At 58.9% G+C, this 57671-nt stretch carries 47 protein-coding genes and 2 pseudogenes (1 of these 49 running past the window's edge); 31 read left to right on the top strand and 18 right to left on the bottom strand.

The features are described 5' to 3' along the window. The 4 genes in view from HHL24_RS37495 to HHL24_RS37480 are tightly spaced (each overlapping or abutting the next) and all read right to left on the bottom strand, a layout consistent with a single transcriptional unit that may run on beyond the window. On the bottom strand, positions 1-791 hold the 5' portion of the coding sequence (locus HHL24_RS37495) for an ABC transporter permease (protein WP_169490355.1). The gene continues 352 nt to the left of window position 1, outside the view; the window shows 791 of its 1143 coding nt (coding positions 1-791); it begins with the start codon at positions 789-791; its stop codon lies off the left edge, out of view. Beyond that, entirely contained in the window at positions 788-1732 is a 945-nt protein-coding gene (locus tag HHL24_RS37490) for an ABC transporter ATP-binding protein (RefSeq protein ID WP_169490354.1), read from the bottom strand. Before HHL24_RS37490 ends, HHL24_RS37495 begins: the two co-directional genes overlap by 4 nt. Beyond that, positions 1729-2688, bottom strand: coding sequence for an HlyD family secretion protein (locus HHL24_RS37485; RefSeq protein ID WP_169490353.1), 960 nt, complete (start codon positions 2686-2688; stop codon positions 1729-1731). Before HHL24_RS37485 ends, HHL24_RS37490 begins: the two co-directional genes overlap by 4 nt. Next, positions 2685-3386, bottom strand: coding sequence for a TetR/AcrR family transcriptional regulator (locus tag HHL24_RS37480; RefSeq protein WP_169490352.1), 702 nt, complete (start codon positions 3384-3386; stop codon positions 2685-2687). The genes HHL24_RS37485 and HHL24_RS37480 overlap by 4 nt, the downstream gene beginning before the upstream one ends. A 474-nt stretch (positions 3387-3860) precedes the next feature. Here HHL24_RS37480 and HHL24_RS37475 point away from each other — a divergent pair, with 474 nt between their 5' ends. Next, entirely contained in the window at positions 3861-4088 is a 228-nt protein-coding gene (locus tag HHL24_RS37475; protein ID WP_169490351.1) for a hypothetical protein, read from the top strand. Positions 4089-4513: 425 nt separating this feature from the next. On the opposite strand, the pseudogene HHL24_RS37470 reads toward HHL24_RS37475, so the two are convergent. Further along, positions 4514-4867 (bottom strand): annotated as a pseudogene (locus HHL24_RS37470) (diguanylate cyclase domain-containing protein); the annotation flags it as partial. 1216 nt (positions 4868-6083) lie between these two features. On the opposite strand from HHL24_RS37470, the gene HHL24_RS37465 reads away from it, so the two are divergent. Genes HHL24_RS37465 through HHL24_RS37455 form a run of 3 tightly spaced genes read left to right on the top strand, consistent with a single transcriptional unit; the run spans position 6084 to position 7917 of the window. Next, the gene (locus HHL24_RS37465) at positions 6084-6548 is read left to right on the top strand and encodes a hypothetical protein (protein WP_169490350.1); all 465 of its coding nucleotides are present in this window, start codon (positions 6084-6086) and stop codon (positions 6546-6548) included. Between the two features lie 9 nt (positions 6549-6557). After that, positions 6558-7250, top strand: coding sequence for a nucleotide-binding protein (locus tag HHL24_RS37460; protein WP_169490349.1), 693 nt, complete (start codon positions 6558-6560; stop codon positions 7248-7250). Beyond that, the gene (locus HHL24_RS37455) at positions 7243-7917 is read left to right on the top strand and encodes a hypothetical protein (RefSeq protein WP_169490348.1); all 675 of its coding nucleotides are present in this window, start codon (positions 7243-7245) and stop codon (positions 7915-7917) included. Before HHL24_RS37460 ends, HHL24_RS37455 begins: the two co-directional genes overlap by 8 nt. Positions 7918-7946: 29 nt before the next feature. Here HHL24_RS37455 and HHL24_RS37450 read toward each other — a convergent pair whose 3' ends face one another. The 6 genes from HHL24_RS37450 to HHL24_RS37425 all read right to left on the bottom strand — a co-directional run bounded on the left by HHL24_RS37450 (position 7947) and on the right by HHL24_RS37425 (position 17924). Next, positions 7947-8192 carry a hypothetical protein gene (locus HHL24_RS37450; protein WP_169490347.1) on the bottom strand — a complete coding sequence of 82 codons (246 nt, stop codon included), beginning with the start codon at positions 8190-8192 and terminating at the stop codon, positions 7947-7949. Between the two features lie 78 nt (positions 8193-8270). Further along, on the bottom strand, positions 8271-10511 hold the full coding sequence (locus HHL24_RS37445) for a ParB/RepB/Spo0J family partition protein (RefSeq protein ID WP_169490346.1): 2241 nt from the start codon (positions 10509-10511) through the stop codon (positions 8271-8273). Positions 10512-10644: 133 nt separating this feature from the next. Then, positions 10645-11478 (bottom strand): DUF932 domain-containing protein, encoded by an 834-nt coding sequence (locus tag HHL24_RS37440; RefSeq protein WP_169490345.1) that lies wholly within the window; start codon positions 11476-11478, stop codon positions 10645-10647. 1328 nt (positions 11479-12806) lie between these two features. After that, a complete protein-coding gene (locus HHL24_RS37435) occupies positions 12807-14003 on the bottom strand; it encodes a phosphorylase family protein (RefSeq protein ID WP_169490344.1) in 1197 nt (398 codons plus the stop codon). Then, positions 14000-14458, bottom strand: coding sequence for a DNA-binding transcriptional response regulator (locus HHL24_RS37430; protein ID WP_169490343.1), 459 nt, complete (start codon positions 14456-14458; stop codon positions 14000-14002). Before HHL24_RS37430 ends, HHL24_RS37435 begins: the two co-directional genes overlap by 4 nt. Next, the gene (locus HHL24_RS37425) at positions 14439-17924 is read right to left on the bottom strand and encodes a hypothetical protein (protein ID WP_169490342.1); all 3486 of its coding nucleotides are present in this window, start codon (positions 17922-17924) and stop codon (positions 14439-14441) included. Before HHL24_RS37425 ends, HHL24_RS37430 begins: the two co-directional genes overlap by 20 nt. A gap of 750 nt (positions 17925-18674) precedes the next feature. On the opposite strand from HHL24_RS37425, the gene HHL24_RS37420 reads away from it, so the two are divergent. Further along, the gene (locus HHL24_RS37420; RefSeq protein ID WP_169490341.1) at positions 18675-19688 is read left to right on the top strand and encodes an IS110 family RNA-guided transposase; all 1014 of its coding nucleotides are present in this window, start codon (positions 18675-18677) and stop codon (positions 19686-19688) included. Between the two features lie 455 nt (positions 19689-20143). Here HHL24_RS37420 and HHL24_RS37415 read toward each other — a convergent pair whose 3' ends face one another. Continuing rightward, on the bottom strand, positions 20144-21715 hold the full coding sequence (locus HHL24_RS37415) for a tyrosine-type recombinase/integrase (protein WP_169490340.1): 1572 nt from the start codon (positions 21713-21715) through the stop codon (positions 20144-20146). Further along, positions 21712-22617, bottom strand: coding sequence for a DNA-binding protein (locus HHL24_RS37410; protein WP_329606803.1), 906 nt, complete (start codon positions 22615-22617; stop codon positions 21712-21714). The genes HHL24_RS37415 and HHL24_RS37410 overlap by 4 nt, the downstream gene beginning before the upstream one ends. A 177-nt stretch (positions 22618-22794) precedes the next feature. Between HHL24_RS37410 and HHL24_RS37405 the strand changes: the two genes are divergently transcribed. From HHL24_RS37405 to HHL24_RS44345, 7 genes are all read left to right on the top strand, one after another. After that, positions 22795-22932, top strand: coding sequence for a hypothetical protein (locus HHL24_RS37405; RefSeq protein WP_169490339.1), 138 nt, complete (start codon positions 22795-22797; stop codon positions 22930-22932). A gap of 212 nt (positions 22933-23144) precedes the next feature. Continuing rightward, positions 23145-23732, top strand: coding sequence for a 3'-5' exonuclease family protein (locus tag HHL24_RS37400; RefSeq protein ID WP_329606802.1), 588 nt, complete (start codon positions 23145-23147; stop codon positions 23730-23732). A gap of 99 nt (positions 23733-23831) precedes the next feature. Continuing rightward, positions 23832-24734 carry a helix-turn-helix domain-containing protein gene (locus tag HHL24_RS37395; RefSeq protein ID WP_169490338.1) on the top strand — a complete coding sequence of 301 codons (903 nt, stop codon included), beginning with the start codon at positions 23832-23834 and terminating at the stop codon, positions 24732-24734. Positions 24735-24839: 105 nt separating this feature from the next. Further along, complete coding sequence (gene istA, locus HHL24_RS37390; RefSeq protein ID WP_169490337.1) at positions 24840-26339, top strand: IS21 family transposase; 1500 nt, start codon at positions 24840-24842, stop codon at positions 26337-26339. Then, the gene (gene istB, locus HHL24_RS37385; RefSeq protein ID WP_169490336.1) at positions 26336-27151 is read left to right on the top strand and encodes an IS21-like element helper ATPase IstB; all 816 of its coding nucleotides are present in this window, start codon (positions 26336-26338) and stop codon (positions 27149-27151) included. The genes istA and istB overlap by 4 nt, the downstream gene beginning before the upstream one ends. A gap of 33 nt (positions 27152-27184) precedes the next feature. After that, positions 27185-27421: a hypothetical protein gene (locus HHL24_RS37380; protein WP_169490335.1), complete on the top strand. Its 237-nt coding sequence runs from the start codon at positions 27185-27187 to the stop codon at positions 27419-27421. Positions 27422-27809: 388 nt separating this feature from the next. Then, complete coding sequence (locus tag HHL24_RS44345) at positions 27810-27962, top strand: hypothetical protein (RefSeq protein ID WP_230417736.1); 153 nt, start codon at positions 27810-27812, stop codon at positions 27960-27962. Between the two features lie 134 nt (positions 27963-28096). On the opposite strand, the gene HHL24_RS37370 is transcribed toward HHL24_RS44345, so the two are convergent. Both HHL24_RS37370 and HHL24_RS37365 read right to left on the bottom strand, forming a co-directional pair. After that, the gene (locus HHL24_RS37370) at positions 28097-28501 is read right to left on the bottom strand and encodes a hypothetical protein (protein ID WP_169490333.1); all 405 of its coding nucleotides are present in this window, start codon (positions 28499-28501) and stop codon (positions 28097-28099) included. A 242-nt stretch (positions 28502-28743) separates the two neighbouring features. Beyond that, positions 28744-29331: a LuxR C-terminal-related transcriptional regulator gene (locus HHL24_RS37365; protein ID WP_169490332.1), complete on the bottom strand. Its 588-nt coding sequence runs from the start codon at positions 29329-29331 to the stop codon at positions 28744-28746. Positions 29332-29475: 144 nt separating this feature from the next. On the opposite strand from HHL24_RS37365, the gene HHL24_RS37360 reads away from it, so the two are divergent. From HHL24_RS37360 to HHL24_RS37325, 8 genes are all read left to right on the top strand, one after another. Beyond that, entirely contained in the window at positions 29476-30096 is a 621-nt protein-coding gene (locus HHL24_RS37360; protein WP_169490331.1) for an isochorismatase family protein, read from the top strand. Between the two features lie 186 nt (positions 30097-30282). Then, positions 30283-31605 (top strand): MFS transporter, encoded by a 1323-nt coding sequence (locus HHL24_RS37355; RefSeq protein ID WP_169490330.1) that lies wholly within the window; start codon positions 30283-30285, stop codon positions 31603-31605. Positions 31606-32311: 706 nt separating this feature from the next. Next, complete coding sequence (locus HHL24_RS37350) at positions 32312-33640, top strand: phosphorylase family protein (RefSeq protein ID WP_206003191.1); 1329 nt, start codon at positions 32312-32314, stop codon at positions 33638-33640. Between the two features lie 24 nt (positions 33641-33664). Then, complete coding sequence (locus HHL24_RS37345) at positions 33665-34912, top strand: GTPase-associated system all-helical protein GASH (protein WP_169490329.1); 1248 nt, start codon at positions 33665-33667, stop codon at positions 34910-34912. Between the two features lie 148 nt (positions 34913-35060). After that, positions 35061-35864 carry a TRAFAC clade GTPase domain-containing protein gene (locus HHL24_RS37340; protein WP_169490328.1) on the top strand — a complete coding sequence of 268 codons (804 nt, stop codon included), beginning with the start codon at positions 35061-35063 and terminating at the stop codon, positions 35862-35864. Further along, complete coding sequence (locus HHL24_RS37335; RefSeq protein ID WP_169490327.1) at positions 35857-36705, top strand: TRAFAC clade GTPase domain-containing protein; 849 nt, start codon at positions 35857-35859, stop codon at positions 36703-36705. The genes HHL24_RS37340 and HHL24_RS37335 overlap by 8 nt, the downstream gene beginning before the upstream one ends. Beyond that, positions 36702-39092 carry a GAP1-N1 domain-containing protein gene (locus HHL24_RS37330; RefSeq protein ID WP_169490326.1) on the top strand — a complete coding sequence of 797 codons (2391 nt, stop codon included), beginning with the start codon at positions 36702-36704 and terminating at the stop codon, positions 39090-39092. The genes HHL24_RS37335 and HHL24_RS37330 overlap by 4 nt, the downstream gene beginning before the upstream one ends. A gap of 441 nt (positions 39093-39533) precedes the next feature. Continuing rightward, positions 39534-40217, top strand: coding sequence for a hypothetical protein (locus tag HHL24_RS37325; RefSeq protein ID WP_169490325.1), 684 nt, complete (start codon positions 39534-39536; stop codon positions 40215-40217). A 77-nt stretch (positions 40218-40294) separates the two neighbouring features. Here the strand turns inward: HHL24_RS37325 and HHL24_RS37320 are convergent, their stop codons facing one another. Next, positions 40295-41008, bottom strand: a complete 714-nt coding sequence (locus tag HHL24_RS37320; RefSeq protein ID WP_169490364.1) for an IS6 family transposase — start codon at positions 41006-41008, stop codon at positions 40295-40297. 204 nt (positions 41009-41212) lie between these two features. Between HHL24_RS37320 and HHL24_RS37315 the strand changes: the two genes are divergently transcribed. Continuing rightward, positions 41213-41812: a Uma2 family endonuclease gene (locus HHL24_RS37315; RefSeq protein ID WP_169490324.1), complete on the top strand. Its 600-nt coding sequence runs from the start codon at positions 41213-41215 to the stop codon at positions 41810-41812. Between the two features lie 426 nt (positions 41813-42238). On the opposite strand, the pseudogene HHL24_RS37310 reads toward HHL24_RS37315, so the two are convergent. Together HHL24_RS37310 and HHL24_RS37305 are read right to left on the bottom strand one after the other, a co-directional pair. Continuing rightward, positions 42239-43680, bottom strand: a pseudogene (locus HHL24_RS37310) (ISKra4 family transposase). 248 nt (positions 43681-43928) lie between these two features. Next, positions 43929-44987, bottom strand: a complete 1059-nt coding sequence (locus tag HHL24_RS37305; protein ID WP_169490323.1) for a LacI family DNA-binding transcriptional regulator — start codon at positions 44985-44987, stop codon at positions 43929-43931. 343 nt (positions 44988-45330) lie between these two features. On the opposite strand from HHL24_RS37305, the gene HHL24_RS37300 reads away from it, so the two are divergent. The 10 genes from HHL24_RS37300 to HHL24_RS37255 all read left to right on the top strand — a co-directional run bounded on the left by HHL24_RS37300 (position 45331) and on the right by HHL24_RS37255 (position 56811). After that, the gene (locus HHL24_RS37300; protein WP_329606801.1) at positions 45331-46509 is read left to right on the top strand and encodes an acyl-CoA dehydrogenase family protein; all 1179 of its coding nucleotides are present in this window, start codon (positions 45331-45333) and stop codon (positions 46507-46509) included. Positions 46510-46529: 20 nt separating this feature from the next. After that, positions 46530-48146, top strand: a complete 1617-nt coding sequence (locus HHL24_RS37295) for an AMP-binding protein (protein ID WP_169490321.1) — start codon at positions 46530-46532, stop codon at positions 48144-48146. 31 nt (positions 48147-48177) lie between these two features. Then, positions 48178-48960 carry a citryl-CoA lyase gene (locus tag HHL24_RS37290; protein ID WP_169490320.1) on the top strand — a complete coding sequence of 261 codons (783 nt, stop codon included), beginning with the start codon at positions 48178-48180 and terminating at the stop codon, positions 48958-48960. Then, positions 48960-49466 carry an acyl-CoA thioesterase gene (locus tag HHL24_RS37285; RefSeq protein ID WP_169490319.1) on the top strand — a complete coding sequence of 169 codons (507 nt, stop codon included), beginning with the start codon at positions 48960-48962 and terminating at the stop codon, positions 49464-49466. The genes HHL24_RS37290 and HHL24_RS37285 overlap by 1 nt, the downstream gene beginning before the upstream one ends. A gap of 4 nt (positions 49467-49470) precedes the next feature. Further along, positions 49471-50256 (top strand): enoyl-CoA hydratase/isomerase family protein, encoded by a 786-nt coding sequence (locus HHL24_RS37280; RefSeq protein ID WP_206003190.1) that lies wholly within the window; start codon positions 49471-49473, stop codon positions 50254-50256. 91 nt (positions 50257-50347) lie between these two features. Further along, positions 50348-51364, top strand: coding sequence for an amidohydrolase family protein (locus HHL24_RS37275; RefSeq protein ID WP_169490318.1), 1017 nt, complete (start codon positions 50348-50350; stop codon positions 51362-51364). A 644-nt stretch (positions 51365-52008) separates the two neighbouring features. After that, positions 52009-53346, top strand: a complete 1338-nt coding sequence (locus tag HHL24_RS37270; RefSeq protein ID WP_230417734.1) for an MFS transporter — start codon at positions 52009-52011, stop codon at positions 53344-53346. Between the two features lie 401 nt (positions 53347-53747). After that, entirely contained in the window at positions 53748-54497 is a 750-nt protein-coding gene (locus tag HHL24_RS37265; protein WP_169490317.1) for an electron transfer flavoprotein subunit beta/FixA family protein, read from the top strand. A gap of 22 nt (positions 54498-54519) precedes the next feature. After that, positions 54520-55476 (top strand): electron transfer flavoprotein subunit alpha/FixB family protein, encoded by a 957-nt coding sequence (locus HHL24_RS37260; RefSeq protein ID WP_169490316.1) that lies wholly within the window; start codon positions 54520-54522, stop codon positions 55474-55476. 363 nt (positions 55477-55839) lie between these two features. Continuing rightward, positions 55840-56811: an ornithine cyclodeaminase family protein gene (locus tag HHL24_RS37255; RefSeq protein ID WP_169490315.1), complete on the top strand. Its 972-nt coding sequence runs from the start codon at positions 55840-55842 to the stop codon at positions 56809-56811. Positions 56812-57671: the final 860 nt, after the last annotated feature.

Below are 57671 nucleotides of genomic sequence, written 5' to 3'. Positions count from 1 at the left end.
CTGCCGATGAACGGAACATGAAAAACAAAGCGCGCCGCGGTGAGAATGATCGTCGCCTGAATCAGCCCGATCATCACGTAAGGCACGATCTTGCCGGTCATCACCTCGATCGGCAGCACAGGGGTCGCGAGCAGGTTCTCCATCGTGCCGCGCTCGCGTTCTCGCGTGATTGCGAGGCCGGTCATCATCACCATCGTCATCGTCAGGATCACGCCCATCAATCCCGGCACTACGTTGTATTGCGTGATGGCTTCAGGGTTGTACATCTGGTGGACCTGCACGTTGAAGGCGGCGGGACTTCCATTCAGATGCGCGAGCGTCCCGGTGATGTCTTTGTCCGCAATGGGTTGCACGAGGCCGGGGAGGGCGGCGACGGCGGTGCTCGTCGCGGTGGGATCGGTGGCGTCGGCTTCGACCAGCAGCGAGGGGTGCTCGCCACGTAGCAGCCGCCGCGAAAAGTCCTCCGGCACGCTCAGCACGAACTGCACACGGCCCTGGGCCAGCGCGCGGCGGCCGGCTTCCTCGTCGGGCAACGTTTCGACGATGTCGAAATAGTCGGAGTTCTTCATCGCCGCGATGAAGCTGCGCGAGAAGGGGCTCTCGTCGCCCACGATGACGGCGGTTGGCAGATGCTTCGGGTTGGTGTTGATCGCGAAGCCGAATAGCGTGAGCTGGATGATCGGCACGCCGACGATCATCGCAAACGTGACGCGGTCGCGCCGCAACTGGCGGAACTCCTTCAGCACGACGGCCCACCAGCGCGTCAGCGAGAACAGTGAGCGCGTGGTCACGATGGCGCTCCGTAGTTGTCGGTCGAATGGGCCATCAGGGAGATGAAGACGTCTTCGAGCCCGGTTTCGAGGCGCTCGACGCGTAAGGCCGTACCTTCTGTGGCCTGTTTGACCGCGGCCTCGAGCGCAGCGTGGTCGCTGCCGCTGACATGCAGCGCTGAACCGAACACGACGGTCTGATCGACGCCGGGGGTCTTACGCAATTGCTCCGTCAGTTTGCTCAGGTGCTCGCCGTAAATGGTCCACGTGGCGAGGTTTTGCGATTCGATGATCTGCTTTGCCGTGCCTTGTGCGAGCAGTTTGCCGTAGGCGATGTACGCCAGCTTGTGGCATCGCTCGGCTTCATCCATGTAATGCGTGCTGACGAGAACCGAAATGCCGCGCGCGGCGAGCCGATGCAGTTCTTCCCAGAAGTCACGGCGCGCGGCAGGATCAACGCCCGCGGTCGGTTCGTCGAGCAACAGCAGTTGCGGCTCATGCAGCATGCAGGCGGCGAGCGCGAGGCGCTGCTTCCAGCCGCCGGATAGCGCGCCCGTCAACTGGTTCGCGCGGCTTTGCAGTCCAAGCGATTCAAGCGAGCGGTCGACCGCCTCGCGCCGGTTCGGCATCTCGTAGATGCGCGCAACGAAGTCGAGATTCTCGCGGATCGTCAGGTCGTCCCAATAGGAAAAGCGCTGTGTCATGTAGCCGACGTTGCGCTTGATCTGCGAGCTCTCGCGCACGATGTCATAGCCCAGACACGTGCCGGTGCCCGAGTCCGGCGTCAGCAGGCCGCACATCAGGCGGATCGAGGTGGTCTTGCCGCTGCCGTTCGGCCCGAGAAAGCCGAAGATTTCGCCGCGCGCGACCTGCAACGTCACATCGATGACGACATGCTTGTCGCCGAAGCGCTTGTTGAGCTTCTGCACGTCGATCGCGTATTGCGGCGCGGGCTGGTTCATTGCAGCGTCACCGCGACGGGTTGGCCGGGATGCAGCTTGACTGCATCGGCGGCGGAGGGATGGGCTTCAACCATAAACACCAGCTTCGCGCGATTTTCATTGCTGTAGATCACCGGCGGCGTGTATTCGGCCTCGCTGGACAGGTAGGTGATCTTCGCCGCAACGTCCGCCACGCAGCCATCGCAGTGGATCGTCAACGCACGGCCGAGCGCGAGCTTGCCGATCACGGTTTCCGGCACAAAAAGGCGCACCTTCACATTCTGCGGCGGTAGCATCTGCACGACAGGATTGCCGGCCTGGACCCACTCGCCGACGCGATACAGCGTGTCGTACACGAGCCCTTCAGCCGGGGCGCTGACTCGCTTCTGGCTGAGCTTCCATTGCGCCTGGGCGACGGCGGCTCGTGCAGCTTCGACCTGCGCGTTCTGCGCCGAGAGTTGCTGGACCCTGCCCGGAAGCAGAGCGACGTCGACCTGGCTGGTCAGTTCATGGACCTGCGCGGCAGTGGCGTCGGCCTGTGCGCGTGAATCGTCGAGCTGTGCCTTGGCGATGCCGCCGGCGCGATACTGTGCTTCATCGCGCGTGAGTTGCAGCGCGGCCTTGCGCGCATTGGCGACGGTCTGCGCGAGCTGTGCCCGCGTCACGTTCACTTCAGGACGACGCTTGCCGGTCTGGATGTCGGCCAGTTGCGCGCGCGCGGCGGCGAGTTGCTGGTGCGCCTGCTCCAGCGCGGCGGCTTCGTCGGCGGATTCAAGTGCGAAGACGGGCTCGCTCGCATTGACGGTCTGCCCGCGCGTGACGGACAGTTGCGTGAGCGTGCCGGACTGCGACGAGCCGAGATACACGAACTCGCCCTCCACGTACCCCTGATACGTGTTGTCGTCGTGATGCGAGCAGCCGGCGAGCGTCAGTACGACGAACAGCATGCAAACACAGGCGCGCAAAAGCCGGGTCATGACTTGCTCCGTAAATCTACGCGGCGCTTCGGCTGCGCCGCACGCGGCTGCGGCTGCATGCCGCTGATTAACAGCGCACTCACATGGCGGCGCAACGCGTCGCGCTCGATGACGGGCAGACCGCGTGCGCTCTGCCAGATCTTCGCGGTGGCAAGCGGCAACATCACCAGCGCGAGTATCGAGTTGAACAGCATCAGCGCTTCGAGCTCGCGATTGACGGTGCCATCCTGCTGCGCCTGCGCGACGCGAGCGCCAAAGCGCTTGATGTTGTCGAACGGGATGCGACGTAGCATCCGTTCGCGCAGCAGGCCGCCCTCGTTGACGATCTCCCGCAGCCACAGCGGCGGCAACCACGGCATGCGCTCTGTCACGTCGAACAGGCGCGCGACGAATTCGTGGGCGAGCGCGAACGGATCGCTCGCGGTGTCGTCCGCTGCGGGCCGCCAGACAAACTCCGCTGCGAGAGCAAGCCGCTCGTCGACCACCGCATCGAGCAACCGTTCGCGATTCGTGAAGTAGTAGTGGACTAGCGCCGACGTGACATCTGCGTCAGCCGCGATCTGCGCAACGGTGGTGGCGGCAATGCCGCGTTCGGCAAAGAGCCGCGTTGCGGTATCGAGCAGATGTTCCCGCACGTCGAAATCGTCGACCGTTGGGCGGCGGCCGAGTGGCTTCGCGGGCGAGCGTTTCGCGTTCATTCATTTAGACTAATTGATGAGTTAGTTAAATTCAAGGCCGGGTTTTGCCTTGTGCCATATGGATCAGATCGGCGGTCAGGGTAATTGCATGAAACGTTACGGAGGGTTGCGAGATGCTTGTGAGCCATGCACCGACCGAATCGGGCCATGCCGTCCTATGCACGTTCGATCATTGCTGTGAGCTTGGCCAACGTAGCCTTCAGGGCAATCATCGCAAGCGCTATCGCACAAACCCGCGCTAATTTGGAAAGGACAGTTTCCTGTGAGTCAACCGTTCGGCGACGCCGACGCGACAACACGATTTGATCGATGAGTGGCATGATCGTTTGTACGGACTGGCAGCACGGCCGGACTCCGCGGATCGGCCGACGCAGCGGCCCAGACTCATGCTTCCGTGTAACCGCCATCCAGGCCGCGGCGATAAAATTGGCAATGCGGTAGCGATCGATTACGCCAGACCAAGGGGTAAAAGTTATGGAATGGATGGACACGCGACCCATAATGCCGGGCTACTATTGGGTACGATTTACGGACGACCGGACGCCGAAGCAAACCATCGGGGAGGTCGCAGACGTGCCCGGGAACGGTACACGGCAGTTAGTCGTGATCCTACTGGGCGACGATGAAATCATCGAACTGGACGATTCGTTCTTTGACCGCGCACTGTTTGCTGGACCGATGGAACCGCCGTCGATGGAATGACCGCCGTAGCCGGACCGGCTGCCACTCCATCCGGAGAACCTCAGATCTTTGTCTAATTCGTGCCACAAGGGAAGACGTCTCTGGAGACCATCCGAAATGGCTACGTGATACGCGTGGTGCGACATCCGGTCTTTCAGGCCGTTAATCGTCAAGTTGATGAAGAGCCGGTATCGAGTCGTCTTGCGCGACCATCACGCGAGAGAGGGCGACTCGCGCTGTTCAGCCCAACTCCAGCCGGATCCATTGACAAATCGCCTGCGGTTACCGGGGACGAGTTGCTGCATTGGCGGAAAAACCCACTTCGAGTCTTCCATTGGGGGCGGGTCCGATCTCCTGACGACCCAAAAATCATTGATCGGTCGACGGAATGGAAGGCACGAACTCTAAGTGCTTGCCGATGCCACACTGCACGGCGCTTGAGCGCTCTATGAAACCTGGGATAGCGAAACCTTATTGCGACCGGTTGCTTTCGCGTTGTAGAGTGCTTCGTCGGCGGCGTTGATCACTGCGGCCACGTCGTGGTCTCTCCGTGGGGTGCAGCTTACTGCGCCGATGCTGGCCGTCACGCATCCGTGCTCGCTTCCCAGCAAGGCTGCGAGGCCGATGAATGCCGAGCCGAATACGACCATCAGCGCACCGATTCTCAGCGCACGGCGGCGCCACGCCGCGTAGATGTCCTGTTCAGCCGCAGCCGCCATGATCCTCAACGGCGTGCCGGGGAAATTCCTGAACCAGTAGAGACGGCGAATGCCATCGATCGACGCAGTATCGCCGAAGCTGCAAACAGGACGCCGGAACCACCTAAAAAGCACGATCGTTCAATGTTGATAATTTCTGTTATGCAAAATCCCGAAATTGCGGAATAGTGGCCACTCCTTGATGCCATCGCAGCGCTCGAGGCAAGTGAATCTGCAGGTCGGGACGGCGAAAGTACACGTTGAACGAAACCGCTGAGGTGGCAACTAGGATCGCAATGGCCGGGCCGCAGACCGCGACAACGCCTCTAACAGCTTTCTGTTCTTTGCACGTAGTCCTTTGGCGCGACATTGGTCATCGACCGGCTGAAGTTGCGCGCGTTCAGGCTCTCAACGCCGCTGCAGACGGCGAGCTGTTTCGGCGGCTACGAATACAGTTTTCGACGTTCGCGTTGAACCGATCGATCAGATTACCGAAATACGTAGCAGGATCCCGGTCAACGCGAGAGCGCTTGCTTGTTAGCAAGCGCAAGTTTACTGCGGCAGCGACCATGCTTATCTAGCAGAAGTGTGTTGCACACGGCGCCCAAAACCGGCGGTAGCCTATCCTGCCATCCCTTGTTTTTATGTTCTTGAATTTGCCGTTCGCAAATCCCGTGGGCGGGGTTGACCATGACCGCGCAGATAGATGAACTACTGCCGCAAGAAAACGTGTTCGCACGCGCTGGAAAACGAAGCACCGTGCGCAGCAAGATGAACCGGCCTGGTAGAGAAAACCGCCGTATCGCGTGAGCAGGACCTCCTGCCCGCACAAGTACGTTGATTCGCTGAGAACGTGATGGCGGACGTTCTGGCGCAGGATACGAAAGCATGGCTATCGGACATCGCGCAGAAAAATGTCCGATACTGTACCGATTCCCCGTGCGAGGATGACGCCGCGCGTGCAACTTGAATGGGACAACTCCCATAGATTGCGCAGTAAGAATCGCATCGTTCAGATACGCAGCATCAAATCTCGCGATTATCCGGCGTAGCATGAGCGAGATGGATTCCAGATGCTGTCTGGTGCCAATGCAAAGATCAGGCGATGACTCCACCGGAAATCTGATCTTGTCGCAACCCTCGCGCACGCCAATCCCTGCGCGTTGCCAGTATGCGACGGCGCAAAAAAGTTTTTGTTCCGCCGAACTCCTGGTCGTTCCAGCACGTTCCACTGCTTCGATTTTCGCCTGTTTGCAGGGGTTGACGCGCGTTATTCCCCTTAGCAAGATGGCGCGAAGGCAGCATGCAGGAGCGGATCATGCCAGTGGTGAAGATCTTTACCCAGGCGCAATGGGATGCCGCCGCGCGCCGTCTCGATGCGCTGCCGGAAAAGCCCGCGCATGAGCATCGCGTCAATGTTCGCGATGCAATGAAATCCATGCAGTCTCAAATCGTTGGCGCACAGAGGAAAGGTTACACGCAGGAAGAAATCGTCCAGCAGATCGCGCAGGATGGGGTGGAAATCAGTGCGGCCACGTTGCGATATGCGATGCAGCGTGCAGTGAAAGAGGACAGGTCTGCACCGACGGAAAGGCATGTCACAAAAAATACTGATGCGGCATTGCCTCGCGTGAAGAATGCCAATCAGGCGAGGTCATCGCATACCGGCAATGCACGTGCCGAGTCACAAAAGAAAAGGGATGGGGGAATAACCAGGCCGGAATCCACGCCGATAAAAGGCTTCCTCGGATTTCCGATCAGGCCGGATACCGAAAACTTGTAGAGGTATGAAATGGCAACGGAAAATCACCCCATCTATATGATCGGCGGTAGCAAGGGCGGTGTCGGCAAGAGCTTCGTCACGCTGGCGCTGGTCGATTATCTGCGTCGTTCAGATGTCCATGTCGTACTGGTGGAGACGGATACGTCCAATCCCGATGTCATGAAGGCTGTCCATGACGAGGTCGAATGCGCGTCATGTGATCTGGACGAGGCAGGAGGCTGGATAGATTTCGTCAATTTCTGCGATGCACACCGTGATGAGACGGTCATCGTCAACACGGCGGCACGTAGTCAGACGGGCGTCGCGCAATATGGCGGGACACTTGCCGGTACGCTAGATGAGCTGGCGCGGCGTCTCGTTGTGCTGTGGGTTATCAACCGGCAGCGTGACAGTCTCGAACTGCTGATGGAATTTGGCGAGACGTTCCCGCATGCGCTCACGCACGTTGTGCGCAATGGCTACTTCGGTACGCCGGACAAGTTTACGCTGTACCGCGAGTCGAAACTTCGTAAGGCTGTCGAGGCGCAGGGCCAGTCGCTGGATTTTCCCGATCTGGCGGATCGGGTCGCCGACGATCTTCGCAGTCAGCGTCTGTCGATCAGCAGGGCGGCCGAAACGATGCACATCGGCGAGCGGGCGGAACTGCTGCGCTGGCGTGCCCTGTATAGCGACATGTTCGCCAGGGTGACGGCCAATGCGTAACCGGCGGGCGAAGTCGCCTGATGCGCTCGCCCGGCTGTTTCTCGATGTCGCGGGCGAAGTGCCCGATGATATGAGCTTGCTGCGCATGCGCCGGATATCTGGGGCACTCAACCTGCGTGACAACGATGCGTTGTGGTCAGTGATTGCCGTGCTTGAATACTACGCGCGGCTGTATGAGGCGATGCCCGAGCGTATCCGCCGTGCGGGCGATGGCGGTTTCGACGCAGTGCGCCGAGAAGCGGAGGCGGCGACCGATGCACTGATGAGCAAACACCGTGACGCGCTCGCTCGCTGCAGGGAGACGATCAAGCTGGCCGAGGACCTGACTCGCGAGCACGAGGCGCGCTACCGGATGACGCTGGCTGCGTTGAACGAGCAGTCGCTGAAGATACTGGCGGAGCGCGCGGCAGACCGGATTGCGCGCGCGGCGGGTAACCGGCTGGTGGGTGTGTCGGCGGTCGCAGCGCGCGAACAACGGAAGCGGCTGGACGGTGCGGTTGCGCAGATCGCGGTCGCCGGACAGACGGCTGCGCATGGCACCGTGCAGGTGCTGCGTCGTTTATTCTGGGGCGCGCTCATTATTCTTCTCCTGATAATGGGAGCTGGGGTGCGGGCCGGCTGGTGGGCAGGCATGCATGTCGCGCAGGCTGGATATGCGAACCGGTAGCGGACAGGCGGAGAGCCTGTCCGCAACGATCAGGTTTCGTCGGTTTCGCCGTTCATGAATGCATGGACCTGCCGAAGCGCGAGTGCTGCCGCGTCATTCTGATCGAAGGCGATCGTCGGATATTGATAGCCTTCATCCTCGGCGTGGGCGCGCGCCAGATCGTAGTGATCGCCGATGTTGTACTGCTCGTTGGTGACGGCAACGAAGGCCAGATAGAAATCGGGTGCGCCATGGGCATTGGCCGCGAGTACGGCCATACGGATACGTCTGGGCATGATGGATTCTCCGGTTCACGTAAACAGGCGGTAGTGATACGGGCCTGCCGCCTGCTTCGCCCCGTATTCGGGGCGAGGCTATTTCGCCAGCGGGCCGGGTTGTGCGCTGTTCATGCTCTCAGCGGTCGGGAAAGGCCACGGCGCCAAAGCCTTACCTGTGCCGGAAGCGCGCGCTGCATCGGGAGGCATATCGTTGATGTGTTCGGTGCCGCTCCCGGCGTCCGGTCGCGCTTCGTCGTCCTCGCTGTCCGGCGTTTCGCCTGTACCGGCTCCTATATCCGCGTCGTTGTCCCCATGCTCGTCGTCGCGGCTTTCCCACGAAGGCGTGGCCGGTGTTTCCCGATCGGTGAGTACTTCCGGGAGCCACGCGGCTTTTGCGAGCCGCAGTTCGGCGGCCGCAGCGGCGTCGGCCTTCTTCATCTTCCCGAGGTCGGCGGCAACCTTTGGGGACACAGCGGCGGACACGACTTCCGCGATGCGCGCCTTGGTGACGTGATCGAAATACGTAGCGCGGGTCGGTGTCCAGTACCGGGTCATGTCGAGGTTCAGCACGCCCGCCAGCGCATTGATCGCGTGAGGCTTTTCCTCGCTCTCAATGCCATCGAGCAGGGTACCGGTGCAGAACGCGAGCAGATCGAGCAGCGTCGTGCCGGGGTCCTGCGCGACGAGCCACGGCAGCAGGTCGGTGCATTTCGCAGGTAGTTCCGCGATCCAGCGGGCACGCTGCGTTTCGATGGCGCTCCACGCGGGACTTGCAGGCAGGTCGTCCGCCGCCCGCAGCAGCCTGTCATGGTTGTTTTCGCCGGAAAGCGCCAGACAGTCCCGCGCGAACGTGTGACCGTAATGCTCTGGCAGGGCCTGCGGGATCAATTGCCGCAGGAGCGCCGCGAGGGCGACGGAAGGCTGCTCGACCAGCTCCGCACGGATGGCTGCGGTGCGGTGCGCGGTGAGCCGCTGGCAGAGTTTCGCGCTATGGAGGGGCCTGACTTTCGGTGCAGGCGCTCCTGACGTGTCCGGCGTTTCGGCTTCCGGCGTGCCGGTGACAGTCGCGCCTGCCGCGTCGAGCGCAGCGCTGTTCTCGCGTCGTACGAGGCCACGCTCGATAAGCAGTTCACCCTGTGGGCCGACGATCACGAACGCACCCGCTTCGGCCATCTGCTGCTCGTCCCACACCTCCGCGCGGCTTTCGAGTGTGAGGAGCGCGGCATTGACGCTTTCGATTTCCTTATTGAGGCGGTCGGCTTCTTCGTAGGCGTTTTCATCATCCTCCGGAAGGGCTTCGAGCTTTTCGGCGAGTTCGTCCTGCTGCGCGGTGAGGCAGCCCATTTCGCGCTGCTCGTCCTCGGTGTAGGGGCGCTGGACCGGGCGCAGCCTGCCGTGACGGTTCAGTTCCAGAAAATCGCGCTCGACGCGCGTTTCGGTCCAGCCCCATCCCTCGGCGCGGACCTCCTCGGCGGCGGCGTCGAGCTTTTGTGCAACGAGGCGCTGCAGCAGTTCCGTGTCCGCGATATAACCCGCGTTCTGATCGTCGCTGAACAGGTCGCGACGCACATACCCGCCAGCAGCCTCATAGGCGTCAAGGCCGACAAAGCGGACGAGACGGGTGCGGCTCGCGTCGATTTCCGCGCGGGTGATGGCCTGCCGCAGGTAGTTCGGCTGGCGCTGCCAGTCGTTCGCATCGAACCAGATGTGTTCCTGCGTTTCGTGGTCGTCCGCGAGGGCGAGCGCGCCAAGCTGGTCTAGTGTGATCGCATCCTCGCGCAGCAGCGCGAGCAATTTTGGCGATACGTTTGCGAGCTTCATGCGCCGCCTGATCGTAAGGGGCGAAGCGGAAAAGAGTGCGGCGATGTAGCCGACGCTGCGGCCTTCCCCGGCCAGCATCCGGTACGAACGTAGCACGTCGAACGGATCGAGTCCTTCGCGCTCGCTGTTCTCGATCAGCGAAATGGCGAGGGCTTCGCCTTCGCTGACGATTCGCACGGGTACCGGGTAGTCGTCGGTGATGTGCTTCTGCGCGAACAGCAGGTCGAGCGCGGCCTCACGGCGCTGCCCCGCGCAGACTCCGTACTTGCGCTGCCTGCCGCGACTCCCCTTTATTTCATGGACAACGAGGTTTTGCAGCAGCCCTTTCGCACGGATGTTGGCTGCAAGGCTGGAAATACCCGACAACGGCTTCGTGCGAGCGTTGAGCGGCGAGCGGCGCAGGCTGAAATATGGGACGGTCACGACCGGCTGCTCGTTGCCAAAAGTGGTTTCGAGAACCGGCACGGCTTCGGCTACGCTCACCGTGGTGGTGGTTTCAATTTCATGGGCTTGCATGATTGACTCCAGAAAGTTGGAAAGAGAACTCCGGGTCAAGGTGGTGCTGGATGCTGCCAGGACTTGACCCGGATAGGAGTCCTGACAGAAAGTGACGGAATTGAGTCGTTGTAAGCTGTCCCGTCTGCCGTGCTTACGCCTTCATCTGGCGCATCGCGTCCGCGAGCATCCAGAGGGCGCGGTTGAGCTTCACGTTCTGGTCGATGCCGGTGATAGGCCGCGTAGACATCGAGCGCCCGGTGCGCGAGCGTCCGTGTAGTCCGCCCTTGGTGAGGTTTTCCTGCACGCAGTTAAAGACCGTCCAGAGGTCGTCACGACGGTCCTCGAAGCGACGCGGCGCGAGTAACTGGTTTTCGGTGACGGGGGCGGGTGCGTCGGCGTCGGTCGGGTCGTAGCGCAGGGTGAGCGCGGAACGGGCGAACGCGTGCTGTTCGTCGCGGTCGAGCGTGACGGCGCGCATGCCTTCCTTCTGCTCGTGGATCAGGTCGAAGCCGTCGAGCACGTCGAACGCGCCATTGATGACGTTCTGAACGATGTTGCCCTTGTGCGGCACGCGGATATCGGCGACGTTGTCGCCTGCGATCATGCCGTTCTGGCAGACAAAGCGCAGCATGCCCGCGAGCATCTGGTAGCTGCTCGTGCCGTCGTGCGAGTTCAGCAGCACGATTTCGTTGGCTTCGTCGCCGGTGATCTGGTCGGCATGGCGAAGCCGCAGCATGTGCTTCGTGTACTCGCGGCGGTCGTCGTGCCGCACACGGGTCTGGCAGACCATGAATGGCTGGAAGCCTTCGTTGCGCAGGCCCCGCAGCACGTCGATGGTTGGAATATATGTGTAGCGCTCCGAGCGGCTTTGGTGCTTGCTGTCCGCGAAGATGGACGGGGCAACACGGCGGATCTGATCGTCCGACAGGGGCGAGTCCGAGCGGAGCATCGGGGAACCGTAATGAAAAGAGGAAGCGAGTTGCATGGCAATCTCCACAGCAAAGGGTTGAGGGCCTGAACCGGGCGGGGGGACGTGTCTTGCCGTTGTGGCTGGACACCTCCCGGTGGAACCCGGGGTTGGCTTTGCTGCCGCCAGGCGCCCGGGTTTCCGCCCGTGCGACTTGAGGAGCCGATAGCGGGCAGGCGTCAAGGAAAAAGGCGAGGGAGGGTGCGGGCAACACGGTCCCTCGCCCCTTGATGCCTGCCCGCTATCGGCTACGGTCGCGGGTCAAGGGCGGGAACCTGGGAGCCCGGTGCATGCCGTGCATCGGGTTGACCGGGTAGGGATGCCGCGCCGGCCGCGCTCGGGTAGAAGCTGACGGGGTTGACTGCTGCGCCAGGGATTGATGCCCGGCAGGGGCGAGACGCGGAACGCGGCTCGACGCGTCGCGCGAAAGCCCGGTCCCGGCGCGTGAGCGTCGGGAGGCGTCTTATCGGTATGGGTGGTTATACGTCAACTTTGATCGCCGACCGGGGCCCAGTTTTGTTGGTCGCGACGAGCAGTATCGCCGTATTCCAGATGTTCAAAGTGATATTTAAGAAATAGTGTCATATAAATAAGTCTATTAAGATAAGTATTCTTTATCACAACAGCATTATTATTGTGCCAAACTGGCATCCATGAAAACGCGTCTGACGCCGACACCTTCGCCCGAATCTCGTCCCGTGGGTTTTCCCGTGAAACGACAGCATTCGTGAGATTCGCGCCAATATTAATGAGATTGGCGACATGATTATTGAGACTAGAGCCATCCGCTGGCTTATCGCGGTGTGCTTTTCCCCGCTAAACATCTGGTACATGTGAACCGTGAGATCGTGACCTCGGAGACCTGTCCAGTCCGGGGCCACGGCGGTGCCATAAGGCAAAGAGATGTCGGCGTGATTTAATGTTTCCGAATCGGGGAATCTTAGGACCGAGTCGTCGCCCGGACGCCGCCTTTGTGATTGACCGGAACTCGGCCGAAGGCGCCCCTCGCTCATTGGACTTGGTGGGGCTGTTATGGGCTACTTAACCGCCACTCGCTGAGTGCAACGGCGACCCGCCGCTGCCGGACGCGCTCCGCTCGCCCGGAACCGCCCACCAAGTGATATTGCCTGCACTGTTTAGCGGACGTGCAAGCGCAGTTAGCCTTTGGGAGAGGACGCTGCCCCAAAGCCATCGAACGACCAAGTAGGTCGACTACGGTAAAAGGGGTTAGATTGGCTGCGTCCTGAATCGGGCGACGAACCCGATATGCTTTCTTCTTCTGCCGTCGAACAGAGCCTCCGAAGGACTTCGGCAGCCCAAGTTGCGCAGCAGCCATGTTGTTTAGTTCAAGAAAAAAAGTGATCGGTTATATAGCGAAAGGCCATCTGTGCACTTGTGTAAGCGGCATAGCCTTGCCACTCATTATTTTTTAGCGGATCTGCAAAGTCACACACCGACTTGATCACAACCGTTTTTGGAGCGTTTGGTCCAGAATGAAAGGCTGCCGACATTACCCCGTATGCTTCCATCTCGACGCCTATTGTCTTCCGATGTTGCGATTGAATCAAGGCAACTGTCTCCGGATCTTCTAGGACAACAGCACCGCTGGTGACTGGTCCGACATGCATATTTAGATCGTGAGGCGGCCGCTTTGCCAACTTAAAACCCGCGTAAATTTCGTCAAGGTATGTACGCTCAACGGCAATGCTGCGCATAACACTGGCTATTGAAGGATCCAAAGGAATCTGAGTTGGCTCGCCCAAGAATGTGACTTTTCCCTTCCGAATCGTGAGCTTACCGCTTCCCCAGTCCCACGAAGGATCGGCGACCATTATGTCTCCCAAAGCGACTTCACCTTTAACACCCGCTGCGATACCCGTCATAACTAGCAACTTCGGACGGAATTTTAAGCACACCTTCGCCGTAACGCTTGCCGCCGAAGCCATTCCCATCCGGGGCAAACTGGTTGCAATAATCGTCTTTTTTGCGCCGTCCTTCGTCCTTACTTCTCCAGTGTAATAGACACTGAAATCATCAGGTTGTCTAAACGTCTGCCATCCACACGGGAGCCTCCGTACAGCTTCAAGCTCGGTGTGTTCTAGCGCGGTGATAATAGCAATATCGAATTGAGTTGTATGCGACATAAGGTGTGCTTTCTGCGTAAGCAAGATGCTTTCTAAATATTCGACATCCTCGACACCTAACACCAATACCCATCCCCGTTCGCGAAAGAATGATTCACATTGCTCGTATGAGTCAGAGTGGGCTGTGACACCTAAGACTCCTGTCGGCTTGTGAATATCCGAGCTCAGTCCAATGTATTCTAATAATGCTCGGCCACCCGAGGGGTCGATCGAGGCTCCCACTTCGGCAGGAATTTGAAGATCCAAAATGAGTAAGTCATACTTCTCCCGCCGCATCTTCCGTAGAGCCTCTTTCGCGCCCGCAACGAGGTCTACGTTATCGACGCCTATTTTCTTTAGAATGGCTGCAATTACTTGGGCTTTATTTTCGTACTGATCGTCAACAATAATTGTCTTCATTTCGCCGTAGCCGATTTAAGGTGATCAACCAGTTCTTTTTTCCAGCTCTCTATCGCAGAATTATAGTAAATCGCTCCTCGAAAGAAATCGGAAAATTCATCCGTGAATTTTGAAACTAGCTCCTGCAGTCCAACGGTTCCTTTCTCGAAGGATTTGTACTGCGTTATGACGACAACAGGAATTTTAATTCCTCGTAGTTTCATTTGCGCCATAATTTCCTCACCTGCAAAGCTTTCCGGCGCACCGCCACTTGGCTCATCCTCGGAAATGTCAAAACCCGGCATACTCATATCCAACAGAATTGCATCGAAAAGCCGATCTTCAATTATCGTCCTTAGTCCTGATCGAAGCGACTCTCGCTCGACAATTTCATCGACGTCCGCCATCTTGGACTCGACCAGTTCGACGATTTTTTTTCGCTTATCCAGGTCGTCTTCAACTATTAGAATTCTCATGGTAACGGATTTTCTCCATCTCTTTGATTGGAATGGAAATGCTGACACTAAACTTTGTTGCGGTTTGGTAACCAAAGTTAATTGCATGTTGCAAATCTAGGTCTTTTGACAATGCTTTCCATACTTTGAAAAATCCTGATCCTCCTTGGCCCTGCGCCGCTCTCAAGGCGAACTCCGAATTTCCATATGACTCACGGTAATAATCAAGCGCAGAATTCTCTGTGTCTACGTTCCAAACGGCTGCGCAGTTGTTTGAAACCGACACAGTGATGGTGTCGCCGTTCTCGATAATCTCTGAGTTGATCGAAAGCTCAGATTTCGATAGCTGAGATTTTGTGACGCAATTCTCCAATAAGACGTATAAGACATCTACAAATGAGGTCAGCGCTCGTCCTTGGAAGCAAAATTGTGTTCTATCCGTATGATTAATCTCAGCCCCTGCTGACAGGCGAGCGATGGTAACAGCGATATCTGACTCAAAAGAACGAACATTTATGCCGCTTGAGCGGGTAAACCATCCAATTATCGTATCGATTTCGTGGTTTAGCGCCGTACGGGCACGGGCAACCGCGTCACAGAAATTCGATAATTCTCTGTGTCCCGCAGCGGTAGCAACAACACTTCCTTCCAGTTGCGCCACCAATTGTGTTGCACGCTCACGAACCTCTAGATCTATCTTTTGGCGGATTTCTTGCAGATTGAATTCGGTCCGGTCCCACAACCATCTGGTAACCGTCGAGACGAAATCGCTGTAAGTGGCACCCGCAGGTAGCAACTCCTGTATATAAAAGGCTTCAAGTGCGGTGACCGAATAATTAAAAAGAGCAGTTTGACGACCACCTTTCTCTGTGAGACCGGAAATATCTTGATCAATCGTAAAAATGAGGAGCCACTTATCGTTAACCTCATCCACCAAAGTGTGGTAGCGTGACGCGAAGTCTACGAACGCCTTATCCAGTTCTGAGCTGCGTGCTGCTGTCAGACCGGAAAAGCGATCCAGCCAAATGTTCTTTTTATAACCGCCTAAAGTAGAAAGCTTCGGACTCAAAAGGCCCTCGTTCGCTACGGCTTTCCGAAGCGTCGTCGGAAAATGCCCATGTCGAATGCGCGTGCTAAGGAATCCCTTCAACCCCATGTCCCCAAACGTAAATTCGTCTCTCATCGACTTTAACAACGTTAGAAACGTCGAATTTTTTTCGTTTAGTACAAGATCTTGGAGGTGCACCACATAGGCATGTCGGCCGACCTTTGAATCAATCTCAAACTTCTCAACAAACTGTTTGAACTGAACTTCGTCGTTACGTGTTGAATAATCGTTTACTCGAAGTTCTGAGAACCGTTCGAATAATGGTCGAAAGTTTTTCGACGAAGAATTGGAAAACGAACTGATGTCAGCATAAATGCGACTCTGCTCGACATGTTTCGTCGCATCGCTTATCACGATTTTCCGGGTTCGTTCCTTTACTTCAAAAACCATAGTCTCGACGGAATGGCCTTGATCAATAAGGTGGCGGCATATTGTTACGCGGTACTCTTCGATTTGTCTTGGCGTGTCAAATCGCAAATAGAGCTTCATTACTTCCGGCGTGCAAACGTGCTCATAAAAATAGAGCAGTTGTGCCCTTGGAATTCCGGCTAGAGAACTGAGTTCAAGAGGGAATGCCACACCATTATTAACCAAAAACCGTTCGAAGGCATATTTAAGTGCTGCGTCAAACGTGTTATTTACAAATCGAGAATGTATCGATAATGAAATTGCTACGGATATTGAAGTCGTAGCTTCAATTTGTGGAACGCAGATCGCACACAGCGCGTGACTATCTAAAGTCTTGAGAAGTGGCGGGGTCTTTAGCACCGTTCGCACGTAAGTGCCAGCAGCTTGGTCCGCGTCACCAATCGCAATATAAGCGTTGATCAATAACCTGCTTGCATCGTGCGCAACTAATGCATCAGACGATTGCTCCAACTCTTCTAGAATCGAGGCTGCTTTCTCGTATTCACGATTATCAAAATACCAACTCGCGATATATTTTCTCACTCGCGTGGGAGCGACGTCGGGAAAGCTTTGAACATCGGGCGCGCTGGTTTGCGGATCCAATAGCGTTTTGAATAAGGAAACGACAACAGAATGTTTCGCTTCATTCTGCATTGCGTCAACATAGGCCGCTCGTGACGACTCGTCTAAGTATTTTGCTTTTAGGGGGGACGCGACGTCCGATAGCTTGACTGACAGTCTCGTAAGTGCCGCAGTCTTTTCGGTAGAGTGGAATTTTGCTTCCCGAGCCGCCAAATAATTCAATTCCTTGAACCAGCCCAGCATGGAAAAAGCGTGACTGTGTGCCAAAACATATGCTAATGAGCGGTCGTAACTTTCATTCTTTACCATGACAGATCCAGTCGCATTAAGCAAGCTTTGCACCATGGTTTCTTCGATTGGCCGTTCCACCCGCGTTAGCGCGCGAGCCCAAATCTCAAACAACGAAAAATTGTATTTAAGCCAAGTGTTCTCTGACATCATGTCACAAACCAGCTGATAGTTTCCTTTCGTATAAGAATCGAGGATTGAAAAATTAATTTCCTCAAAATTCCAATCTGACTTTATCCCATAGGAATTGGCAAGCGCAGTAATACGTGGGGAAGTAAAAAGCGCACTCAGAACGCGAACAAGACGCTGTATATCTTGAGACTCGATCTTGGCGTCTCCGCGAAGCTCGTATTCGCATATGACGTCGATCAAACATTCGAAAATATCAATTATTGAAGAATTCTTTTCGACATTTAAGATGTGTTCAAAATCAAAATCAAACTCTATGTTGTTTGGTACAAGTTTGTAGATTAAAAAATGAAGAAGTTCACCGGAGAAACTTCTCTTTATCTTTTCTTCAAAAAACCTTGATTCCGGCGATATGACATCAATGTTATTGTAACGGGTCGCAATATTCTGAACGACGGCCTTAAAAAATTCATTGTCCCCGGCTTGAATGTAAAGGTCGCTCAAAAATGAGCGTTTCTGTTCCTCCATGCCTGCCATGGAAAAAATCGAACCTCGCAATGCGATCGACCAAGTCGAAACGCCACACCGCTTATCAATGGTATCCAGCACGAGCAATGCATTCTCGTTGCGCCCCTCAAAAACGGATTCGAGGAGAGCTCGATGCTGGTCTAGAAAAAACTGAATGCTGTCTTTGTGGTGCTCTATTATTCCGATACACCAGGCAAGACTCTTTTTAAGCTCGACCCTTGGAGTATGCGGTCGGTAAATGCCTGCGGGACCACGGTAAGAAAGAGTAACAGCGTCTGCAAAGTGCCGGTGCGATGCAACCTGAGATACGCTGTGTCGAATTTCTACTGCACTTAGATTATCAAAAAGGCGACGTTGGACAATGCCTCGACGATTGGACGACGCGAGCGCCCGCGACAACGCAGACTGTTGCCGTCTCCCAGTTTTTTGCTTTCTTACTTGCATTTAGAATGGATTTAAAGTCGCTTGAACGGTTCGGAGCATACTCGGACTTATAGCTCCTCAGCACAATTTGGCCCGTCGCCAATGGAGGTATTGTATTGCATCGAGCCGTTTGCGGAACTAGTAGAAAAGTGGCGCTCAGCCTCATCTCGGAGTGGCGAAAGACACGGAGTTGCCGGCACATTGATGTCGATGATGCGAGATAGTGATCGTGGCCCGTGGTTGCTAGCGCGCATTTCGGGCGCTTCTCTCGCGAACCTACATGGTCGATGCACTGAGTTGGCTAACTGCTGCGGAAGCGGAACGTAAACACCGCTCGACAAGAAAACTCAAATTCGCGGCGGCCGAGGCAGTGGGTTGCGTAAAGCAACTGTATCTGGCTCACCAAGGTTGATAGGTGCTGGCATGCACTCGTCTCTCAGTTCTGTTGCGAAACGACGGTGCGGAGGCGGAGCAGGCGTTCAATCTTCGCAGTTTTGAACAACCGCCGCGGCTCGAAAGTGCGCGTTCGTCAAAGTCGGTAGCGGTTGTCCGCTGCTACGCGCGGCGAATAGCTGGCCAGTAAACTACAGCAGCCTCCCTAACTCTGATGAGCGAGTGGCGGCTACGGCCGATGAGACGTCAAAGTAGCGACTCGAGCGACTATGACCGACAACGATTGAAAATCATCTAGCGGACCTCCTGCCGCCGCCCTGTCGGGCGACGGGGTTAAAGTGAGTTTGCCAAAACCGCTTCAACCGGAAGGAGGTCATCATGAACTATAGCGGCATTGACCTGCATTCGAACAACAGCGTGGTGAGCGTGATCGACGAAACCGATCGCGTGGTCGCCGAAAGGCGGCTGCCGAACGACCTGGCAAAGATTCTGGCGCTTCTTGCCCCGTGGCGGCCCGAACTGGCCGGCGTCGTGGTCGAATCCACGTACAACTGGTACTGGCTTGTCGACGGCCTGCAGGCGGCCGGCTTCGTGGTACATCTGGCCAACACCACGGCGATCAAAAAGTACGATGGGCTCAAGCACAGTGGCGACGAGACCGACGCGCGCTACCTGGCCCATCTGCTTCGTCTGGGCATCCTTCCCACTGGCACCATATTGCCGGCTGAGCATCGCCAGGTGCGTGACCTGGCCCGCAAGCGCATGCAACTGGTGCGCAGCCGCACCAGCCACATTCTCGCCGTTGAGAACATTACGGCGCGTCAGTCCGGCACGCGAATCACGAGCAATCAGGTCAAGCAACTGGACCAGACCACTGTCGACCAGCTGCATCTCCCAGACGACGTGGCGCTGGCGGTCCGAGCGAACGTCGCGGTCATCGCGACGCTGTCCGCACAGATCGCCATCGTGGAAAAGCGTCTTCAGGAAAAGGTCGCGCCACGTCCGGACTACGCCCTCCTGACCACGGTACCCGGCATCGGCCAGACGCTTGCCACTGTGATCGTACTGGAAACCGGGACCATCGAACGTTTCGCCAGCGCTGGCAACTTCGCCTCCTATGCGCGGTGCGTGGACAGCCAGCGCATGAGCAATGGCAAGAAAAAAAGCGAAGGCAATACCAGGAACGGAAATCCATACCTGTGCTGGGCATTCATCGAAGCAGCCAACTTCGCGATGCACTTTAGCACCGAAGCCAGGCAGTTCTACGAGCGCAAGAAAGCCAGGACGAATTCAGTGATCGCACGCAAGGCACTGGCCCACAAGCTCGCCCGTGCGTGCTTCCACATGCTGAAGGAGCGAAAACCATTTGATGTGAACCGCTGCTTCGCATAAGCGTTACGACGGCGACCGGCAAGCCCTGATCGTTGACTGGCGAAAAGCCACCCAATTGAATGGGATGCCGTGCCGCCGTCCCCGATTTGCAGTAAAGCGGATCGCCTGCAACACGAGCCAGCCCTGGATTGGTGCCGGACGTCTGGCAACCACGAATATTGTGCGAACTCATTGGACGTGTTGCAGCACCAACGTTCTTCTGGGGTGGCAGAGCCACCAGGGCGACAGGCAACCGATGTACGCCGATCGCTTGAGCCTGATGGGTGTCTGGCGCGATCCGTCGCAGCCATGAATCGAAGAAACGGGTGCGCTCGGCTACTGCATTAGGTCAGTGCAATCGAAGTCGGCTGCTCAGGCAGTCGAAGGTGTTGTTTGCTCACTTGACACCGGGCCCGCTAATGGGTGTCATCGATTGCAGGGGCGCGCTGGCATGTCGTCTCAATCATCGTCGACAACTATTTTCGTTGCGGAAAACTCCCCTCCACGAATGCACGTGTCTGCGTCAGGTCGGTACGCGCGTACGCGGCCGTCGTCTGCACCGACGCGTGGCCGAGCAGTGTCTGCGCAACCGGCAGCGGCACCGCGTGATCTACCACCAGTGCGCGCGCATAGCCGTGCCGTAGCCAGTGAGTCGATGCGGCGCGCAGGATCGTGAGCGTTGTCAGGTCGGCTGGTTGCACCTGTGCTTCAGCAGCCAGCAGCACGGCCTTGACCTCGTCATACAGCCCGCTGTGGCCCAGCGCGTCGCGCTTCTCACTGTGGATCAGTGCGACCCGTTCGAATGGCGACGGCTGCTCGGGCAGGGCTCGTGCGAGACGGTAGACGCGCAGTGCCGGCACGCAGACCGATGGCAGCGGAATCGAGCGGCGCTTGCCGCCTTTTCCCAGCACGTGCAATGTCCACTGACCTTGCGGGTCGACGTCGAGGCGGGGCAACCCCTCCGCTTCAGACCACACCAGTTCCGCTAGCCGCACGCCCGCGTAGCGGTACAGGGACCAGATCGCGCGGCGACGCGCCCAGACCAGCGCCGACATCGTGTCCGGCGCGGCGTCGCTGACCACCGCGTCGCACAGCGCCAGCACCTTGATTGGCATGATCCGGGACGGCGTCCAGCTGTCACGGGTAGCTGCGCCGCCGGACAGTTCGGCGGCGGGATTGGCGATCACATAGCCGGTCCGCAGCCAGTAGCGGAACAGGCTCGACACAACGGCGAGCGCCCGGGCACGGGTGGTGGCCTGCAATCCGGCTGGTTGGTTCCGTGTGGTGCCCGTCGCAGGTGTGGTGCGGCGGGTGCGTTCGAGCGACGTCCGATACGTGAGCAGGTTGTCCCGGGTCAGGTCGGACAACGGCCCCAACTGATGGCGGTCGCACCACCGGATCAGGCGTCGAAGTTCCGCGAGATAGGCTCGCAGCGTGTGGGGTGAACGGCTCGCGCGCTCGCGCAGGAAGAGGGCGACGGCCTGGGCGTCGTCCGCCGCGCCCAGCGTATTTGTGACGGGAGACACATTGGCAAAGCGGCCCGCGCGCGCCAGCCAGGCGCGGTCGGATGCGTCCGTTCCAGGCGTAAGCGCTGCCAGCCACACGGCGGGTCCGGCCCACGGGCTGGCGGTTTCCGATATGGCGACGGCGGTCATAGCCGCGCGTGCGGTACCGGCCGACGACGTCGCTAGCGTGACTGGCTCGTCCGGGGCGAACCTGAAGCGCCGGTGCTGCTTCAGCAGACGCAGCAGCACTGTGGCGGGCGCCGGTGCGCGATCAGGGGCGACCACCCGAAGCCGTCCGCGCTCCCAGTACTCGATCGCCGCGTCGTGATCGAGCAGCAGCGCGAATACGACTGGATGTTCACGTTTCGCGTCGGCGAGCGACGGGCAACCCCGTTTGAGTAACGTGAGCGTCCAGCGCATATAGACCGGGTGGCCGGTGGCATCGGCCATGTATGCGAGCGCTGCGTCGATGCCGTCAGGCAGGCGCTGCGGCGGCTCCGTGGCCGTATCGACCCAACTGGCGAAACAGGCTGGCCCGTTCATTTCGGCCGACGCCGGCTGGTGGTGGCCCGCGTCGGCGAGCCACTGGCTGCCTTCCGGTGTCGGGAGGACCCGGCAGTGCCGCGGCTGTCCGGCATCCGCAGCAGCGCACGCTGTTCCGCAACGAGCGTGGTGAGTACGGCCGCTTCTGCGGCCGCACGCTGGTGCGCGTCCCGCTCGGCCGCCAGCTCGCTCAGCAGGCGATCGCGCAGCCCTTCGAGGGCCGCAGCGCGTTCCTGCGCCTGGGCGATCTGGCCCGTCAGCCGTTCGCGTTCGGTCTGCAACGCGTGGCGCTGGTGCTCGGTTTCCTGCAGCAGCTGCCTGGAGAGGCCTTCGTAACGCGTATGAACGGCCGCGAATTCCTTTGCGTGCGTCTCTTTCATCTGTACCAGAGTCGAGCCGGCCGCTTCCAGTTGCCCCTGCAGGTCTGCGGCGGCCGTCCGGTAAGCGCCGGACCGCTCGGTCAGGCTGCGGCAGTCGGCCCGCAGCGTCGCCAGTTCGGTGTCGCGCCTGCCAAGTTGCGAGCGCAGTTCCGCCAGTTCAACCCGCAGCATTTCCGTGCGCAGGTCGGCGTCACGATGAGCCGCGGCCGATGCCTCCGCCTGCTGCATGGCGTCAGCTCGGAGCCGCATGACGTCGTCCAGCTGGACGGCGACGGCCGCCTGCCACAAGGCGCGCATGTGCGCCGCGATTTCATCCGGCAGATCGGGAATCGCCACGCCAGCCAAGCCCGTGCGGACCACTTCGGTTTCGATGTCGTTGAGCACGCGCGACAGGGTAGAGGGGTCGCCGGCGCCGAGCCGTGCGCGCAATTTGCGTACCGACACGATCTTGCGGAAGCGCGTGCCGGAGGGCGGTTCGGGGTCGCCCGCCTCGGCGAGCATCGCGAGAACGGTGGCGCGGATTTCGTCACGGGTGGCGGCAGCGGGGCGCAGGCGGGAAATTCTACTTTAGATTACGCACACGCCTTACGCCAGAAGATCGTTTTCCGGCCCGGTACGGGACTAATTTGCGGCGATAACTGCCCTTATCACGGCCAGCGTGAGTTCATCCTCATCCAGGGCGCATCCTCTGGAGATGACATGAGCAGGCACAGGAAACCGCCGGCACCGCCGCCCGACGAGACGTCCGCGCAGCTGCGCGCGCGCCTGCGGCGCTTCGCGCTCGCTACCCGTGACGATGCGACCGGGCCGCCACGATTCCGTTTCCCCAGCACGTGACTGTACTCGCCGGGCCGCTGCGGCGGAACCGCCGCTTGCGCCGGGACGGGATCAGCGGGCAGCCGGAAGCGCCCGCCACCGCGGACGGCCCGCCGGAAGACGGGAGTGCACCCTGAGCAGCATCGGATGGCCGGACTTTGTGACGCGGGCGCGAGCGGTGATCTGGATGCACATGGGGCATCCGGCTGCATCATCGGGCCGGGGATCCGGGAGTGCCGCTGCGGGACGGGGTGCGATCGGCGCTGCACGCTGCGGGCCCGCAAAAGAAAGAAGAACAGGACATGACGGACACATCCTTTCACGGCGCGCTGCTCTGGCCGCTGCCGGCCGGGCTGCAAGGTGGCTCGAACAGCCGCTATTTCATCGACACGGAATACACTGACTTCCGGCATTGCCAGCTGGTCAGTCTCGCCATCGCTGGCGAGAACGGGGATGAGTTCTACGGCGAGCGTACCGACTTTGATCTGGCACGGTGCAGTGACTTTGTCCGCAAGGTGGTCCTGCCTCAGCTCGGCCATTTTGAGGGGCGTGCGATGCCGTTTGACCGGCTGCGGGAGGCACTACGCGCATGGCTCGGCAGCGTACCCGGCGACTCCGGACCGGTACTCTGCTACGACTGCGAGACGGACCTGAACCTGTTCCGGTTCCTGCTGGGTGGCCCCCTGCCGCGTGGCTGGCGGGTCGAGAATATCGCGGGTCGTCGCGACCGGGAACGGCGCGCTGAATACTTCGCCCGGCATGGCGGCGAGCACCACGCGCTGCATGACGCGCGGGCCAATGCGTACGCTTTTGCTGGCTGATTACGGCGGGGGTGATTCGGTCGCTGAAGCGCCAGACTTCCGGGCCGGACGAAAACATCCGATCGATGAAAAATCACAGGTATCAGGCAGGAGACCGGGATGACCGGAGGTCATGAGTGGATTCCGCGATCCGGCGCACTACGGATCGGGCAACGCCTGCGTGAGCGTCGCAGGGCGTTGGGGTTGACCCAGGCCGAACTCGCGGGCAGGGCGGGTGTGGCTCAATCAAAATTTGTGCACTGGGAGAAAGGAAGGTGGCCCAACGCCATTGCTACAGCTACCGTGAACGCGCTGGAAGTTGCCCTGCAGGCGCCGCAAGGATGGCTGCTCAGCCATGACATGCAGCCGTTGCCGGATCCCGTGTTCAATGCTGGAAGTGCAGTCGCCCGAGGACGACGGGGTGATCTCCAGACGCGAATTCCCCCGGCCCAGTGCAGGGAAATCGGCCCTCACGCCAGGCGGCTGCGCGAGGAGCTAGGTCTTTCGGTTGCGGAAGTGGCGCGCGTCTGTGCGGTATCAAATCCCACGTTGTTGCAGTGGGAGCAGGGGACGTTTCCGAAGGCGCTTACCGTGGCCCATCTTCGCAACTGGGAGCGTGCACTCCTGCTTGCGCCGGATCAACTGCTGACGCCTCCGGCGGCGCATCCAGGGGTGCGTGATGGCAGGTGGCGCGTGGTCGTAGAGGCTCAAACGCTCGAAGCCGCAATCCGCCGCGTCGCGGAATGTCTGGCCGCCCGCGGACGTAACCTGGTCAGGCCGGAGCAGCCACTGGAAGCCAAAATTGTTCGGGATGCCGAGCTGCTCGCGCACCGCTACGGGATTGGCACGCGTCGCTGGCCACTGATCGACGTCGCCGTCGCGTACGGCATCACGCTCTCGCACGCGCACCAGACCGTTGCCGGAATGATCGCGCGCGCGGCACAGTTCGAGTTTGAGATCGCGGTGCTGGTGGGCGGCGACAATGACTACGTCCGGTGTAGCGACATTCATCTTGGCCGGTAGTGCGGAGTCGGAGGCGGCGTAGCCGCCGGAGACGACGAACTACCGGCGGCGCCGGATCGGCGAGGCTTAGGATGGCTGACTGAACCTAAAAGAGGCGGTCAGCCCATGTCTGGAAGCCGCATCACCGACCAGCAGGTCCGCCTCTACATGAACCATCGCAAACACCATCCGCAGAAGCTCGCCGCGGCGAAGTCAGGCATGAGCGAGCGCACGGCGCGGCGTGTCGAACACGAAGCCGGACTACCGTCACAGCAGCCCCGGCGCTACTGGCGCTCGCGCCCAGATCCGTTCGTCGATGTCTGGGAGAGCGAAGTGGTCCCATTGCTGCGCGCTGCGCCAAAGCTGAAGGCGATCACCCTGCTGCGCAAATTGCAGGAGGACCATCCTGACGGCTTTCCTGACAGCATGCGGCGCACGTTTGAGCGTCATGTCAGCCAGTGGCGCGCGCTCGAAGGTCCGAACCAGGAAGTATTCTTCCCTCAAACGTATCAGCCCGGCGCGCGAGGCCTGTCGGACTTCACGCACATGGACAAGCTGTGCGTAACGATTGGCGGCATCCCGTTCAACCACCTGCTGTATCACTTCGTGCTGGCGTTCTCGCGCTGGGAATACGCGAGCGTGGTCGAGGGTGGTGAGAGCTTCCAGGCGCTGGCGACGGGATTGCAGAACGCGCTGTGGCAGGCCGGCGGTTGCCCACGGGAACATCGTTCCGACAGCCTGTCGGCGGCCTTCAGAAACCTGCAGGAAGAGGAAGACTTCACGGTTCGCTATGCAGCGCTGCTCGAACACTACGGGATGGAAGGCACGCGCAACAACCGTGGCATGGGTCATGAGAATGGCAGCGTCGAATCCTCGCATCGCTATCTGAAGGATCAGGTCGATCAGGCCCTGGAGTTGCGCGGTCACCGCGATTTCGCGGACCGGGCCGCGTACGACGAGTTCGTGCGCGGGGTGGTGATGCGCCGCAACCGGCGCAACGCTGCAGCGTTCCAGATCGAGCGCGAACACCTGCTAGATCTGCCTGAACACCGTACCACCGACTTCGCCGAGGAAGAGGCGCGCGTGACACGCTGCGGCACGTTCACCGTGCGTTGCGTCCTGTACAGCGCCCCGTCGCGGCTGATCGGTCATCGCCTGAAGGTACGCCTCTACAGTGACCGGCTCGATTGCTATCTGTCCGGCGCGCTCGTGCACAGCACGGCGAGAGCCACGCACACGAGCAAACGGCGCGGTCGCGGCATCGACTACCGGCACTTCATCGATTCGCTCAAACGCAAGCCGCAGGCCTTCAGGGGCCTCGCGTTCCGTGACGATCTGTTTCCGCGTGAAGCCTACCGACGGACCTGGGAGCGACTGGAGGAGGCGCTGACGCCGCGCAGCGCATGCAAGACCATGGTGGGCCTGCTCGAGCTGGCAGGAAACCACGGCGTCGAGGCGCAACTGGCGCAGAGGCTCGACGCATTGCTAGAACTCGGTGAACTGCCCGATCTGAAGGCGCTGTTCGATGAGTTCGCGCCGCGCCGGGCCGAGTGTCCGGTGGTTGTCGTCGAGATGCCGTCCGTCGCGGTCTATGACACGTTGCTCGATGAGGAGGTGCTCGCATGAATGCCGCCTACGATGCAGGCCGTATCGCGCTGATGCTCAACGAATTGCGCCTGCCAACGATCGGCCGGTTGTGGCCGGACTTCGCTGAACGCTCGGACAAGGAAAGCTGGCAGGCGTCGCGGTTACTCGGTGCATTGCTCGAACATGAACTCGCCGAGCGCGCCAAACGAAGAATCGAGCGTCATCGTGCCGAGTCACATCTGGATCCGACCAAGACGCTCGCCACCTTCGACTTCGGTGTTGTGCCGATGGTCTCGAAGGCGCATGTGATGGCGCTGGCCACCGGCGATTCGTGGCTTGAGAAAGGCGCCACGATTCTCCTGTTCGGGCCGCCTGGAGGCGGCAAAAGTCATCTTGGAAGCGCAATCGGACACGCCCTGATCGATGCCGGCTATCGTGTGTTGTTCACCCGGACCGGCGAAATTGTGCAGAAGCTCCAGGTTGCGCGTCAGAGTTTGCAACTGCCGTCCGCACTCGCCAAACTCGATCGGTTCGACCTGATCATCCTGGACGATCTGTCGTATGTGAGGAAGGATCAGGCCGAAACCAGCGTGCTGTTCGAGCTGATCGCCGAAAGATACGAGCGGAAAAGTCTTCTGATAACGGCCAACCAGCCATTCTCCGGCTGGAATGACGTCTTCCCGGACCCCGGCATGACGGTGGCCGCCATCGACCGGCTCGTCCATCACTCGACGATCTTCGAGCTGAATGTCGAAAGCTATCGGCGCCGCACAGCCAGCGACAAACAGAAAGAGCGCCGCCGTCAATTACCCACCGACAACCCGAATGGAGCGACAACCATGTCCCCGTGACGCAGCGACAATCACCTCGACCGACCGGCCAAGATGTTTGTCGGTAAACCGGACGTCCTGCTTGACGCTATCCAGCTGGATTCGATCGTCGAGGCTGGCGCGGCAGGCCTTTCGTCGACGACAGCTGTCGCCGATAGCCGTATGCATGACCTGCTCGGGCCGTCGCTGTCCATGGAGCGCGCTGCGGCATTCGCCAGCGAAATATTGTTCCGGCGAATCGCCAGCGCTGATGCCCGTGTGGCGATGGCCTGTACCAGCGTCCCGAAGTAAGCGACGAATTTTCCGTTTAACTCGCAGGCGATCGTGGTGCGGGTACGAATCCTCGATCAGATATGCATTTGCAGGACTGCTGTACCGAATGAGAGAGTCATCAAAAGGAGTGGATGCTTCGAGTCACCTGCCCGGTGGACGGGAAAGCGGAAAACGTGTCATCGCGACGGCGGATGTCGCGCGAATGAGTGGCGGGGCACTCGCGGATTACAGGGTGGCTCTGAAAGATGAGGTTCTCGGCGAGGTGGATGAGCCCGTCATGGTGCGTAGTTATCCGCGATGGGCAGGCAGGGTGTGGGACCTTGTTACGCGTTGTCTTGCTACGGCACTGAATCAGGGGCGTGAAGAGTTACCATCGAGACCTGCGAAACCGGAGGTGCCGGTTCGCATGAACGACGCAGGCTTCCGTTACGCACGGCTGGGCGAGATTCCCGAGCCCGCCAGGACATTTTTCGGCCGGACGCTGGGCGGTTCAGGTATTCCTGATCGCGGCTGCGCCTACGCGCACGACTGGTTCAACTTTCTCAACGGCCAGCGCTGATGCCAGGGGGCAACGCACACGTGACGGGTGAGACATAGCGTTTTCTCAAGATCGCCCGGCAGCGTTGCCTCGCCTTCGCCTGCTGTGGTAGTGGCCGACGAGCCGCTCCATCCGCTCGTCCAGCCCCTTGCTTCTCACGCTACGTAGGTGTTCTGATTTCGCCTGGCAGCGGCAATCACTTCACGGGGGCGGTCGAGCGCATCCTTCGGCGCAACCGGGCGCCCTTCATCGTCGCTAATCCAGCCATTCGGGAAGTGGAACCATGCCGCGATCTTGCCGGCATCGGCGAGCGGTCCGAGCGCAGCGAGAACCTCGCTGATAACTGGTAGCGGCTGATGACACGGATCGAACTGATACGCCGCAAAGTACTCGTGTCCGCTTACAGTCACGCTGTAGATGCGGCCGCCATGCTTCCAGTCGCTTACTGACTGCGACGTACCGGAAGGCGGGCAATTCTGCCGCTCATTTATCTGTGCAGCGGTCAGCCATTCACCGTGATGGAACACAGTGCGCCAGGTTTTCAGGACGCGCGGGCTCATGCCACGGAGCTGCACGAAGATCGCGTGCTGCAATCGACATTGTCGGGAGCCGCTATCGATAACGCAGTGACGGCGAGTTTCATCAGGAATTCCTTTCGAATGGACAGCGTAGGAGCCTCATCCATCGTACTTGGCCGGACCGTGTTCGGCCAGGAGCCGCCGGTCAGGCGGACTGTGCGAATGCCCGTTGTCAATTCGACATCGGCCATATAGCCGAGCATTGTCGTTTCCGTCGAACAACTCTAGGCGAGGAGCGTTTTAACAAGCTCGTGTGTCGAGGGCGCGTCGAATTTCTTCAACAGTTTTCCACAAAAGACCTCAACGGTTCGAGGGCTGATACCCAACGCTATTCCGATTTCCTTCGCAGTCTGGTTCTGGATAAGTAACGCGGCCACATCACGCTCGCGCTTGGTCATTGAATTTTTGGCCTCTGCGATAAATTTATTGGCAGAGCTTGCTCCGCCCGATAGGCTTGTTGCGACACCCATCTCCGAGAAGAACCACAGCGCCTCGCGATACGGATCGTCCCGGTGTTCACTGACACCCGTCACATTCACCCAAAAAAGCTCGCCGTCAGCCCTCTGCATGGCTCGCGGCTCTGTAATTCGGCCGAACCTTTTGAGCGCCGGAATTACGCGTGCGCCGAAGCGCTCGAAAGCCACCTGATTTGGGTACAGCACTCGGACTGTCTGGCCTACCAGGGCGTCGCCGGTGGCGCGAAACATGTCCAGGAATTGCCGGTTGCAAGCAGATATCACCCGCTGTCGGGTGACCATCAGTGCGACCGGTACGTGCGCGAAAACCTGCTCGTAATTGATTGGTTCAGACATGGACGCGCCAGCTGGAATTCCTTTCACACAACCTCCTCGTAGGCAGGGTGATTTCGTACGTAACCGATACGTATTGTTGTACGTATATTGCACCCGTAGACTCTTACGTGCAATGACATTTAAACCATTGATTTGGAGGAAAAAATGGACGATTACAAACATCGCTCGTATGGAGCCGTAGAGATCGGCATGAAGGGAAAGGTCGGGATTGTCGTCGTGGACTATCAGTTGGCCTTCACCGAGTCGAAATACCCACTTGGTGGCGCGCCGCTCGTGATGCGTGGACTTGAAAATACCGCGCGTCTTCTCAAGGTGGCTCGCGCGCACAACGTACCCATCGCAACATGTTTCACCGCTTACAAAACCGAGCGTGACATGCCGCACTGGAAAATTTCCGCAGTTCGGGATCAGTTCAGACTCGATCATCCGAGTTCGGCACTGGACCCTCGGATATACGACAAGGATTACGACGTTGTGGTTTGCAAGTTTGGCCCGTCGATATTCTTCCAGACACCGGTAGTGCCTTTCTTCATCAAGGAAGGCGTCGAGACGGTCATCATCACGGGCTGCAATACGAGCGGATGCATTCGCGCATCGACCATTGACAGTTTCCAGTGGGGCTTCCGCACGATCGTTCCGGAAGATTGCGTGGGCGATATCGAAGAAGGACCGCACCGTGACAATCTGCGCGATGTCGGCCGGCGATACGCTGACGTGTCGAGCGCTGACGACGTCATTGCGTATATCAAACACTCGACAAATTAACGCTCCGCAGACTATGGCCGGTATCGGCCCGTGCACGGAAATGTGCTCCGGACGCCGCGGTTAGCCTAGGCGTCCGGCCGCCAGCAAGCCGGGTTGGGCTGATACACGACCCAACGCGCTGAAATCGACGGTTGCGTCCGCTGACCCGAAAGAACTCGTATGTCCCAATTTCCCGTGGAGCCTCCCATGAATCACGCCCGCACCCTCGACGGTACCCTCGAACCGGATGAAATCGAGCACAGCATGAAAAGAATTGCGGTCGCGAGTGTCATTGGCACGACCGTCGAATGGTACGACCTGTTCGTGTTCGCGACTGCCTCGGCGCTCGTGTTCAATAAGGTGTTCTTTCCGGGTTTTGTGCCGTTGATCGGCACGTTGCTTGCCTTCGGCACGTTTGCATCTGCGTACCTTGCGCGTATCGTTGGCGCGGCGCTGTTCGGTCATTTCGGCGACAGGCTAGGGCGCAAGTCGATGCTACTGGTGTCGCTGGTGATCATGGGCATGGCCACATTTTGCATTGGGCTCCTGCCAGACTATGCGTCGATCGGTATCTGGGCGCCAGTCCTGCTGATCACGCTACGCATCGTGCAAGGTCTCGCGCTCGGAGGAGAATGGGGCGGGGCGGTGTTGATGGCAGTCGAACACGCCCCAGCCAACCGGCGTGGCCTTTACGGTTCCTGGGTGCAAATTGGCGTGCCGGCGGGCACGTTAATCGCCAACTTTGTGTTCCTGTTGAGTAACGTGTGTCTGCCTAACGGCGCCTTGCTCGCATGGGGGTGGCGTCTCCCTTTTCTCTGCAGTGTGTTGCTGGTCGCCGTCGGTCTCTACGTTCGAATGAACACGTCGGAAACGCCGTCGTTCCGTAAGGTCAGGGACACCAACGCTCGGGTCAAAGTGCCGTTGGTCGAACTGCTGGGCAAGCACTGGAAACAGGTGCTGCTGGGCGGCATTGCGACCATGTCGACCGGTACGTCGTTCAACCTGATCGTTGCGTTTGGACTGACCTATGGAACGCAAACACTCGGCTATTCTCGCAACGCGATGCTTTCCGTTGCGCTCATCGCCTGCGCGCTTTGCGTCGTGATGTTGCCCGCGTTTGGGCAGCTTTCGGATCTGATCGGGCGCAAGCCGGTGATCGTCGGCGGAATCGTCGCAGAGGCGCTGCTGGCATTCCCGCTTTTCTGGCTGCTCGACACACGCGAGTTCGCCTTCGCATTGCTGGGATACTTATTGATGATGACCGCTTTCGCCGCCAACTACGGACCGATTGCCACTTTTCTCGCGGAGCTGTTCGGCACTCAGATTCGATACTCGGGCCTGTCGGTCAGCTACATGCTGTCTGGACTGTTGGGCAGCGCCGCGACGCCGATCGTGACGACAGCACTACTGTCGGCCACCGGGAAGGGATCCTCGGTTGCGTGGTTTATGGTCGCGTCAGCGGTCATTTCGATTGCTGCGTTGCTGCTGATTGCGGAAACGCGCAAAAGGGATCTGGGCGCGGCGACTTAGCTCAGTTGTTAATATCAAGTCTTCTGTTTGGCCGCCGCTACAAGCGGACGGCTTCTGTCTGGAAAGCGGACGGACTAAAGTTGTATCCGTCTGTCTCCGAAGGGTCGAAATTTGCCTGTCGACTTGGCTTTCTGGGCAATATCAGGAACTCCGAACATATCATCGCAGGCCGGAGCTCGACAGTTTTAGTTCCCAACGAAAAAATCGTCCAATTCCACATAATTGGGGCTATCTACCCCTTCATTTCAGGACACGGAGGCGCGCGTCGATCCATCACCGCTCACACAACTAAAGTTGTGACTAAATTTCAACCAAAGTCGTAACTACCCCGCGCTTTGCCATCCCGTGCGCCGTTACCGCGCGTCGACGCTGACACAGGCCGTCGATCTTGCGCGCGACGACCGTCTGCCTGCTCCCCACCGCACACTGCGATACCACTTCGATTGAAATCGCGCATTGCGTTACAACAACTTTGGTTGCCGACATCGACGCGATGGTTACAACATTAGTTGAAATGCGATCTGGCCCAGAAGCCTTGCAGGGAGGGGGTTCGCAGGAGCTTTTGCATTGCACAACGGTGGTAACAACTTTAGTTGTGCGAGCGGCAGTGCGCTCGGCCGGCTCTGGACCCAATGCTAAGATGCCATCGGACCCCGCAGCGACCTGCGTCCGGACAGGAACGGGGATCAACATTACCCAGAGACCCATGATGGCTTCCAGCGACCGCTCCCCCCCTGACGAGACCGATGTTCTGATCGTTTGCGCCCTGAAGGACGAATATGACGCTGTGGTGGCGGTGAACGCGGGGCTTGCGGGCAAGGGTTGGGACGAGCGCGCGTCGGTCGACGGCTGGCTGGCAAGTTTTGCCACGTTCCACGCGGTCAGCGGCGGTGCGTTCCGTGTCTGTGCAACATTCGGCGCCCAGATGGGCCGGGAGCACAACCAGGCGGTGGCCAGCGTGTTCGCAAACGCCTACCGCCCGAGGCTGATCGGGATGACGGGCATCTGTGCCGGTCGGCGCAGTAAGGTCAATCTGGGCGACGTCATCTTCGCGGAGCGGGTCTGGTCATACGACGCCGGAAAGGTGAACGTTGACGCGGATGGCGCGCCCCACTTCCAGGGCGATCCGATTGTGTACTCACCGCCGGACGTCTGGGTGCAGCGCCTGCGTGCCTATCGACCGGCGTCGGGTGACTGGGAGCGGTTGCGGCCGGTGCTTCCGCTCGAGTGGCAAGAAGAATGGGTGCTGAGGGCGCTGGCCGAAGGGCAGGACCCACGCAACGACGCAGGGTTTGCGCAGTGGTGCGCTGACTGGCCGGACGTCTTCGACCGTCTTTGCCGTCGGGACTACGTGGACCCGGCGCTCGCTCTGACGGAAGCCGGAAACGCGTTCATTGACGAACTTCGGCTGCGTCATCCGACCCAGTCACCGGCCGCTAGAGGGTACGCCGTCCACGTTGCGCCCATGGCGACGGGAGCCGCGGTGCAGGAAGACCCGGAGGTCTTCGACCGGATTGCACCGGCAATGCGGAAGGTTCTGGGTCTCGACATGGAGGCATCGGCGATCGGCGCACTGGCACGTTCGCTCGCTGTGCCGTTTATCGTCGTCAAGGGGGTTTCTGACTGCGGTGATCCGCTCAAGGACGATCGCTACCGCCAGTTTGCCGCCCGGGCATCGGCCGAATGCTTTCTAGACTTTCTCCGGCGCGCCGGCGATCTGCTGCCGAGCGCGGCCGGTCCTGCGCAGGTCGCACCGCCAAGAGCGCAGGCCGCGCGTGCGACTGTACCGGGCGAGCTAGTCCGCGAATTCGCCAACCTCTATCCCGATCGCGACTCGGCGCGCGCGCTGTGGGAGCGAGCAGGCGGCGTCGCCTACGAGGTTGAGAATATCGCGAACCCGCGAGACATGTGGCAGCGCCTGTGGCTGAACGCGTGCCGCGGCGCGCGCGTCTCACCGGCTGCGTTGCTCGATGCCGCGCTCGAAGATTTCCCGCACAGCGAGGCTTTCCAGGCGGCGCGGGCAAGCCAAAAATAACTGTCTTTGCAAGGACGCAGGCGGATGGAATCGATACTTGATGAACTGGTTGCGACAGGGCTGATCGCACGACTCGACGGTGAGGACTCGCGGCTGGAGAAAATCCGGGCGGCAGTCCAGCGCCTGGCTGAGACGCTCGGCAAGGACCGACCCTCATTATTGCGGGCCGCTCTCGCGGCGATCAACCCGGACGCAAGGGAAGACGACCCCGCGATCGTCAGCGCGCATGACGTCCTGGTTGAGAAATGGCCGACGATGCGGTCGGTCCATACCAGTGTGCCGGTCGCGCTGCTGCGCGCGCTGCTGCTCGACGCATGCAACCTCGCGGCGCAGGATGAGCGCAACGCCGCCATCATCTGGAATACCCTTGCTGACCAGTTGCCCCTCGCGCGGCTTGGGGCCGAGGCACCGGTCATTGCGGAGATGCTCCAGGGAATCGGCGAACGCTTGGCGGAATCGGTCACGGTTTCCAGTCCGGGAAAAAAGACCGCAGCACCGCAACCCCCGCAGATTCCCGCGATCAAGGTCGAGCGGGCCGACTGGGACTTGACGGCCGCAGTCAACGCTGCGATTACGCAAGCGAGGAATCCCCAGTTCAATTTCCAGTATTCGCAGATCGACCCTGCAAAGCTCGCGCAGGTCTTTGACGACGTCGCCGGGACGATGTCGGATGCGGTCCACGCGCCGCTGGAGCAAATGAGCCAGGCCCTGGCGGCGGCGGTCAAGTATGTTGCTGATGCGAGCGCATACGAACGGAAGACCACACGCGCCGAGATGGAAAGGTTGGTGTCGGCGGACCAGGTGCGGCTTGACGCGCTCTGGTGGTACGAAGCCATGTATTCTCCGACCCTCAGGCAGGGCTACCGGGACGTTGCGCCGCCGCTGGCTACTGTCATGATGGTTGTGGATCTGCTCGAGATTGTCATCCCGCCTTCGCCGGTGGCGACAGGTTATCTGCTGGCCGAAGCGGTCAACCGGCTGCAGGGGGCAGCTTTCGATCACACATACAGTCTGAAGGAGTTGATTGAGGCGACGCAGCAGGCGTGCGCACAAGCTTCCCTGAGTCTGGGTGAGCACATGAGCGAGGCGCCGCTTGAGGGCGAACTGAGTATCCGGGATGCCTTCGTGGCTGCGGTTAGCGGCCCGGTGCAGGGCGTGGACGCGGTTCTGGCGCGCGCGGGACTATGCGCCGGATGGTCCGGGTCGCTGCCGGCCTTTGCGAGGAGCCTCTATCGACAGGAGCAGGCAGTCAGGCTCGCGAGGGCCGACTGATATGAACAGGCGCTGCGCGAATGGGCCCTGCCACGTGCATGAGGGCGAGTCGTGTCTTCTGGGCACCCAGCCTGTCGACGAATGTTCGCACTGGTGCGAGGGTAGCGCGTTATCCGGGGAGTCGTCGACTGCGGAGAGCCGGGCGGGCGTGAATGTTCCGTGGTCCGGTGCGGCGCTGGGTACGGACGATCTGTTCAATCTCTTTGCGCACCGGCGGCCGGTCCTGATCGCGCTGGTTGGTGCTCACGATACCGGGAAAACGACCTTGCTCGTCGGCAGCTATCTCTCATTGATCAAGGGCAGCGCGCTGGCAGGAGCCTCGTTTTGTGGATCGCGAACGCTCGAAGCGTGGGAGTCACTCGCCGCGTGGGTGCGGCTGGAAAAGGGGAATCCCTCGTTTCCGCCGCACACGCCGCGTGGCAGCGGGCGTGTCCCCGGTCTGCTTCACGTTGCGCTGCGAAACGGTGAGGGCGAGTATCGGGATATTGTGTTTACGGACGCGCCGGGAGAATGGTTCAGCAGCTGGGCCGTCAACGAGGACGCGGAGGACGCGAAGGGAGCCCAGTGGATTGCGGAGCACGCAGATGCCTTTCTGATTGTCGCCGACGGCATGCGCTTGTCCGGAGCAGAGCGTGGGCGTGCACGCCACGAGCTGCGACAGCTCGTGGAACGGCTGGGGCGCCATATCCGCGGCCGGCCGACTGTATTCGTCTGGGCGAAGTCGGACCAGCAGCCGGTGGAAACCATCAAGGATGCAATCAGGGTGGCTGTCCGTGAGCACCTTCCGCACGCAAGAGAAATCGAAAGTACAACGAACCATCCGGACACCCTCAATACGGCCGTTGGCGAAGCAGTCGCGGCGGCGTGGAACCCGCCACTGTTCGGTCGCGAGATCGGGATTCCGCGCATCGATGCGGTGCCATTTAACGTGTATCGGGGGCATCATGGCTAGTCCAAAACTCGTCGTACTGGGCGGCCCCAACAGCGGCAAGACCCACCTTGCCGGACAGATCTATGGGCGGGTACAGCGGCGACCGGGCCACTTTCGTTTGCGAAAGGAGGATGGCACCCCCGCTGATATCTCTGCGCTCGAGGAGGTGCTTGCAGCGCTGGAAAGCGGACATGCGGCGGGCCACACGCCCTCGGGTACGTGGGCTGAGATCAAGCTGCCCCTCGAGAGCGACTCGGGGGCGCGCATGGACCTGCACTGGCCGGACTACGGCGGAGAGCAACTCGACGACGTGTTCGAAAAGCGCTCGGTGCCCGACTCATGGCGGGCCCGACTGTGCGAGGCGGGTGGCTGGATCGTCCTGATCCGGCTCAAGACGGAGACCGTGTACAGCGATGCGCTCGAACAGCTGGTGGAGCACGCCCACACGAAGGCCGTGCCACAGGCGAGAGCCGAGAAATGGGACGCCAACGCGAGATGGGTCGAACTGCTGCAGATGCTGCTTCACGCGAGCGGCCGCGGTGCTGTGAACCGGCTGTCGCGCCCTCGGCTGCTGGTGCTGCTGTCCTGCTACGATGAACTCGGTCCGGCGGACGAGGCCCCAATGTCTATGCTAGAGCGACATCTTCCCATGCTCGCGTCGTTTCTCAGGAACACATGGGCGGGCCCGGACCTGAGTGTCTGGGGCCTGTCGGCGCTTGGACGCCTTCTTACACCGGAAAGCACCGACGACGACTTCATCAACCGCGGTCCGGAGTTTCAGGGCTGGGTGATTCATCCGGATGGAGGTGCTCAGGACACCGACCTGACCGCCCCCCTGGGCTGGCTAAGCGGAACAGTATGACGGGGCCGTTTCGTGCGCGTTACGGCGCGGCGGATAACAAGCACACCTTGCTTGATTTTGACGGCAAGGGCGAGCCGCCGCGCGTGCTGCTGGGCTTGACGGACAAGCCGCCGGGGACGTATCGCCCGGGCGATCTTTGGTGGCCCGCCGTCGGCTTCGGCCCGGTTGGCGACTCGTGGGCTCTGTGGTGCACCCGCCCCGATGACGAGGCAACCCGCGCAGGCATGGTGACGAGTCAGGTCCTGATTTGGCCCATCGAGGAAATCGGGGAGGTGGAAGACCTGACTCCATTCATCGCGCAGGTAAGCGGCGAGCCGCCCGCCCTGCCTGCGGGGCATATGGCCGAGGTGGTCGCGCAGGCGATCATTGACGCGGACCAGCGAGCGCCCGTGGTTCCGGGCCTGCTGAACTGGCCTGGTTTGATTGCGACACTCTGGCGGCAGCTTCCGGCGGCCGACAGGAAGGTCTTTTCAGGTCGCGTGATGCTCAGCCCGCCGCAGCATGGCAGTGACGACCGGTGCTCACTCTTCTGTACGCCCGACGGCCGAGCGGCGCAGTGGCCCGCCGACAGGCTGGTGGACGCGCGCTTGACGGAGCCGGTCTCGCGGGCTGCGCGATGGCTAGCCGGACAAGAGGACAGCGGCGTCGCGCTGATCGTGCAGGCGCTCTCCGACCAGCCCATCCTGCAGAGGATAAATACGGTTGCACGCGCGGCAGAGCGCCTTGATGCACTACGCACCGCGCCGTCACCGGAAGGCGCGATCCTGTTGCTCCGTCCACTCATCCTGCTTGCCCCCAGCAAAGACCGGCTGACCGAGTTGAAGACCGAGGCGCTTGCCGCGATTGCTGCGGGTATGGAGGGCGCCAATGTCGGCGTAGTCCGGTCGATGGCCAACATTGACGACAGCGCGTTGCCGGAGCTTGGCCCGGTCAGGGCAGCCCTGACCCGGTGGGTTGTGCGGCACATGCCGGATCTGGATGCGGAGGATCTTGTGTCGGTGGTTGACGCGCTTGCGCCGGGACGTTCGTGCGAGTGGTGGAAGCAGACCGTACAGGCCGCCATCACAGATCATCTGCAATCCTTATCATGGCGCACGGCGCTTTTCCACTGGCTGTCGTCGCCCGCTTGCCGCCAGGCCCTAGCCGGCAACTGGGGTCTCGAGGGGCTGGAGTCAGACATGATTGCGGTCGCGCAGACGTCTGACGTCCCGCCGTCGCACGACGCGTCTGGCATGCTCGAAACCTGCACGGTCTTTGGTTGGTCGACGCTCCATGCCATGATGTGTGGCGGAATCTGGACGCTATGTGACGCACTGGTCCGGCAGTTGTCGTTCCCGGGCGATTCCGTACCCGGGCTGCAATGGCTGGTAGGGCATGCGGACGGGGCGCAGCTCGTCGCGGCCGCCGTGGCGCTCAACGATGATGGGCTCAGGCAATGTGTCGCGGGTCGCACAGTGGGCGAGCCCGGACTCCTCGCGACGATGAACGCCGGGCCTGCATGGCTCGTACTCTGGGTTCAGCACGTGACGCTTGGTGGTCAGCCGTGGCCACGGGGGCTGGACACGGCCGCCACGTGCCGCCTGCTGCTCCAGGAACTCGATAGCGTCGAGCTGACGCCGGCACTTCTTCACGCGATCGGCGACGAACTTGCCGCGTGCATCCTTGATTCACCCAAACGGTCCGAGTTGTGGACGAGGCTACCTGCCGATTTGCGGCGCCGCGTTGCGCAGGTCGCGCTGGCAAAGGTAAACGCCGGTGAAGTATACGCGAAGCCCGAGGAGCCGCTTTTAGGGCAACTGGTTGCGATTGCGAAGGCACAGAGGATTTCCGCGGCGGCGCTCCTGCTGTTCTTGGGGTGGACTGCAGCGGTTTGCGAAGGCGACGCGCTGGGGTGGGTTGCGCGCATGCAGTGGGACAGCCATGCTGCGGCCATTGGAGAAAGGATCGATGCGCTGGGTTGGAATCGCGTGGCAGAGGCGCTCTATGCCGCATCGTGGGGGGATCGTGCAGTAGTGCCGGCGGCTCTGGCATGCAGGCATCTGCTGTCGTCTTATCAGCGCATTGTGTTGGAGTTCAGGGCAAAGTACAGCGTCAGCTTCGGGCCGAAGGAAGTTGATGCACTCGATGATCGTATCGTGACCCTCGGCGCAACGATCGCGGACGACCGTCTGAAAGACTTCTGGGTCCGGGCGGGTGGCGATGTTGCCCGGCTTGGCCTGCATACCTATCCGCGTGATCGCTGGCGTGATGCGGTACGTGCCGCGCGTCACGGGGCACTTCACGGGGGGCTACTGTCTTTAGTCGATCAGATTCTTGAAGATTATCCGAACAACGAAGAGTTCCATAACATCCGTGCGATCTTGGCGAACGGTTCACCGAGGAGGTAAGCGATGGCCGCCGGGCAGGTTAGCGCTGTCGCGCCCCGTGAGGACGACTGGCAGACGGGATCGAGAGCGTCGGCGGTGGTGTGGCGCTGCTCACGTGCCCAGGGGGCGTAGAACGCAATCCGTCAATCCAGAACTGACGCGGAACACTCTTGCGCCACAAGGATCGACGACTTGACGATATTATTTACACGCCAAACGAAATAAAGTCGTCACCCATTGGACGTAGAGCGCCAAGACGTTGAATCGCTTGCTGTGTAAGGGAATGCGCTCGATCAGTGCGATTCGGTGGCTGTTGCGACGGTACAACAATCATGAGGAAGTTTGTTCAACAACTCTGCCAGCGCGGCATAGGTACCTGGATATCAAATCGCATCGACCACGCAATCGAAAAGGCGTCTTTCATAAGCTGTCACTGATTCTTGAGACGGGGAGTGAGTTGTAGTGAAATTTGTTGAGTACGATAAAATGTTGGAAACGGATGACGCGGTCCTGCGCCACGAGATTGGACATGCTCTTGTATGGTTTCACTACGGAGGACCGATTGGTAGGCTGCGGCTTAGCCGCGAATACGACGGGAAGCTCATGGCGAGCATGCGGTTTGGCATGACTGCCATTGATATCGCAAAGCGCAACGCCGTTCGCTTGCTTGCAGGCGAGATTGCAGCCCGTCGTTTCCTGGGCCTTCCAGCGGAAAGTGCAACTTATGACTTCCAGGTGCCTCCTAGCGCTAGAGCGGAAGCGGTGACGTCGCGGCTAGGTAATCCCCATTCTGACATGACGAAGGCTCTCATCCTTGCTTGTGACGATGCCGGCGATGGGTGGTTCGAATGGCTCAAAGCGCGCCATTCAGAAGCAAGACGTCTCGTCGACAAGGAATGGCAGGCTATCGAAGATGTGGCGAAAGGGCTCAAGCGCCATATACCGATGGAGCCGCGAACGGACGTTTTGCTTCCCGGCCTTTCGCTGATCAAGGGATTCGAGAAAAAGGCGGTGGTTTCTCAAAGTAGTATCGCTACTGAAGCCGTGCATAGAGGTGCGATCGGCAGCTTTGGTATGCGCAGGTATAGATGTTACCGCGTACATGTCGCCAAGTCATTGACGGCATTTGAAGACTCCGGCGTCTAGAGATCGCAGCGCGAGAAGGCCGGGTAGTGTCGCGATAAGGATGGCGTGGCGAATTGATTTCAAATCAATAGGAATGCTTACATCACCAGCGAATAGAACCGGTCGGCAACCGTTTGGGCGCTGCCGTCGTCAATCAACTGTCCCTTGCGGATCATATGCATGATTTCAATGCCCGAAAGGATGATGCGCGCGCATCGGAAATCCTTGAAGCCCATCATCGGCCTGATGATGCGTTTGATGGCGCGGTGATCCTGCTCGACCACGTTGTTCAGGTACTTGTTCTGCCGGATCCGGATGGGCGTTTGCCGTTCGGCGTTGATGGCTTCGAGCGCGGCCAGGTTGGCGCCACTTTTGTCGATGGTGATTACCTCTGGCTCGCCATTCCGGTCGATCGCCTTCTCAAAATAGCGCCGCGCGGCCACTTTGTCGCGACGGGCGCGCAGCAGGAAATCCACGGTGTTGCCGTCTCTGTCCACTGCGCGGTACAGATATTTCCATTGGCCCTTGACCTTGACGTAGGTCTCATCCATTCTCCAGCTCCTGCCGACAGGGCGTTTGTGCTTGCGGAACGCCTTTTCGAACAACGGCACGAGCTTGATCACCCAGCGATGTACGCTTGAATGGTCGACCTCGAACCCACGTTCAGCCATCATTTCCTCGAGGTCGCGCAGACTCAGCGAATACGCCACGTACCAGCGCACACACAGCAGGATCACGTCCAAGGGGTAGTGCAGCCGTTTCAGCACCCGGGCGATGCCCGGCGGCAGTGTCGTGCGTGGCGTCTTTGTCATCCGGGAAATCGTGTTCGTCAACCAAGTCGGTTCGCGAATTCTACCCACGACGCCTTATTGCGACACTGCCGTTGCACATCGACAGAACAGTTTTGCGCCAACGACGCCCCTATAAGTTGTCTGAATGGTGCAGTGCACACTTACAGGATTTTTGAATTGCAGCGAGGGGGTATACGCTTAACTACCTTCCCTGCGAGAAGCGTCATGGACGCATCTACTCTCCTGGACCGCGACGGATTGCTTGCGATATGGCGTCGCCTGACTGCGACGACGGAATTTGGTCAGCGAGAACCGTACGAGTTGGACGAGCGGGGTGAGTTGCGGGTGAGTTCTCGCTTGTCGGCGCGCCGCCAGATAGTGCTCACGGACGTCTACTGCCAATTGACCGCGCAGATGGGCCATCTGGCTGCCATGTCGGTGCCCGTCACCACTCCCTCCTTTGGCATTAGGGATCCGGATGTCGTCTGGGTACCGGGCGATCGGTGGGAAAGCTTCGAGCATGGCGACCCGGTTCCATTCGTACCAGACCTGTGTGCGGAGATACTTCTCGATAGTGATCGGAAGCAGGAGATAGACCGAAGGGTCAAAGGCTACCTGGAAGGCGGCGCCCGCGAAGTCATTGTCGTGAGCCCGCGTGGTCAGGTCGAATTCTGGGGCACCACAGGCCCGCGACAAGCTTCAATGTTCGGCGTCGCGCTATCGCTTGACCGAGCGTACTTTGAAGAACGGGCTTGGCCATCGCCCTCTGTTTTCTCTGTTAAGAGAATGCGCCGACGCGATCTTGTCCTGCCGGACCCCATCTGAACTCAACCGTCGGCATGAGGCGAGTCCAAAGGTTGAAGTCCTGCCGGACTGCTCGTATGGGGCCATGGCATTCTCTCAGTAGCAACTACTTTCCTGTATGACTGATACGCATCGTTGTTTGCGAGCGCCGCGACGACGACCAGGCTTGCGTCAACAGACGCGTAAATCTCGATGATTGCAAATAAGCGATGGAGAGGTCTCCGGCCGCTTGCGAACATAGAAAGTGTCGGGCGTCGATTGACAACGACGTTAGTGCCGGATGACGTTGAATTGACGCTCGCGAGACACCATCGCGCGCGTGCGATTGTCTAGATAGGCGGGATTCACCCCCTTGCTACACATGCCGCCGAAAATAAAAATGGACCCGACGGGAACCGGGTCCCAACTATCGCCACCTTGTCGGTCGGCAAGTGTTGGTGGAAGCCGTTAAAAACCCCGGGATGTGCGTCGCCACGGCCACGTAACGCGGCGCTCTCCAATCCATGGAAATTGCCGTCGCGCGAGCTCGTCGAATTCGTGGTTGAGCAACGCGACGCGCAACTGCACGACACTGTGCGCTCCTATGCGACTCCACCGCATATGCTGACCCTTGCACATTCGTCGGCCGACGATCCGATTAATCGACGATTCGACGAAGCCAGTAGAGATCCGCCGTCCCACGTGTTGCCATGTTCGATAGTCAATCAGCGACTCAACATTGCTCTTGAGATAGTCGACCACATTGAAGAGGGCATAGAGTGCTCTTCTGACCTGAACGCTCATCGCCTGGTCTCGCTGTTCACGAAGATCAAGCAAATGGGCTAGCCTGGCAGCGAACTTCTGCCACGCCTCGTTGTCACCGACCCAAACGTAATGACGGAAGCGGACAAACAGATCCCACAGTTCGAACGCTGATCCATTCTTCGTCAGTCGTCCATATGCCAGCGGTGCGATGGCCTGATCAACGCGACGCAACAGCCGCCCAATATGCGCCCAATCGAGAATCCACTCAGTATCGTATGGAAGGTCTTTCGCCACGCCAGCCAGGTCTCGAGCTCCGTCCGTGAGGACGACAACTTCATTCGGATCCCCGCATCCACTGGTCTCGAGGAATCGGATCATTTCCTGATTGAGTCTTTTTGTACGCGGCATGGCTGAAGCCCAAACGCTTGGCTGCTTACCGGCCTCGCTCAGCGCAGCAACAATCACTGTGATGGATGCTGATCCGTTCCCAACTTCTGCGCGATTTTGCTTTCCCGAACCTTTGCGATTGCAATGTGCCCGACGGACGTAGCCGACGTCGATGCCGAGTTCTACATCTGGCTTTGTCGTCTCGCACCAGTGGCGCGCTGGCTCCGCATTATTGATCGACTTTCCGATGGCCACCGTGTGGTTGCGAATCGTTACATGATTATCGCGACCTGAGTTGGGTAACAAAAGGTCCATGACGACCTTTGCTTGCCGATAAGGCATCGTGGCTCCAAGCTGCGCATGCAACCACCTCAGCTCACCAGTGCTTGCCTCCGTCAACCAGTTTTTGAGCGGCGAAATATATCGTGAAGGGTCGGCGCCACAACTGCAGGCCTTCCATCGTTCCCGACAATAGAAAACCTTTCCTAGCGTTGTCTTCAACTCCGAACAATGTTGTCGTGCAGACGACGCTGTACGCCGCATATCAAACAGGATCTACGCGCCGCACGAAAACGGTCGATCTGCTCGACAACGAACTCTTGCTGCACGCAATTGAGCAATGACTTGCCTTCAGCGAGTGACAGCCCTACGTCTCCGGGTGTCGGCTCTTCAATGGTCCTGTGAAACCGCATTAGCTCGACCCGCTTCGTTTCACCCCCATCGCCGTTATCGAACTCAAGAACAATCGTGCATTGCATGGTGGCTCCTGGTCCGGGGATTGAGGTGACGATACGCCTTCTTCCATCGGTCTCCCAGCCTTTTTAACGGCTTCCACCATTAGCGCCTTTTGGGCACCGCTAGCAGAATTAGCGATCTTCAACAGCATCGTCCATGATGGTCTCCAGTTCGGCGTGAGCACGGCCAGCCTAACGGCGCGACGGGGCGGGTTGGGCCATCACATTAGTTGAGGAGGCTGGGAAGGTCGGCCGCTTCTGACTGTGTGTGGTCACCTTAAAAAATTTCCCTTCGCGCCACGGCTGTACTTGAGGGTCGACAACCGCGGCGTCCCGTCGGAAGAACGCCGAATAAGGTCAGGAGACCACACCTCCTGAAGCTCATTTACAGGCACACCCTCCAGTTGTGCAAGTAGCATCTCTGACATTCTTTTCCCTGCCGCCAGGGTTTCCGCGGAAAATGTAGTCAACGCGGGAGTAAGTAGGGTGCCGAAAGGGTGGTCGTCTCCCCCGATCACAGCTATGTCACGGCCAGGGATCAGGCCGCGCTCAGTGATCGCGCGATAAATGCCGACAGCTACCAGATCGTGTCCGCTAATGATTGCTGTAGGCGGGTCATCTGCCTCAAGCATTTGCCTCGCAGCAGCGAGTCCCCCTTCTTCCGTCATATCTGCTTCGATATAGAGCGTCTCGTCAAATGGAATGCCCGCTGCATGAAGCGCTGCCTCATATCCTAGTCTCTGGTGGTGACTGAACATCAGAGCGTTGGGCGCGTTCACCAGACCGATTCGGCGATGTCCAAGTGTCACGCATCGCGCGCAGCCCTCGCGCCCCACCACAGTGTGATCTATATCCAGGTAAGCAAACTCTCCCGGGGTCTCACTGCGGCCGAAAGCCACGAATGGCACTTTGCGTTCCAGCAAATATGCAATCCGAGCATCCTGCCGACGCGTGCGGCCGAAGAGCACTCCATCCACTTTTTGCATTTCCACGAGGCGCTTGAGCACTTGCATTTCATGTTCGGCACTTCTGGCTGATGAAACGACCAATTGATAACGCGAATGCTCGAGTTTTTCGTCGATGCCCATCAACATGTTCAGAAAAAATGGATGTGCAAAATGCGCCTGAGGCGCTGACAGCACGAATGCAATTAGATCGGATGTCTGAGTGCGAAGCCTCCGTGCGGCAGCGTCTGCGGAGAAACCAAACTGTGCGGCGGCGTCGAGAACGCGCTGGCGCGTTTTTGGATTCACGTCGGGTTTGCCGTTGATAGCTTTGGATACGGTGCTGATCGAGAGTTGTAAGTGCGCCGCCAGTTCTTGGATGTTCATCCCTGTCTGTCCTTTGGCACGTCACTGTTGACGCGCATCGAAAACGTTTTTTGCCATTTTACGGCAATCATCGTTGGCAAGATTGACGCGGCAATGCTAATGCAAAAAATCGATTTCGATGTTGCGCTGCGCATTTGGCAGAGTCAATGCGGTCGCCTAATGGTCGGTGTTTACCCTTGCTCGGACGAAACCTTGCAATTGAGGTCGCGCAAGAATCTACCCCGCTCAGGCTCGTGGCGCTTGGATGTTGGCGTTCTGGCAGGGCAGCAGACCCTCAGTCAAAATCGAAAACGATTTCGATTTTATTTTTGGAAGATCTTGAAAACAGATAGCTATAGGCGTAATGTTCGTCGAAATCGTTTTCGATGTGACTGATGAGGATCGTATGAACAGTGAAGAAATTGAATTGCTTCGGGCGACGACGCGCAGGTTTGTACGCTCGCGTCTGGTCCCGTTGGAAGATCAGATCGAAGCAGCGGACGATGTCGACGAAGCATTGCTCGCGCAATTGCGTTCGGAAGTGGCTGCACTCGGACTGTATGGGTTCAACCTGCCCGAATCGATCGGTGGCCCAGGTCTCAACGCTGCCGCGAAGCTGGCGATCCTGGAGGAGTTGACCTATACGTCTGTTCCCTTGAGCGAAGTGTTCGGCCATCTTCCGCTTTCCCTCGGGCGATGTAACGCCGAGCAACGCGTGCGGCTCCTTCCTGATGTTCTGTCCGGAAAAAAGATCGTTACCTATGCCCTGACGGAACCTGATGCGGGTTCGGACCTGAGCAATCTGCGTACGCGTGCCATCAAAACCGCAGATGGCTGGATGCTCACAGGTAACAAGCATTTCATTTCGCATGCGGAGACGTCGGACTACATCATCGTGCTCGCCGCGACGGATGGCTCGGCATCCCTCAAGCGTAAGTTGACGACGTTTATCGTCGAGCGAGCCAACCCTGGCATTGTGGGCATGACACGGTACAAAAAGATGGGTTGGCGCGGCTACCATCTCAATGGGTTCTCACTGGAGAATTGCTTCGTTCCGGACGCCGACGTCCTCGGTGAACCGGGTGACGGCTTCATGAGCATGATGGAGTCGATCAATCACGACCGGATTCTTTCCGCGTGTCGTTCGACCAGCCTAGCAGCCCGTGCTCACTCGATGTCGTGTGACTACGCGAAGGTGCGCTCGGCTTTCGGCACGCAACTCGCGAATCATCAGGCGATTCAGTTCATGGTGGCGGACAACGACGTTGAGATCGAAGCCGCGCGGCTTCTGATCCGACGCGCAGCTGAACTCGTTGAAGCGGACGTTCCGGAGGCGCGCATCGCTACAGCGCGAGCCAAGTTGTATGCAAGCGAAATGGGCTGTCGTGTCGCGGACCGGGCTCTGCAAATATTCGGTGGCATGGGGTACATGTGCGAGCTGCCTATTGAGCGCTTTTACCGCGACGCGCGTGCCTTTCGCATTGGGGAGGGGACCTCCGAAATGCAGCGCCTGCAAATTGCGCGAAATGCGCTGTCCGCTTAAGAACAAATTGAAAGGTCGCTATGCTGCAAAGCTCTTCTCCTCCGAACTTGTCGCCCCTTGCACAAGCATCGAATTCATTCCTGCAACGCGACGAGCGCTCCGAAGCGTGTCAGTCGATCCGAGCATTCCGGGATATGTTGATGCACGCACCCGAACTCCCGGCCTGTCACTTCGGGGAACTGTCTTTCAGCCGTGCGGAGCTCGCGGCGGCGGCTGTTGATGCCGCCAACAGCCTGTTGTCGTCCGGTTTTAAGCAGGGTGATGTTCTCGCTGTTTGGCTCCCGGACAGCCCCGCCTGGTTGCAGTTACTCTTTGCGGCGGCGGCGATAGGTGTGATCGTTGTCCCGGTGAGCACGCGGTACAAACTTGCGGAAGCTGACTATGTGATCCAGCAGAGCTGCGCTAAAGGCCTCGTCGTGCCGACCAGCTTTCTCGACTACGACTATCTAGCCGCCGCGGATAAGCTCAAGTCGGACAACCCGGTTCTCGAACATGTGCTGAATGTCGATATTGACGCCGGGTTCGTCCGTTCGGATGTTCAGAAAACCGGCCATGGTCTAGTGGCGCCCTTGGAACTCCCGTTTATTACGTTCAGTACCTCTGGAACGACCGGACATCCGAAACTCGCCCTGCATACCCAGCGGGGGATCGCGCTCCATGCGCAAAATGTCGCGCGAGAGCTGGATGTTCAGGTGGGTAACGTAATGCTTTGCGCGTTGCCACTGTACGGCGTTCTGGGTTTCGTGCAGGCGATGGCTGCTCTCGCAGCGGGCGCGGCATGTGTCTTGATGCCGGTCTTCAAAGGCGAGGATGCTGCTTGCGCGATCGAGCGACACCGGGTCACGCACAGCTTCGGTTCGGACGGACTATTTGACAGAATCTTCGATACTACAGGCTATTCATTAGTCTCATGGAGACGCGGTGGGTTTACCGAATTCGCTGGTCTTGGACCGACGATCTGTAAAAAGGCGGAGCGGGATCTAAACCTGTTGCTCACTGGCTTGTATGGGATGTCGGAGTGCCTCGCAATTACCGTGACACGCTATCCCCACGAGGATTCTCGAGTGCGGTCACTGGGCGGCGGCTCACCCGTGTCGCCTGAAATCGGACTGCGTATTCTGGATGTCGATAGTGGCCTCGAAGTCGACGACGGCCAGAAAGGCGAACTTCAGATCTCGGGTTACAACGTCATGGCCGGCTATTTGCACAATGAAGCTGCGACAGCCAGCGCTTTCACGCCCGATGGCTGGTTCAAGACCGGGGACCTCGTGCAGCGCACAGCCGATGGCTTCATCTATCTGGCGCGGCTCAACGATGGTTTGCGCCTGAGCGGTTACCTCGTGGATCCATCGGAAATCGAGCAGTTTTTAACTCGGCACGAAGGGGTGAGCGGCGCGCAAGTGGTCGCCGTCAAGAAGCCAGGGGTAGGGGATGTCGCGGTTGCATTCGTGCGAGCGACTGACACGAAGCTCTCTGAAGCTGACCTGCTCGCTTACTGCAAGGCCGGCATAGCGAACTACAAGGTACCTAAACGCATTATCTTCGTGGAAGAATTTCCAGAAAAGCCGGGTCCCAACGGCGTGAAGATTCTGAAGACGAAGCTGCGCGAAATGGCCGCAGTTGCGTTATCCCTTTGATGGAAGTTGGCAGGAAGAAGGATCCGAGACAATGAAAGATTCACAAGTGAAGTCCGATATCGCATGGGCAAACCCGTCCAAGGTCGTAGTTCATGGGCTCGACCTGTGTGATGAAATCGTAGGAAAAATCGATTTTGGACAAATGACGTTCCTGCAATTGTTCGGTCGTCTGCCTGATGCCCGGGAGTTGCGTATGTTCAACGCGATGATGGTTATTCTTGTTGAACACGGAATCACGCCATCGTCGCTCGCCACCCGGTTTACGTATTGCGGCGCGCCAGAGGCGGTTCAGGCCGCCGTCGCGGCGGGTCTGCTCGGGCTCGGTTCGGTGTTCGTGGGCTCGCTCGACAACGCAGCCAAACTGCTCCAGGAGACGATCCCCACGAATACGTTGCCGCCCGACCCCAAGGCGAAGGCTGCCGAGATCGTCAGCAGTTACCGCTCCCGCAAGGAAATTATCCCCGGCATTGGACACCCTTTTCACAAGCCGATCGATCCGCGTAGTGTGGCGTTGTTCGAGGTCGCAAGAGAAACCGGCTACTACGGACCCTATGTCAAATTAATGGACGCGATCGGCAAGGAAGCCACGCTTCAGTCAGGGCGCCCCCTTCCGTTGAACGTGACCGGTGCGATGGCTGCCGTTGCGTCCGAGATGGGGATTCCCTGGAAAATTTGCCGTGGTCTCGCCGTCGCAGCGAGAGCGGTCGGACTGGTGGGGCACATTCTGGAGGAAATGCGCCAACCCATGGCAGAGACGCTCTACTTACGAATCGAACATGAGGCGACGAAACACCTGCACGAGGAGCAAACCTGATGTCAGCTACGGGACTGTCGGTGTTGAGGCTGTCTGAGTCGTTGGATCAAAGGCGCTCGCTGTATCGTGGCGAGTGCAGTTTCTGGACTCACGAGAAGCTCCGGAACGCAGATACAGATCAGTTTCGCCATGTCAACAATGCCGTCATATCGACGCTTCTCGAGTCGGCGCGGATGGAGATTCTGGACGGGGATCCGCTGAAAGCGTCGATGAGTGGCAGGAACGTAGTTGTCGCTCATCTGTCGATGGATTTTCTCAAGCAACTTTACTTTCCAGGGACCGTCGAGATAGGGTCTGCGACCGTTAAGGTCGGGCGGACGTCCTTCCAACTGGCGCAAGGGCTGTTCATTGGTTCTGACTGCATGGTGTTTGCATTGGCAACCTGTGTTCTTCTCGATGCAAAGCGGGGTGAGCCAACTCCCATTCCAGAGCCCATTCGGACTCACCTGCTTAGCGGTTTGTCGGGAGCGACCGACGTGTCGGTCGGTTCGGAATTTTCGAGGTAAACGTATGTCGACAAGTTTTTCAAAAGTGTTGTTCGAGATGCGCGGCAATGTTGCGGTCATCACCCTTAATGATCCTGATCGCCGTAATGCGCTGTCGCGGCAGATCGTGAGGGAAGTCGTCAATGCGTTGGAACTGTGTGACGCGAATGGTGCGCGCGCAATTGTGATCGCGTCGAACGGCCCAGCGTTCTGCGCGGGAGCAAACATTGACGATCTGAAAGACGGATGGATGGAGCGTTCTGACCCGTTGACAGATCCTGCGTTGCTATTCAAACGATTAGTGGAGGCCCCACGCATTGTCATTGCAGCGGTTCAGGGAGGTGCGTTAGGGGGCGGGTTTGAGCTTTCCCTGTCATGCGACCTCGTGGTCGCTGCGGAGTCCGCCTGGTTCGCCTTACCGGAGGTCTCCCGGGGAGTGATCCCCAATACGGGTTTGGCACTCCTTCAGAAAATTGTGGGTTCCAGAGCGGCACTTGAACTGATTCTGACCGGTCGCAAACTTGGTATCGATGAGGCAGTTTCCAGAGACCTGGTCAACCTCGTGGTCCCGCGCGAGTCGGTCGTTGAAAGGGCAGTTTCGTGGGCACATGAAATTGTCTCGAAGGCGCCCCCCGGCGCAATTTCGGCCGCGAAGAGACATCTGCATGCGCACGCAGGGTATGACTGGGAACGGGTGCAGCATTCGGTTACCGATGTCCCGCGAGTCGAATGGCATGAAGGTCTCGACGCTTTCACCGAAAAACGCGATACGAATTTTGAGCCATTCTGGCGCGCGGTGGCACCGGCCTGACAGCCGGTCCTTCAAAGCCGCGAGCCGGGCAGAAACCCAATATCCCACGGGTGGAACCGGAGCGTTACGACCCACGTTAAAGGAGTAGTACATGAATATCGATTTGCACGCGCACGCACTCAATGAGCGTTTCATCGTCGATCTGGCAAAGTCGCCAGTGGCAGGGCTACGGTCCGAGCGGGACAGTGAAGGCCTCTATATCATCCGTCGCGCTGGCGATGATCGGAAGAGCACGATAGATCCGCATCTCTTTGGTTTAGAACACCGGCTTGAAAGCCTCAAACGCCGTGACATTGCGCTTCAACTCTTTGGGCCGCCGCCGTTCATGCTGGCGTGGCCTGGGGGTGCCTCTGGAGTTGAATTGGTTCGGGCGCTGAACAAGGCGTCGCTGGAAACCGCAGCAGAGTCAGAGGGGCGAATGGAGCCGTTGGCCGCGCTGGCGTTGGGCGAGCCCGAGCTCGTGGTTGCGGAGCTTGAGTACGCGGTGCACGAACAGGGATTCCGCGGCGTCATTATGCCAAGCAGCGCGGGCGGAAAGCCGCTCGACGATCCAGAGTTCGCAGAACTGTTCGTCGCAATCGAACGACTCGGTCTGATTGTCTTCCTGCATCCGACCTCTGCAGCACCTTCGGATCGTTTCGGCATGTATGGCGTCCACGTTCTCGTGGGTTGGCCGTTCGAGACGTCGCTGGCGATCACCCGCATGATCTTTAACGGCTTGCTCGAACGCCACCCTGCGCTGAAGATGGTACTAGCACACGGTGGCGGCAACCTCGTGTTTCTGCGCGGTCGACTGGATTCCGCCTACGAGGCGACTGGGTGGGAGGCTGACCCGTATTTTCGTCAGCACATTTCTGAAAAGCCGAGCGCCTATCTCGATCGACTCTATTACGACACCTGTGCCCTGAGCGAAGAAAGCAACCGGTTTGTCATTCAGACCATGGGTTCGGATCGCGTCGTTTTCGGTAGCGATTACCCCTTCGATATCGGCGATCCGGAGGGTAGGCGCTCAGTGCCGGTCATCGATCGTTTGGCGCCCGGCGATCGCGAGCGTATTTATCATTTGAACGCTAAAAAGCTGCTGGCAGACGCGGGAAATCCTAGGTAAGCGGCGGTAGGTTTCGCGTGAGACAGGCAAAGGATGCATGATTCGTACAACTACGGAAAAGCAGGCGATGTGATTGATCACATTGTTAAAAAAGATGCACCTTTGCCGAGAGGGCATTACGCGCAAGCAACCACGGCAAGCGGGTGTGTCTTCGTTTCTGGGTAGATACGGTTGACGGCGGACGGTGATGGTGCCCCTCGTGATGGGCTGGACGCGCAGGTTCGTCAGGCTCTTTCGAACCTGCGTGAAGTTCTGCTAGCCGCAGGAACCGCTGTAAGGCAGATTTTGAGTGTGTAGATCTACGTCGCCGACATCGGATATTGCCGAAAGTGAACGATTTGTACGAGTAATTCAACGGTGACCCAGCGCCAGCGCGAACAGTAGTGTCGTGTGCGCGACCTCATTTTGGAGCACACAGCGAGATCAGCGCGATAGCTCTCTGCGGCGACGGAGTTCAAACAGACGACCGATGTGACGTAAGCGAATTTGGTTGACGTCGAAAGCGGACGGAGGGGAGAAATCTCATTCCGACTTTGCCGACGGCTGAACTAGAAGCGAATAAACGAATCCGCGCAGCGAGTCTGCTGTCGACGGAGACGCGGGGACGAAAGCTAACGAATGACGCGTTATCTAACGTGTCTTCCATGGAGGTGTTCAAAATGCGAATGTTTGATTGGTACCGAGCCGCTGCGCCGGTGGAACGGCGAACATTTTGGGGGTGCTTTTGCGGCTGGACTCTGGATAGCTTTGACAACCAAATTCTGGCCTTCCTGCTACCCACGCTGATGGCAACGTGGCATTTTTCAAAATCCGAAGCGGGGTTGATTGCGACGTCTTCACTGCTTGCCGCAGCAATCGGTGGTTGGGGCTCGGGCATCTTGAGCGACCGCCACGGGCGAGTGCGCGTTTTAACGTGGTCGATAATCTGGTTTACGGGGTTCAGTATTGCTGCGGGACTTACCAACTCATATGGTCAGTTGCTGGTCGTGCGAGCCTTACAAGGGTTGGGGTTCGGCGCAGAATGGGCCGTCGGCGCTGCATTGATGGCCGAGGTAATCAACCCTGCTCACCGTGGAAAAGCCCTGGGTCTGGTTCAGAGCGGATTCTCTGTTGGCTGGGCACTTGCGTCTGTCATCACAGGGATTCTATTGGCTTATCTCCCGGCCTCGATCGCGTGGCGCTCGGCGTTCTGGATTGGTGTCATTCCCGCGCTCATTGTGCTATTGATCCGGCGATATATTCCGGAGCCGGAGGTGTTCAAGAAGATGCAGGAGGAGACGAGGGGTGCAATTGTCGCGACGTGGCGCTCAGCCTTACGACGAGATGTCCGACGGGCGAGCCTGCTCGCCGCGCTTCTAGTCACCGGACTCCAGGCAAGCAGTTTTGCTATTGCAATCTGGTTGCCCACCATGCTGATTCAGGTTCGTCATCTGCAAGGATCAACGGTCGCGGTCATGGCGCTAATGATGAGTGGGGGATCGTTTGTCGGACAGGTAAGCTTTGCATATCTAAACGACCATTTTGGTCGTCGATTCACGGCAATGACATATTGCCTCTTTGCGGCGTCCTTGACTGCGTGCTATCTGTTCATTCCGATGAACCCGTGGATGCTGGCAATACTCGGGCTGCCTGTTGGCGTCGCCGTGAACGGCGCATTTGCGGGAGTTGGACCGATGTTGTCGGAACTTTTCCCAACTGCGATCCGAACCACTTGTATGGGTTTTTCGTATAACGTTGGTAAATCTATGGGAGCGCTGAGCGTCGCGCTTGTTGGCGTTGTCGCCGAGCACGTAGGCTTGGTGAGTTCAATAGGCCTTTTCTGTTTCATTGGCTATTTCTGTGCACTGCTTGCCTTGACATTCCTCCCCGAAACGCGAGGCCGCGACCTCAAGATTTTTTCTTTGACCGCCGAAAATCTTGGATCGAGCGATCGGCCAGATTTTCTGGATAAGGATGTGCCATCCGCCGAGCTAGGCGAGTAACTTCGGCGGTGGAAATCCCCTCCGAGAATCACGTACGAGTTGAAGTGGTCGGCGAGATTCACATTTGGGAGCGCAGCTCTCTTAGTGCAGGATGGTCGTAGTCGGTTCCGCTGCATCTTTTGACCTCGACCGGTAATGAGTTCTGCTGCGTGGGCGGCGTTGCCCCGGAATCCACGCTGACGTTTCTTGTTCCTGTGGGGCGGGCGCACCGCTACGCAAAGATTACTTGTCAGATTTAACGAGAAGAATTGCGTCGCGCATGTAAGTCGTAAAGTTGTAGCTTGAGCGAAAAGCGACGCGTAATGTACGAACACGATTCCATTGCGAGTTCGATTTGAGTATTCGATCTGTGACTAGGATTGAAATCAATTAAGCAGGAATTTTTTGCGGAGTAAAGCATCTTGAAAATCCTGGTGCCAGTCAAGAGAGTGGTCGATTACAACGTGAAAGTTCGAGTGAAATCGGACGGCACGGGCGTCGACATCGCGAACGTGAAGATGTCGATGAATCCGTTCGACGAAATCGCGGTTGAAGAAGCAGTTCGTCTGAGGGAAGCGGGTGTAGCGACTGAAGTGATCGCCGTGTCGGCGGGTGTCACGCAGTCGCAGGAAACGCTGCGTACCGCGCTGGCGATCGGCGCGGATCGCGCGATCCTGATCGAGTCTTCCGAGGAACTGCAGCCCTTGGCCGTGGCCAACCTGCTGAAGGCGCTGGTCGACAAGGAACAGCCGCAGCTGATCATTCTCGGCAAGCAGGCCATCGACGACGATTCGAATCAGACCGGCCAGATGCTGGCTGCGTTGGCCGGGTTGCCGCAGGCAACGTTTGCTTCGAAGGTTGTCGTCGCCGACGGCAAGGCGACGGTGTCGCGCGAAGTGGATGGCGGTGCTGAAACGCTGTCGCTGACTTTGCCGGCCGTAGTCACCACCGACCTGCGTCTGAACGAGCCGCGCTACGTGACATTGCCGAACATCATGAAGGCGAAGAAGAAGCCGCTGGAGACGATCAAGCCGGAAGACCTCGGCGTCGACGTCACGCCGCGCCTGAAGACGCTGAAGGTTGTCGAGCCGCCGAAGCGCTCGGCCGGTGTGAAGGTGCCGGATGTGAAGACGCTGGTCGAGAAGCTGAAGACCGAAGCCAAGGTGCTTTAAGTAGAACGCGGAGACAGAGCAAATGACGAATCTGGTAATTGCAGAACACGACAACGCGTCGATCAAGGCCGCAACGCTGAACACGATCGCAGCGGCGCAGAAGATCGGTGGTGACATTCACGTGCTGGTCGCCGGTGAAGGCGCGCAAGCCGCAGCGGATGCGGCAGCGAAGATCGCAGGCGTGAGCAAGGTGTTGCTGGCCGACGCGCCGCAACTCGCAGCGGGGCTCGCGGAAAACGTCGAAGCCACGGTGCTGAACATTGCGAAGGACTACACACACATCCTCGCGCCAGCGACCGCTTACGGTAAAAACATCGCACCGCGTATCGCCGCGAAGCTCGACGTCGCACAGATCAGCGACATCACCGCAGTGGACAGCGCCGACACGTTCGAGCGCCCGATCTACGCCGGCAACGCCATCGCTACCGTTCAATCTCAAGACCCGATCAAGGTCATCACGGTTCGCACGACCGGTTTCGATGCAGTGGCAGCAGAAGGCGGCAGCGCGATGGTCGAGAAGATCGAAGCGGCAGCCGACAGCGGCCTCTCGCAATTCGTGAGCCGTGAAGTCACGAAGCTGGACCGTCCGGAGCTGACCTCGGCGAAGATCATCGTCTCGGGTGGACGGGGTCTGGGCAACGGCGAGAACTACACCAAGGTTCTGGAACCGCTGGCCGACAAGCTCAACGCCGCGCTGGGTGCATCGCGTGCGGCAGTGGATGCCGGCTTCGTGCCGAACGACTATCAGGTTGGGCAAACCGGCAAGATCGTCGCGCCGCGACTGTACGTGGCGGTCGGCATCTCGGGCGCGATCCAGCATCTGGCCGGGATGAAAGACTCGAAGGTGATCGTGGCGATCAACAAGGACCCGGAGGCGCCGATTTTCAGCGTCGCTGATTATGGTCTGGTGGGCGATCTGTTCACGGTTGTGCCGGAGTTTGAGGGGGCGCTGTCTCAAGCGTCGCGCGAGGCAAGATAAATATCCGACGGGCGTAACAGATGAGCATTCTGACTGAGATGGGTCATATCCGAGCCGTGGCGGCATTGTTAGCTAACTCAGAAGACGCCTTGATTTGGCGCTGGTTTGCTCCTCTCCTCGAAGATCGGAGAATTCGCTGGTGTTGCAGCGGAGATCGTTGGTTCGTGAGCGTCGATAATAGGCACGTTGCCACGGATAGCAGCTTCGATAGCGCAATCCGGACAGCAAGGGAAACCACGCAAAGCTCGTAAAGTGTGCTTCACGGGAATTGGACCGCCATATCGATTATTCGAGCGAGGGGCTTTGCTTGAAGGAAAAGCTTGGCCCGGTTCTATAGTACTTATTTGGATAGAAGGTGCCTTCATGTCGAGAGACTCAACGTTGCTCTTGTTGAACAAAGGTCATGTCGAAGTCTTGCTCTCGCCGGACGAAGTTGTCGTGGCAGTGCGTGAGTCTTTCTTATTGCACTATGAACAGAAAGGGCGCTTATTCCCAGTGGTTCGCGAGCGGCTCGGTACTGGCGGTATCTTTGGCATCAAGTCGGGGGATGTGGAGGCGCACGGGCTTTTAGGATTTAAAGCGGCCGGTTTTTGGCCCGGCAACCGTTTGGTAGGCAGTGAACCCCACCAGGCAACGATCGTGCTGATTGATCCGCATTCGGGACGTCCGATATGCGTGATCGACGGTAATGCGATAACCACCATTCGCACCGGCGCCGCAGGTGCGCTTGGACTCGCGATGCTCGCGCGACCAGAGAGTACAACCATGTGCGTGTTCGGAACAGGAGTGCAGGCACAGATTCAGACGCGCTTCGCTTTGGATGTCCTGCCGTCACTTCGACACGTACAGTACATGACGTCAGGGGGGGGGCGTGATCCCGAATTCGAATCACTATTCGCTTCGCGGTGCGAGGTTAAACCTGCGGGAAATGCGAATGCAGCAGTTGCTGCCAGTGATGTTGTTATCACTGCCACGCCTGGGAGGTCAGTGTTGTTCGATTGCAGTGCTGTCTGCGGCGGTACCCACATCAGCTGTATCGGCGCGGACACGCGCGGTAAGCGGGAACTACCGGCGGGACTTCTGGAACGGGCGAGCGTCTATGTCGACGACTCTGTTCAAAGCGTAGAAATTGGTGAGCTTCAATGGGCGCCAACAGTATCTTGTAGTGAGTTTGGCGAAGTGCTTGCGAACGGGCTTCGCGTGCCGAGAACGTCCCAAGAAATTACGATATTTGATCTGACTGGATTGGCGCTACAGGATTTGGTGGTAGCACGGATGCTTTACATGTTTGCGGGCGAAGAAGGTGTAGGAACGACGGTTGAGTGGCCGTGGTAATTGCGCGTTGGGAGGTTTGCCACCCGCGCAGTGCGACTGACAAGCGGAAAGCGAGTCGTAGGCGGCAGCAGCATTTTCATTTGCTGCAACGTATGGCAAAAACGCCCCTGATTTTCGAATAGGTGGCGCTGTGCGATTGACGGACATCGTTTCACTGTTGCGGGGACCGTTTTCTTGCAGTGCTTGAGTCCGATTCTCCACTATAAGGCCTGAGTTCGAGCTCGCGCCGATGATGTTGAGGAACGCTCTTGTTGACTCGCCAGTTGCGATGCCGGATTTTCCCGCCCGTCGTAAGCGCTTTCGACCTGCTTTGTGATAGGTGCGATTTTGCCGACTTCTGCGATGCGGTCGACGGGCGTCTCGCCGCCGAGCGAGGTGTGCAGACGGCACTAGATGCAGTTGAATTGGCAGTCCTCAATTCGCCGGGCAGTCTCGTTCTCGGTCACGGTATGGTTGAACAAGGACTCTTTCGGGCTAGTCAACTGTGAGCGCTCGATCTTGCCATTGAGATATGGCGAGCGTGGGGGAATTGGCCGAAGGTTAGAACGGGCTTGCATTCAGACATTGGTGGCGAGGCACGTCCGTCGCTCTTCCACCATGCCGCGGCACGGCCCCGGCCGGGGTTGCTGTGTGTCCGCGCCATTTGACCGGCGACGCGACTCGTGCCCGGGTGATCTCTTCGATGCGCACGAAAGCCACCGAGACTGCCCCAAGGATAGCCAGAGCGACAACGTCTCCGATGCAGCCCTCATTCAGACCGCAGGACGGCCTTGGGTGGACGGACGCAGAGTTGCGGGCGTCCACCTGGTCTCGATTGCTCCATCGCGAGACGATTGCATGTCAAAATTATTTTCGAAAAA

Source organism: Paraburkholderia polaris, assembly GCF_012927345.1.
GTDB classification, from domain to species: Bacteria; Pseudomonadota; Gammaproteobacteria; order Burkholderiales; family Burkholderiaceae; genus Paraburkholderia; species Paraburkholderia polaris.
This window is presented reverse-complemented; position numbering and strand designations above follow the sequence as displayed.

What these genes read in the sequence shown, in the direction of transcription:
- HHL24_RS37275 (WP_169490318.1), top strand. Translation starts at nt 50,348, where the DNA reads ATGAATATCGATTTGCACGCGCACGCACTCAATGAGCGTTTCATCGTC.
- HHL24_RS37295 (WP_169490321.1), top strand. Translation starts at nt 46,530, where the DNA reads ATGCTGCAAAGCTCTTCTCCTCCGAACTTGTCGCCCCTTGCACAAGCA.
- HHL24_RS37450 (WP_169490347.1), bottom strand. Translation starts at nt 8,192, where the DNA reads ATGCCCAGACGTATCCGTATGGCCGTACTCGCGGCCAATGCCCATGGC.
- HHL24_RS37395 (WP_169490338.1), top strand. Translation starts at nt 23,832, where the DNA reads ATGACCGGAGGTCATGAGTGGATTCCGCGATCCGGCGCACTACGGATC.
- HHL24_RS37270 (WP_230417734.1), top strand. Translation starts at nt 52,009, where the DNA reads ATGGAGGTGTTCAAAATGCGAATGTTTGATTGGTACCGAGCCGCTGCG.
- HHL24_RS37315 (WP_169490324.1), top strand. Translation starts at nt 41,213, where the DNA reads ATGGACGCATCTACTCTCCTGGACCGCGACGGATTGCTTGCGATATGG.
- HHL24_RS37280 (WP_206003190.1), top strand. Translation starts at nt 49,471, where the DNA reads ATGTCGACAAGTTTTTCAAAAGTGTTGTTCGAGATGCGCGGCAATGTT.
- HHL24_RS37255 (WP_169490315.1), top strand. Translation starts at nt 55,840, where the DNA reads ATGTCGAGAGACTCAACGTTGCTCTTGTTGAACAAAGGTCATGTCGAA.
- HHL24_RS37355 (WP_169490330.1), top strand. Translation starts at nt 30,283, where the DNA reads ATGAATCACGCCCGCACCCTCGACGGTACCCTCGAACCGGATGAAATC.
- HHL24_RS37320 (WP_169490364.1), bottom strand. Translation starts at nt 41,008, where the DNA reads ATGACAAAGACGCCACGCACGACACTGCCGCCGGGCATCGCCCGGGTG.
- HHL24_RS37460 (WP_169490349.1), top strand. Translation starts at nt 6,558, where the DNA reads ATGGCAACGGAAAATCACCCCATCTATATGATCGGCGGTAGCAAGGGC.
- HHL24_RS37290 (WP_169490320.1), top strand. Translation starts at nt 48,178, where the DNA reads ATGAAAGATTCACAAGTGAAGTCCGATATCGCATGGGCAAACCCGTCC.
- istB (WP_169490336.1), top strand. Translation starts at nt 26,336, where the DNA reads ATGAATGCCGCCTACGATGCAGGCCGTATCGCGCTGATGCTCAACGAA.
- istA (WP_169490337.1), top strand. Translation starts at nt 24,840, where the DNA reads ATGTCTGGAAGCCGCATCACCGACCAGCAGGTCCGCCTCTACATGAAC.
- HHL24_RS37305 (WP_169490323.1), bottom strand. Translation starts at nt 44,987, where the DNA reads ATGAACATCCAAGAACTGGCGGCGCACTTACAACTCTCGATCAGCACC.
- HHL24_RS37480 (WP_169490352.1), bottom strand. Translation starts at nt 3,386, where the DNA reads ATGAACGCGAAACGCTCGCCCGCGAAGCCACTCGGCCGCCGCCCAACG.
- HHL24_RS37380 (WP_169490335.1), top strand. Translation starts at nt 27,185, where the DNA reads ATGTTTGTCGGTAAACCGGACGTCCTGCTTGACGCTATCCAGCTGGAT.
- HHL24_RS37365 (WP_169490332.1), bottom strand. Translation starts at nt 29,331, where the DNA reads ATGTCTGAACCAATCAATTACGAGCAGGTTTTCGCGCACGTACCGGTC.
- HHL24_RS37420 (WP_169490341.1), top strand. Translation starts at nt 18,675, where the DNA reads ATGAACTATAGCGGCATTGACCTGCATTCGAACAACAGCGTGGTGAGC.
- HHL24_RS37430 (WP_169490343.1), bottom strand. Translation starts at nt 14,458, where the DNA reads ATGAGAATTCTAATAGTTGAAGACGACCTGGATAAGCGAAAAAAAATC.
- HHL24_RS37360 (WP_169490331.1), top strand. Translation starts at nt 29,476, where the DNA reads ATGGACGATTACAAACATCGCTCGTATGGAGCCGTAGAGATCGGCATG.
- HHL24_RS44345 (WP_230417736.1), top strand. Translation starts at nt 27,810, where the DNA reads ATGAACGACGCAGGCTTCCGTTACGCACGGCTGGGCGAGATTCCCGAG.
- HHL24_RS37285 (WP_169490319.1), top strand. Translation starts at nt 48,960, where the DNA reads ATGTCAGCTACGGGACTGTCGGTGTTGAGGCTGTCTGAGTCGTTGGAT.
- HHL24_RS37445 (WP_169490346.1), bottom strand. Translation starts at nt 10,511, where the DNA reads ATGCAAGCCCATGAAATTGAAACCACCACCACGGTGAGCGTAGCCGAA.
- HHL24_RS37300 (WP_329606801.1), top strand. Translation starts at nt 45,331, where the DNA reads ATGTTCGTCGAAATCGTTTTCGATGTGACTGATGAGGATCGTATGAAC.
- HHL24_RS37415 (WP_169490340.1), bottom strand. Translation starts at nt 21,715, where the DNA reads ATGAACGGGCCAGCCTGTTTCGCCAGTTGGGTCGATACGGCCACGGAG.
- HHL24_RS37465 (WP_169490350.1), top strand. Translation starts at nt 6,084, where the DNA reads ATGCCAGTGGTGAAGATCTTTACCCAGGCGCAATGGGATGCCGCCGCG.
- HHL24_RS37435 (WP_169490344.1), bottom strand. Translation starts at nt 14,003, where the DNA reads ATGAAGACAATTATTGTTGACGATCAGTACGAAAATAAAGCCCAAGTA.
- HHL24_RS37370 (WP_169490333.1), bottom strand. Translation starts at nt 28,501, where the DNA reads ATGAGCCCGCGCGTCCTGAAAACCTGGCGCACTGTGTTCCATCACGGT.
- HHL24_RS37350 (WP_206003191.1), top strand. Translation starts at nt 32,312, where the DNA reads ATGATGGCTTCCAGCGACCGCTCCCCCCCTGACGAGACCGATGTTCTG.
- HHL24_RS37260 (WP_169490316.1), top strand. Translation starts at nt 54,520, where the DNA reads ATGACGAATCTGGTAATTGCAGAACACGACAACGCGTCGATCAAGGCC.
- HHL24_RS37425 (WP_169490342.1), bottom strand. Translation starts at nt 17,924, where the DNA reads ATGCAAGTAAGAAAGCAAAAAACTGGGAGACGGCAACAGTCTGCGTTG.
- HHL24_RS37490 (WP_169490354.1), bottom strand. Translation starts at nt 1,732, where the DNA reads ATGAACCAGCCCGCGCCGCAATACGCGATCGACGTGCAGAAGCTCAAC.
- HHL24_RS37440 (WP_169490345.1), bottom strand. Translation starts at nt 11,478, where the DNA reads ATGCAACTCGCTTCCTCTTTTCATTACGGTTCCCCGATGCTCCGCTCG.
- HHL24_RS37330 (WP_169490326.1), top strand. Translation starts at nt 36,702, where the DNA reads ATGACGGGGCCGTTTCGTGCGCGTTACGGCGCGGCGGATAACAAGCAC.
- HHL24_RS37455 (WP_169490348.1), top strand. Translation starts at nt 7,243, where the DNA reads ATGCGTAACCGGCGGGCGAAGTCGCCTGATGCGCTCGCCCGGCTGTTT.
- HHL24_RS37335 (WP_169490327.1), top strand. Translation starts at nt 35,857, where the DNA reads ATGGCTAGTCCAAAACTCGTCGTACTGGGCGGCCCCAACAGCGGCAAG.
- HHL24_RS37475 (WP_169490351.1), top strand. Translation starts at nt 3,861, where the DNA reads ATGGAATGGATGGACACGCGACCCATAATGCCGGGCTACTATTGGGTA.
- HHL24_RS37485 (WP_169490353.1), bottom strand. Translation starts at nt 2,688, where the DNA reads ATGACCCGGCTTTTGCGCGCCTGTGTTTGCATGCTGTTCGTCGTACTG.
- HHL24_RS37405 (WP_169490339.1), top strand. Translation starts at nt 22,795, where the DNA reads ATGAGCAGGCACAGGAAACCGCCGGCACCGCCGCCCGACGAGACGTCC.
- HHL24_RS37345 (WP_169490329.1), top strand. Translation starts at nt 33,665, where the DNA reads ATGGAATCGATACTTGATGAACTGGTTGCGACAGGGCTGATCGCACGA.